This is a genomic window from Paeniglutamicibacter sp. GQ140 (assembly GCF_059759235.1).
Genome location: NZ_JCAXDW010000003.1, coordinates 228,316 through 285,986, shown reverse-complemented (window position 1 = coordinate 285,986; position 57,671 = coordinate 228,316). Strand labels below are relative to the sequence as shown.

General features: G+C 60.4%; 35 protein-coding genes and 1 pseudogene (1 of these 36 running past the window's edge). 13 read left to right on the top strand and 23 right to left on the bottom strand.

Annotated features, from left to right (window positions below):
* From AC6CHY_RS06080 to AC6CHY_RS06060, 5 genes are all read right to left on the bottom strand, one after another.
* On the bottom strand, window positions 1-854 hold the 5' portion of the coding sequence (locus AC6CHY_RS06080) for an alanine/glycine:cation symporter family protein (protein WP_217391072.1). The gene continues 655 nt to the left of window position 1, outside the view; only the first 854 of its 1,509 coding nucleotides appear in the window; the start codon lies at window positions 852-854; the stop codon falls past the left edge of the window.
* Window positions 855-1,243: 389 nt separating this feature from the next.
* The gene (locus tag AC6CHY_RS06075) at window positions 1,244-2,047 is read right to left on the bottom strand and encodes a hypothetical protein (protein WP_217391065.1); all 804 of its coding nucleotides are present in this window, start codon (window positions 2,045-2,047) and stop codon (window positions 1,244-1,246) included.
* A 2-nt stretch (window positions 2,048-2,049) separates the two neighbouring features.
* Window positions 2,050-3,276 (bottom strand): toxic anion resistance protein, encoded by a 1,227-nt coding sequence (locus tag AC6CHY_RS06070; RefSeq protein WP_498226056.1) that lies wholly within the window; start codon window positions 3,274-3,276, stop codon window positions 2,050-2,052.
* Between the two features lie 422 nt (window positions 3,277-3,698).
* Window positions 3,699-5,102, bottom strand: coding sequence for a M16 family metallopeptidase (locus AC6CHY_RS06065; RefSeq protein ID WP_336245176.1), 1,404 nt, complete (start codon window positions 5,100-5,102; stop codon window positions 3,699-3,701).
* Window positions 5,103-5,392: 290 nt separating this feature from the next.
* Window positions 5,393-7,618 carry a polyribonucleotide nucleotidyltransferase gene (locus AC6CHY_RS06060; RefSeq protein ID WP_498226054.1) on the bottom strand — a complete coding sequence of 742 codons (2,226 nt, stop codon included), beginning with the start codon at window positions 7,616-7,618 and terminating at the stop codon, window positions 5,393-5,395.
* A 711-nt stretch (window positions 7,619-8,329) separates the two neighbouring features.
* Between AC6CHY_RS06060 and AC6CHY_RS06055 the strand changes: the two genes are divergently transcribed.
* The gene (locus tag AC6CHY_RS06055) at window positions 8,330-12,517 is read left to right on the top strand and encodes an NACHT domain-containing protein (protein ID WP_498226052.1); all 4,188 of its coding nucleotides are present in this window, start codon (window positions 8,330-8,332) and stop codon (window positions 12,515-12,517) included.
* A gap of 89 nt (window positions 12,518-12,606) precedes the next feature.
* On the opposite strand, the gene AC6CHY_RS06050 is transcribed toward AC6CHY_RS06055, so the two are convergent.
* The 9 genes from AC6CHY_RS06050 to AC6CHY_RS06010 all read right to left on the bottom strand — a co-directional run bounded on the left by AC6CHY_RS06050 (window position 12,607) and on the right by AC6CHY_RS06010 (window position 29,062).
* Window positions 12,607-14,595 carry an ATP-binding protein gene (locus AC6CHY_RS06050; protein WP_498226050.1) on the bottom strand — a complete coding sequence of 663 codons (1,989 nt, stop codon included), beginning with the start codon at window positions 14,593-14,595 and terminating at the stop codon, window positions 12,607-12,609.
* The gene (locus AC6CHY_RS06045; RefSeq protein ID WP_498226049.1) at window positions 14,595-15,890 is read right to left on the bottom strand and encodes a hypothetical protein; all 1,296 of its coding nucleotides are present in this window, start codon (window positions 15,888-15,890) and stop codon (window positions 14,595-14,597) included. The genes AC6CHY_RS06050 and AC6CHY_RS06045 overlap by 1 nt, the downstream gene beginning before the upstream one ends.
* Window positions 15,887-18,052, bottom strand: a complete 2,166-nt coding sequence (brxL, locus tag AC6CHY_RS06040; protein ID WP_498226047.1) for a BREX system Lon protease-like protein BrxL — start codon at window positions 18,050-18,052, stop codon at window positions 15,887-15,889. Before brxL ends, AC6CHY_RS06045 begins: the two co-directional genes overlap by 4 nt.
* Before the next feature lie 9 nt (window positions 18,053-18,061).
* Window positions 18,062-20,557, bottom strand: a complete 2,496-nt coding sequence (gene pglZ / locus AC6CHY_RS06035; protein ID WP_498226045.1) for a BREX-1 system phosphatase PglZ type A — start codon at window positions 20,555-20,557, stop codon at window positions 18,062-18,064.
* Window positions 20,554-24,030 (bottom strand): BREX-1 system adenine-specific DNA-methyltransferase PglX, encoded by a 3,477-nt coding sequence (pglX, locus tag AC6CHY_RS06030; protein WP_498226043.1) that lies wholly within the window; start codon window positions 24,028-24,030, stop codon window positions 20,554-20,556. The genes pglZ and pglX overlap by 4 nt, the downstream gene beginning before the upstream one ends.
* A gap of 19 nt (window positions 24,031-24,049) precedes the next feature.
* Window positions 24,050-27,556 (bottom strand): BREX system P-loop protein BrxC, encoded by a 3,507-nt coding sequence (gene brxC, locus AC6CHY_RS06025; RefSeq protein WP_498226042.1) that lies wholly within the window; start codon window positions 27,554-27,556, stop codon window positions 24,050-24,052.
* Between the two features lie 2 nt (window positions 27,557-27,558).
* Complete coding sequence (locus AC6CHY_RS06020) at window positions 27,559-28,173, bottom strand: DUF1788 domain-containing protein (protein ID WP_498226041.1); 615 nt, start codon at window positions 28,171-28,173, stop codon at window positions 27,559-27,561.
* A complete protein-coding gene (locus AC6CHY_RS06015) occupies window positions 28,170-28,793 on the bottom strand; it encodes a DUF1819 family protein (protein ID WP_498226039.1) in 624 nt (207 codons plus the stop codon). The genes AC6CHY_RS06020 and AC6CHY_RS06015 overlap by 4 nt, the downstream gene beginning before the upstream one ends.
* Window positions 28,794-28,876: 83 nt before the next feature.
* Window positions 28,877-29,062 (bottom strand): helix-turn-helix domain-containing protein, encoded by a 186-nt coding sequence (locus AC6CHY_RS06010; protein ID WP_498226038.1) that lies wholly within the window; start codon window positions 29,060-29,062, stop codon window positions 28,877-28,879.
* A gap of 175 nt (window positions 29,063-29,237) precedes the next feature.
* On the opposite strand from AC6CHY_RS06010, the gene AC6CHY_RS06005 reads away from it, so the two are divergent.
* Complete coding sequence (locus AC6CHY_RS06005) at window positions 29,238-29,918, top strand: LamG domain-containing protein (protein WP_498226037.1); 681 nt, start codon at window positions 29,238-29,240, stop codon at window positions 29,916-29,918.
* A gap of 30 nt (window positions 29,919-29,948) precedes the next feature.
* Window positions 29,949-30,353, top strand: a complete 405-nt coding sequence (locus AC6CHY_RS06000) for a hypothetical protein (RefSeq protein WP_498226036.1) — start codon at window positions 29,949-29,951, stop codon at window positions 30,351-30,353.
* Between the two features lie 707 nt (window positions 30,354-31,060).
* Here AC6CHY_RS06000 and AC6CHY_RS05995 read toward each other — a convergent pair.
* A complete protein-coding gene (locus tag AC6CHY_RS05995) occupies window positions 31,061-32,440 on the bottom strand; it encodes a hypothetical protein (protein WP_498226035.1) in 1,380 nt (459 codons plus the stop codon).
* Window positions 32,441-32,739: 299 nt separating this feature from the next.
* Here AC6CHY_RS05995 and AC6CHY_RS05990 point away from each other — a divergent pair, with 299 nt between their 5' ends.
* Window positions 32,740-34,203: an amino acid permease gene (locus tag AC6CHY_RS05990; protein WP_498226033.1), complete on the top strand. Its 1,464-nt coding sequence runs from the start codon at window positions 32,740-32,742 to the stop codon at window positions 34,201-34,203.
* 182 nt (window positions 34,204-34,385) lie between these two features.
* Here AC6CHY_RS05990 and AC6CHY_RS05985 read toward each other — a convergent pair whose 3' ends face one another.
* Window positions 34,386-35,555, bottom strand: a complete 1,170-nt coding sequence (locus AC6CHY_RS05985; RefSeq protein WP_498226031.1) for a glutamate--cysteine ligase — start codon at window positions 35,553-35,555, stop codon at window positions 34,386-34,388.
* 353 nt (window positions 35,556-35,908) lie between these two features.
* Between AC6CHY_RS05985 and AC6CHY_RS05980 the strand changes: the two genes are divergently transcribed.
* The 4 genes and pseudogenes from AC6CHY_RS05980 to AC6CHY_RS05965 all read left to right on the top strand — a co-directional run bounded on the left by AC6CHY_RS05980 (window position 35,909) and on the right by AC6CHY_RS05965 (window position 41,629).
* A complete protein-coding gene (locus AC6CHY_RS05980; RefSeq protein ID WP_498226030.1) occupies window positions 35,909-38,173 on the top strand; it encodes a coiled-coil domain-containing protein in 2,265 nt (754 codons plus the stop codon).
* A gap of 272 nt (window positions 38,174-38,445) precedes the next feature.
* Window positions 38,446-38,646, top strand: a pseudogene (locus AC6CHY_RS05975) (amino acid permease); the annotation flags it as partial.
* Between the two features lie 528 nt (window positions 38,647-39,174).
* Complete coding sequence (locus AC6CHY_RS05970) at window positions 39,175-40,704, top strand: hypothetical protein (protein ID WP_498226028.1); 1,530 nt, start codon at window positions 39,175-39,177, stop codon at window positions 40,702-40,704.
* 202 nt (window positions 40,705-40,906) lie between these two features.
* Window positions 40,907-41,629 (top strand): EcsC family protein, encoded by a 723-nt coding sequence (locus AC6CHY_RS05965; RefSeq protein WP_498226027.1) that lies wholly within the window; start codon window positions 40,907-40,909, stop codon window positions 41,627-41,629.
* Window positions 41,630-41,875: 246 nt separating this feature from the next.
* Here AC6CHY_RS05965 and AC6CHY_RS05960 read toward each other — a convergent pair whose 3' ends face one another.
* Window positions 41,876-42,481, bottom strand: coding sequence for a hypothetical protein (locus AC6CHY_RS05960; protein ID WP_498226025.1), 606 nt, complete (start codon window positions 42,479-42,481; stop codon window positions 41,876-41,878).
* Between the two features lie 363 nt (window positions 42,482-42,844).
* On the opposite strand from AC6CHY_RS05960, the gene AC6CHY_RS05955 reads away from it, so the two are divergent.
* The 4 genes from AC6CHY_RS05955 to AC6CHY_RS05940 all read left to right on the top strand — a co-directional run bounded on the left by AC6CHY_RS05955 (window position 42,845) and on the right by AC6CHY_RS05940 (window position 47,463).
* Window positions 42,845-43,624, top strand: a complete 780-nt coding sequence (locus AC6CHY_RS05955) for a type 1 glutamine amidotransferase domain-containing protein (protein ID WP_498226023.1) — start codon at window positions 42,845-42,847, stop codon at window positions 43,622-43,624.
* A 148-nt stretch (window positions 43,625-43,772) separates the two neighbouring features.
* Window positions 43,773-44,486, top strand: coding sequence for a cyclodeaminase/cyclohydrolase family protein (locus tag AC6CHY_RS05950; protein WP_498226021.1), 714 nt, complete (start codon window positions 43,773-43,775; stop codon window positions 44,484-44,486).
* 110 nt (window positions 44,487-44,596) lie between these two features.
* Complete coding sequence (locus AC6CHY_RS05945; RefSeq protein WP_498226020.1) at window positions 44,597-45,331, top strand: hypothetical protein; 735 nt, start codon at window positions 44,597-44,599, stop codon at window positions 45,329-45,331.
* A 401-nt stretch (window positions 45,332-45,732) separates the two neighbouring features.
* Window positions 45,733-47,463 carry a PHP domain-containing protein gene (locus tag AC6CHY_RS05940; RefSeq protein WP_498226018.1) on the top strand — a complete coding sequence of 577 codons (1,731 nt, stop codon included), beginning with the start codon at window positions 45,733-45,735 and terminating at the stop codon, window positions 47,461-47,463.
* Between the two features lie 103 nt (window positions 47,464-47,566).
* Here AC6CHY_RS05940 and AC6CHY_RS05935 read toward each other — a convergent pair whose 3' ends face one another.
* From AC6CHY_RS05935 to AC6CHY_RS05920, 4 genes are read right to left on the bottom strand one after another with little or no spacing between them, the layout of a single operon-like run.
* Window positions 47,567-48,979: an NAD(P)/FAD-dependent oxidoreductase gene (locus AC6CHY_RS05935; RefSeq protein WP_498226016.1), complete on the bottom strand. Its 1,413-nt coding sequence runs from the start codon at window positions 48,977-48,979 to the stop codon at window positions 47,567-47,569.
* A complete protein-coding gene (locus AC6CHY_RS05930) occupies window positions 48,976-50,652 on the bottom strand; it encodes a hydantoinase B/oxoprolinase family protein (RefSeq protein WP_498226014.1) in 1,677 nt (558 codons plus the stop codon). Before AC6CHY_RS05930 ends, AC6CHY_RS05935 begins: the two co-directional genes overlap by 4 nt.
* 2 nt (window positions 50,653-50,654) lie before the next feature.
* Window positions 50,655-52,706, bottom strand: coding sequence for a hydantoinase/oxoprolinase family protein (locus AC6CHY_RS05925; protein ID WP_498226012.1), 2,052 nt, complete (start codon window positions 52,704-52,706; stop codon window positions 50,655-50,657).
* 55 nt (window positions 52,707-52,761) lie between these two features.
* On the bottom strand, window positions 52,762-54,108 hold the full coding sequence (locus tag AC6CHY_RS05920; RefSeq protein ID WP_498226010.1) for an APC family permease: 1,347 nt from the start codon (window positions 54,106-54,108) through the stop codon (window positions 52,762-52,764).
* Between the two features lie 122 nt (window positions 54,109-54,230).
* Here AC6CHY_RS05920 and AC6CHY_RS05915 point away from each other — a divergent pair, with 122 nt between their 5' ends.
* The gene (locus tag AC6CHY_RS05915) at window positions 54,231-56,009 is read left to right on the top strand and encodes an ABC transporter substrate-binding protein (RefSeq protein ID WP_498226009.1); all 1,779 of its coding nucleotides are present in this window, start codon (window positions 54,231-54,233) and stop codon (window positions 56,007-56,009) included.
* Here AC6CHY_RS05915 and AC6CHY_RS05910 read toward each other — a convergent pair.
* Window positions 56,006-56,746: an SDR family NAD(P)-dependent oxidoreductase gene (locus AC6CHY_RS05910; protein WP_498226007.1), complete on the bottom strand. Its 741-nt coding sequence runs from the start codon at window positions 56,744-56,746 to the stop codon at window positions 56,006-56,008. The two genes, AC6CHY_RS05915 and AC6CHY_RS05910, sit on opposite strands and share 4 nt — an antisense overlap.
* Window positions 56,747-56,882: 136 nt before the next feature.
* Window positions 56,883-57,662: an SDR family NAD(P)-dependent oxidoreductase gene (locus tag AC6CHY_RS05905; protein ID WP_498226005.1), complete on the bottom strand. Its 780-nt coding sequence runs from the start codon at window positions 57,660-57,662 to the stop codon at window positions 56,883-56,885.
* Window positions 57,663-57,671 lie beyond the last annotated feature (9 nt).

The following is a 57,671-nucleotide window of genomic DNA, read 5'->3' as shown; positions in this document are numbered from 1 at the left end:
CCCATGCCCGATTCGTTGGAGAAGATGCCGCGGGCCACGCCGAACTGCACGGCAATGATGATGGCCGAGCCGGCGAAGCCGCCGACCGCGGAGGTGCCGGTGAAGGCCTCGGTGAAGATTTGGCCGAGGGCCGCGGGGATCTGGCCCACGTTGGCGATCAGGATGTAGATGGCAGCGGCGACGTAGAAGACGATCATGATCGGCACGAAGCCGGCGGTGACCTTGCCGATGGACTTGATGCCGCCCACGAGAACGACCATGGCCATGATGGTCAGCACCAGGCCGGTGGTCCAGGTCGGGACGTTGAAGGAGTTCTCCAGGTTGGCCGAGATCGAGTTGCCCTGGGTCATGTTGCCGATGCCGAAGCAGGCAATGGTCGCGGCAATGGCGAAGAAGAGCGCAAGGAACTTGCCCAGGGGGCCGCGGATGCCGCGCTCCAGGTAGTACTGCGGTCCGCCGGACTTCTCCCCGGCGGCATCGGTGCCGCGGAAGCGGACACCCAGGTAGGCCTCCGAGTACTTCGAGGCCATGCCCAAGAGGCCGGTGACCCACATCCAGAACAGCGCGCCGGGGCCGCCGATGCCGATGGCGGTTGCCACGCCGACGATGTTGCCGGTGCCGACGGTGGCTGCAAGTGCGGTGGTCAATGCCTGGAACTGGGAGATGTCCCCCTCCGAGCCGGCATCCTTGCGCTTGAGCAGCCCCAGGCGCAGCGCCGCGCCCAGCTTGAGGAATTGGAGTCCGCCGAGGCGGAAGGTCAGGTACAGCCCGGTGCCCAGCAGCAGCGGGATCAGCAGGAAGGGTCCCCAGATGACGCTACTGATGTCACCGAGGAGAGTTGCGAGGTCGTCCATAAGTACGGGTCCCATATCTTCTCGTGCGAGTCGTGAAAGTGCGAGCGTGACTACTGTCACAAAGCACTTATCCTACGTCACGTTGCACGCATGGTGACCATATGCACGTTACATCCGGGTGAACCAAGACGAACGGTGGCAAATGAGCGATAAGCGGTCCAGATTGTCTCACGGTGCACGAAAAAGGACCGCCCTCGTCCCGAATCGGGAAAAGGGCGGTCCTTGAAGGCAAGGTGCCGCGTGGGCTACATTCCGAAGTCGGCCGGTGAATCGAACGGGCCCACCACGGTGATGGTGCGCGGGCGGGACGCCAGCAGCGCCGCAAGTAATCAAAGACACCTGGCACGGCGTTCTCGCAGCGAAACACCGGCGGTTTCGGTCCGTGTTTTTTACTTGATCCCGAAGTCGAAGCCACCTGGTTGGTGGTGCCCGAACCGCTCCCTGAGGAAGTTGCCCGTACTGGTCAAATCCGCCGAAGTTTGGTTGTGCCGGGTGGAGTGCAACGTCTCGGCCTGTCCCATAAGGAGGCTAAGTTGCTCAACCAATTCCTCATTGGGTGTTCGCCCGTTTGGTTGCCGGTTGTCCACCATGCTCGGCGGTACGGCCAGGAATCCCTGAAGAACATTTGGTAGGTACTCCCGCACCATGGCTTCGAGTTCATACTCAAAGCGCGCATCGCCAGAGGGCTGCCGGGTTTCCGCGTCGATGACCGAGTCAAGCATCTGGCACGTTTCCAGAATGGTTACGTACGTATCAGCGGGAAGACGGTGCTTGTTCTGCTTAGCCTGCGCGCTCACCCATGTCAGAGCGGGCGACAGTTCGTCCGAAGCTCCAGCAACCGGAGTCGCTGCCTGGGACGGCTGGTAGAACTGTATCGGCGGCGCTGGGGCTGGCGCTGGTATCTGGACCGCCTCGCCACTGCGCAGTTTCCGAACTCTCTTAGGGAGCCAGAGATCGCGAAGCATGTAGGACCGCACGGCTGACAAGACCATGGATCCGAGACCGATCATAGCGCCGCTGCCATTGGGGAGAGAAAAAGCAACAATGAAGAGGACAGCGTAGAGCCCACCTTCAAGCATGACCTTTTTGTTTTTGGCACCCATGCCAATGATGAGCAAGTAGAAAGCGGCGAAAAGCCAAAATACGAAGGCAAGAACCACTTTGAGAATGTTCCCTCGCGTGAAGCGCGACATCACTATGCCCCCCGTGTGTGCGTAGTGGCTGCGTCAGAGGCGTGACTACGCTCCAGCTGAGTTCGCGCGCGTCCTACTTGGCCTTCAAGGACCTGCACTGTCTGTTTCATCGACTGTGCAGCTCCGACCTTGAACCTATCGATCTCGTCCATGGCTTGGAAAACATTATCGAACGCTTCTTGCAGCTTGGTGGAGTCGATCGAGGCTTGGGCAGAAGTTTTATGAATGGCTGTGCCCTGGGAGCGAAGGAGTTCGGAGGTCGAGACGATCAAGTCCGAGGTAGTGGAATTGAGGGCATCGATTTGCGCCAGCACGATCTTTTGCTGAGCCAGGGCCTGCGCAACTATCACCGCTACTCGAAGCGCCGCAAGAGTTGTGTCCAGCGCCCGATCCACACCCTTGATCAGCTCGGAGTTGTTCTTCTTGACCACATCAAGAGCTAAGTACCCTTGGATGGATACCGCCATCTGGGTCAATAGGTCTTGGTGGCGCTGGCGGACGTAGAAGAGGGCGTCTGCTTCAAGTGTTGTGGCATCGTCCGCTTTGCCCGTATTGCGCAGCTCTACGATCCTCTGCTCCAAACCGTTTCCAAGGTGGCTCGCGAGCACGGCGTAGTTCGCCAACTGCCCCATCGCTGCCCAGAGAGCATCGCGTTCGGTCTGGATGGCGGCGTTGTCCTGACGGAGATCGTCCTGCCCACCCTTGAGTGCCTTGGTGATGGCGTCAAGTTGTTCTTGTGCTGACTCGTACCTCATGAAGTATCGCTGGATAGCGTTGCCTCCGGGAAGGAAACGCAGAATGCGCTTCGCGCCAGTCAAATCATGGCGCTTGGGGTCTAGCTCGGTGACGATCTGTCGCAGTTCCGCAAGGGTGTTGCCGGTACGCGATGCAGGGTCCGCGCCGGTGGCTGCGAGGGCGGCTGCCGGCCTCTTCAACATGCGGTTGGATGCGGAGCTTGCCTGCTGCATCGTTCCCTCGCCCAGCCGCGTCAACTGCGCTAACTTGGTCTGAAACTCCGGGCTCTGGAGCGGTGTGGCCAGCAGGTCATCAAGAAAAGTTTTGGCATTCTCGGCGTGCTTCTGCTGTGCATCGGCATCCACCAGGATCATGCCGCCGACCTTCTCCGGAGCGTGAACCACAACCTCAACTATTGGTTTCGGCGGCTCCAGCTCCAGTGGATTTCCTACCTGCGGGGACGAGGTCGCGCCGAGGTCGAGTGGGTTCAGCATGATGTGCTCCTTGGAAGGCTCTGGGATAACTTGCAGTCTACTAGGGATTACTTGTAGGTAACAGTAAATGGCCTGTTTTAGCCGCGGCAATCACATTTAAACCTATCTCATCAGCCGGACCACAATCTTTGACAAACCTGTTCCTTTTGCGGGCCCTTTGCGGGATTGAGACTCGAGCAAACGTTGGCGGCCTTGCCCTCAAACATCCGCGCTGTCATGGCATGTCTTGTTCGCGATGATCGGCGACAACAGCATCCATGATGCCCAAGGAGCCACTTCCTGAATCAGACCACGAAGCCATGGTCAGAATCTTTCATTCTAGGAATTCTGGAAAAACACCGAAAGTTCCTGGAAATTGAGAAAAGGACCGTTTTTTCTTCCAAAGAAGCAAAAACGGTCCTTTTGACCAGAGGCCGGAAGGCCTACATTCCGAAGTCCGAAGGCTTATCAAACGGGCCCACCACGGTGATGGTGCGCGGACGCGACGCCAGCAGCGCCGCAAGTTCGCGCACCTGTTCCGGGGTGACCGCCTTGACGCGCTCCAGCGACTCGTCGATGTCGTGGAAGACGCCGGTGACCAGCTCGGCGCGGCCCAGGCGCGACATGCGCGATCCCGGGTCCTCCAGTGCCAGCACCATGCCGCCGGAGAGCTGGCCCACGGCCTTGCGCAGCTCCTCGTCGGTGATGCCGTCGGCTGCCAGCTTGTCCAGCTCTTCGCCGAGCAGCTTGATGACGCGCTCGGTCTTGGCCGGGGCGCACCCGGCGTACATGCCGAAGTAGCCGGCGTCGGAGTACGCGGCGGAGAAGGAGTAGGTGGAGTACACCAGCCCGCGCTTCTCGCGGATCTCCTGGAACAGGCGCGAGGACATGCCGCCGCCGAGGATCGCGTTGAGCACGCTCATCACGTGGCGGCGCTCGTCCGTTGCGACGATGCCCGGGCAGCCCATGATGATGTTGACCTGCTCGACGGGGCGGCGGATCACGTCGATGCGCTGGGAGCCGGTGATCTCCACCGGTGTGGTGTCGCGGCGCGGCACCGGCGAGGCACCCTCCTCAAGTTCCCAGCCCGCGGTGCGCAGGGCCTTGAGGACCAGGTCGCAGACCTCATCGTGGTCCAGGGAGCCGGCGGCGGTGATGACCAGTTCCTCGGGGGTGTAGAAGCGCCGGTAGTGCTCCCAGACGGCGTCGCGGCCGATGCCGGTGATGGCCTCGGGCGTACCGCCGATGGGACGGCCCAGGGAGTGGTGGCCCATGACGGCCTCGACGAAGCGCTCGTGCGCCACGTCCCCCGGGTCATCCGCGTCCATAGCGATCTCCTCGAGGATCACGTCGCGTTCCTGCTCGAGTTCATTGGGATCGATCACGGCGGAGGTGACCATGTCGGCGATGACGTCGATGGCCATGGGCAGGTCGGAGTCCAGCACGCGGGCGAAGTAGCAGGTGCTTTCCTTTGCGGTGGCGGCGTTGGACTCGCCGCCGACCTCGTCAAAGGCCGAGGCGATTTCCAGGGCCGTGCGGCGCTTGGTGCCCTTGAACAGCAGGTGCTCCAGGAAATGGGTGGAGCCGTGCTGGCCTTCCTGCTCGTCGCGGGATCCGACGGCCACCCAGAAACCAATGGTGGCCGAACGCTGGCCGGGCATGGCCTCGGTCAGCACGCGCACGCCACCGGGCAACACCGAGCGGCGCACCAGGGCTCCACCGGCCTCGCCGTGGATGATGGTGGCGTCCCCCGCCTCGATCGGGGCCGTGGCGTCGGAGACGCCGCGCTCCCCCGCGGGAGCGGGAGACATTCCGAAGCCGGTGAGCGGCAGGGGAATCATGACCACAGAAAACATCCTTACTGTCCGCGCAGGCTGCGTGCGGAGCATTGGGTTATTCGCGCGCAGTGGCGCACGAAAGGCATTAACCCATTCTTCCACAGGGCATACCATTCATTGCCAGTTCATGAGCGGACTCTCACCATGCACGCCCCCACGGCACGGAACCACGGGACAGTCCCCGGGCCGCGGCCGCCACGGATGGCAGGCCCGCCGCTGATCCCGGGTTTCGGGCGGACATGGAAAAATCCCGGCCCACCAATAGGTGGACCGGGATTTTTCAGCCTAGAAACCTAGGATTACTCGGCTTCGACGAGGTCTTCCTCGGCTACAACCGGGGCAAGCGAAAGCTTTCCACGATCGTCGACCTTGGTGATCTCAACCTGCAGCTTCTGGCCCACGGAGACAACGTCCTCGACGTCGTCAACGCGCTTGCCACCGGCGAGCTTGCGCAGCTCGGAGATGTGCAGCAGGCCGTCCTTGCCCGGGGTCAGCGAAACGAACGCACCGAAGGTGGTCAGCTTCACGACGGTGCCGAGGTAGCGCTCGCCAATCTCAGGAACCTGAGGGTTGGCAATGGCGTTGATCGCGGAGCGTGCTGCATCTGCAGCTTCCCCGTTGGTGGCGCCGATGAGGACGGTTCCGTCGTCCTCGATGGAGATATCCGCTCCGGTATCCTCCTGGATCTGGTTGATCATCTTGCCCTTCGGGCCGATGACCTCGCCGATCTTGTCTACGGGGATCTTCACGGAGATGATCCGCGGAGCGTAGGTGGAGAGCTCGTCCGGGGTGTCGATGGCCTGGTTCAGGACATTGAGGATGTGCAGACGGGCTTCGCGGGCCTGGGTCAGCGCAGCTGCCAGGACCGATGCCGGGATGCCGTCGAGCTTGGTGTCAAGCTGGATGGCGGTGATGAACTCGGAGGTACCTGCAACCTTGAAGTCCATGTCGCCCATGGCGTCTTCGGCGCCCAGGATGTCGGTCAGGGCCGCGTAGCGGGTCTGGCCGTCAACTTCGTCGGACACCAGGCCCATGGCGATGCCGGCGACGGCTGCGCGCAGCGGCACACCGGCGTTCAGCAGCGACAGGGTCGATGCACAGACCGAGCCCATCGAGGTCGAGCCGTTGGAGCTCAATGCCTCGGAGACCTGGCGGATGGCGTACGGGAATTCCTCACGCGACGGCAGCACCGGCATGATGGCGCGCTCTGCTAGGGCACCGTGGCCGATTTCGCGGCGCTTGGGCGAACCCACGCGGCCGGTCTCACCGGTGGAGTACGGCGGGAAGTTGTAGTTGTGCATGTAGCGCTTGCGCGTTACCGGGCTCAACGAGTCGATCTGCTGTTCCATCTTGAGCATGTTCAAGGTGGTGACGCCCATGATCTGGGTTTCGCCACGCTCGAAGATCGCCGAACCGTGGACGCGGGGAAGAACCTCGACCTCGGCGGTGAGCTTGCGAATGTCGGACAGGCCGCGGCCGTCCATGCGGACCTGGTCGGTCAGGATGCGCTGGCGCACGACCTGCTTGGTGACAGCACCGAAGGCCTTGGAGATCTCGCCTGCGCGGGTCTCGAAGGCGGTGCCCTCGGCGGCGAGCTCGGCAACGACCTCGTCCTTGAAGGCGGAGGAAGCGTTGTCGCGCTCCTGCTTGCCGGCGATCTGGTAGATCTCGGTGAGCTTGGCGGTGGCCTTGGCCTCGACGGCTGCGTAGGCGTCGTCCTCGAAGTCGCGGAAGACCGGGAACTCGACGGTCGGCTTGGCGGCGCGTGCTGCCAAATCTGCCTGTGCCTCGCACAGTGCCTTGATGAACGGCTTTGCAGCCTCAAGGCCCTGGGCAACAACCTCTTCGGTCGGGGCGGTGGCGCCCTGTTCCTTGATGAGGTTCCAGGAGTTGTCGGTGGCCTCGGCCTCGACCATCATGATGGCAACGTCGTCGCCCGCGATACGGCCGGCAACAACCATGTTGAAGACGGCGTTTTCCAGCTGGCTGTGCTTCGGGAAGGCAACCCACTGGGCACCGTTTCCGTCGTCAACCAGGGCAACACGGACGCCGCCGATCGGGCCGGAGAACGGCAGGCCCGAGAGCTGGGTCGACATCGAGGAAGCGTTGATGGCAACCACGTCGTAGAGCTCGTCAGGGTTGATCGCCAGAACGGTGACCACGATCTGGACCTCGTTGCGCAGGCCCTTGACGAAGGCCGGGCGCAGCGGGCGGTCCATCAGGCGGCAAGCCAGGATGGCTTCGGTCGACGGGCGACCTTCGCGACGGAAGAAGCTGCCCGGGATGCGGCCGGCAGCGTACATGCGCTCCTCGACGTCCACGGTCAGCGGGAAGAAGTCGAAGCCTTCACGCGGGTGCTTGCCGGCCGTGGTGGCCGAGAGCAGTGCGGTTTCTTCGTCGATGTAGACCATGGCCGCACCTGCGGCCTGCTGGGCCAGACGGCCGGTTTCGAAGCGGATAACGCGCTTGCCGTATCGACCGTTGTCGATCACGGCCTCTGCGAATTGAATTTCGGGACCCTCCATGGGGCGTGTCCTTTCGATCAATATCCGCAGCACACTGCGAACAGGCCACACATCGGTGCAATCTGGTCTTCGATCGAGACTCGCGCTCTTCCTGAGGAAGAGCGAAAGCCACTACCGAGGACCGCGACTGTCTTCCGGTGGGTCAAGTGCGCGAAGTGCGCGGATATTTCGTCTTGTTTCTGTGCTGGTCATGCGAAATTGCAAGCCATACGTATACCAGCCTACCGGGTTAACGGATTCGGCGCAGTGACGGCGCGGACTGATGGTTTATCCGCACCTCTGGGCGCGCCAATACGCTCGAGTGACTGTGAGTTCGCGACCATTCGGAGGCGCGTTTTGAACTAGCGGGGAGATCAACGCCGAACGAGTTATCCCCCGTGTTAACAACAGTGGGGATTTCAGGTTTATCTACCGAGTCGGCTCTTACATTGCCCGACAGATGGACTTGTTCATTGAATGGAATGATCTTCGATACAAGGATTTTGAGCCGTCGAGAAGAATGCATGCGAGGCACTCGATGCTCCCGAAGATCCAGACCAACCGCGTTTCATCCGTAACTCATGCCGGCAAACGGGGGAGCTGTTTGCTAATAGTTTTATAGCGAAGGATCCCTCAGTCTTCTTCATTTACAAGATTCGAACCTATCTAGAAACTATCCTCAGATACACTAATCAAAGCTTGGAATTCGACTAGAAAAAAGGTATGTAGTTCGTGGCGACCACAGGAATACGTTTGCGGGACATTCGTGAATATGAAGGATCCCAAAACCGGGCTTGGGAAGAGCTGGCATATCAATTACGCAGAACGCCAAAAGCCGGCTGGCTAGAAACTCGAAAGACTCGTGCACCTGACGGAGGCGTCGAGTGGTATGACATCTACGAAGATGGCCATCAAGAGGGATTCCAAGCCAAGTTCAATAAGAACCTAGAAGATGCCCTCAGCGGGATGCTTGAATCCGTAAAGACGGTGGCGACCAAACGCCCCGAGATGACACGCCTTGTCTTCATTGTTCCCTATGACTTCACAGATGCGGCGTCAAGCCGGTCCAAATCGGATCAACAGCGGTGGGATGACGCGGTTGCGCGCTGGAGGAATAATGTTCAAGGCGCAAGTCGTTTGACCTTCGAAGTCATCAGAGCCGGAGATGTTCTCTCAACGCTGATGCAGGAGGAACACATAGGGCGTAGGTCCTACTGGTTCAATCACATAGAGATAAGTGATAAATGGCTCCGACAACGGTGGAACGAATCTGTTCAGGTGGTCGGCCGACGATATACACCGGATGCCCACACAGTCTCACAAGTTGAGAAATTCTTGGATGCAGTTTGTGCCACACCACGGTTCCTCGAGAAAATTAGCACTATCATCTCCCGCTTGCTCATTGCTTGTCGGAAAGATCATGGCATGTGGGGAGACGCTACGGCTGACGTCGAAATTAATCTCACCGCCATAGAGAACGTCAGGCAAGAAAGTCTCCGCGGATCTTCGAAGTTCAACACTTTGCCTACAGCCCAAGTTGATTTCCCGGCGCTATGCGAGGCCGCCAATGCCATAGCTAGTAGCGCCACAACTTGCCTCCGGACAACTGAACCAGCCAATCAACGCAACTTAGAAATGGCGTTCACCGTAGCGTCGAATCTGATCGATTTCGCTGGCAGTAGAGAAACACGAATATACGCGGACAGGGCAGTCGCGCTAGAGGGCCCTGCTGGGCAGGGTAAAACGCACGCATTAATGAAACTAAGTGAAACACTTCTGGACGCAGGAACTCCCGCGATCGTCGTTCCCGGTCAAAGGATTAAGAACGACAACTGGTGGTCAGCCATGTCTTCTATACTCGGGAACCCGGCTCCGTCAAGCGACGAATTCCTAGACGCAATCGACGCACTAGCTGAGGCTCGTGGAACACGCGCGGTGATCATTGTCGATGCCCTCAATGAAGCCCAAGACCCGCGTATGTGGCGAACAGAACTCGCGCCAATGCGAGCACAGATCGAGTCACGCCAGCATCTGGCATTGGTCGTTTCTTATCGCACTGATTATCATCAAATAATCTCGCCTCCACGAACAATGGAACGTGTCAGTCATCCCGGCTTCGCTGGACACATTTTCGAGGCTATCTCTGCATACTGTCGATTGTTCAATATTTCTGTACCTCCCACTATGACGCTTGATGCATCTTTTAATAGCCCACTCTTTCTTCGGATGTACTGCTCGGTCGTAGCGGCTGACGCCTCAGCTAACGCTGATCTACCAACTCGATCTACTTTATTTGAGAGATTCGCAAACGTTCAGAGCGAACGTGTACGCGAAGCTCTACGGCTCTCGCCCAGCACTCCAGTTGTGAAGAAAGCCGTTACGGTCGCGGCCGATCTGCTCCTTGTCAATGCGGGCCAAGCTGTGTCGCGATCACAGATGGAAGAGCAGATCGACCAGCTTCTACCAGGCCGCGACTGGCCAGAGACGCTGTTTCAACAAATGGTTAGTGAGGGTCTCCTGGAGGTCCGGCCCAGTTACCAAGGCAACGAGTCCGCGGCTTTCCCTTTCCAGGCATATTCTGAGCAGCTTTTGGCTTCAAGACGACTCGAAATTAACGCAAATCATTCTGAGCTTCTCGCACACGGTGAGAGCTTCGATGGTACGAATCAGCCAGAAAACGTGCCGACCAAGTTCAAGCGTACTCTCCAAACCGAGCCTTGGCTCTGGCGAGCAATGGGCGTCCTGTTACCTGAGAAATACGGTATCGAGCTAATCGATTTGCTGCCAGAGTGTGCCGCAGACTACCGCCTTCTCGAAGCAACACTCGAAAGTCTAGTCGACCGGGCATCATCCTCTTTCAGTCGGCGCACAATGAAATTCCTCGAGGACGGGCTCCTTGCCGACCGTGAAAACTGGGTTGATATCGTCCTCGCGCTTTCCGTCCAAGAAGACCATTTGGCCAATGCGGACTGGCTACACTCGAAACTGGTTTCGCTCCCGATGCCTGAACGCGATGCGTCTTGGTCCGTCGATGCTTTCCGGACTGACGACCGCTCACCAGCGTTCGCTCAGATATCGGAATGGGCAGTACGTGGAGCTTCCAATACGAATCCAGAACAGGTGCGGCTTGCGTGCATAGGACTAATGTGGCTGCTAACGTCCTCAAACAGGTTCCTGCGTGACCGAACTAGCAGGTTGCTCGTCTCGGTGCTTAGTGCGCATCTTGCCCAAGTCCCCGCCCTCATAGCGAAGGCTCGTGAGGTCGATGACCCATACGTTCAAGAGCGAGTACTCACCTGCATTTACGGTGCAATTATGGTCGAGGGAGACAACAACATCGATGCGGTGAGATGTATCGTCGGGCTACTTCTGGAATGGGCCGATACAGGACTACCTATACACGCTGTCGCGAGGGATTCCACACGTGGGATCGCGTATTGGGCGCATTCCCGCGATCTATTAGATGACGGTTCTCTGGCACGGTTTTCTCCTCCATACGGTGCCGCAGCTCCGGAAGAACCACCCACTGCAGTCCAGCTGCGCGAGCGTTATGGATATTTCAAGAATGAAGCTGGTGATTTCGTCGAGTGGCGCGCGTCATCGATCTTGTCGTCGTGTCTTGACTGGATGGGTGATTTCAACAGGTATGTCGTAAAGTCTGATGCAGGTTTCTTCAGTCGGTACCCTTTGTCAGGGCCACCACCAGCGAAGAAGTATCAAGATCCAGCTGGACAAGTTGACGCAGACTGGGCAGGTCGATGGATTGCACACCGGGCGATAGGTTTGGGCTGGACTACCGAGCGTTTTGGCGAATTTGAACAGAACCATGATTTAAGAAAAGGACGTGACTCACACAAGTCCGAACGTTTCGGCAAGAAATACCAATGGATTGCCCATCAAGAGCTGCTTGCCAGGCTCGCTGATAACTGCCATCCTGCATACGACTCTTGGGGGGCCGATGCCATGGTCTATGAAGGGCCCTGGTCTTGGTATGGAAGGGACTTTGACCCGAGCCTACCCCCCGATGAACTCTCAAGTACTCGTAGAGTGACCATTGTTGAGTCCCGAGGTGACTCGTCGTCAGCGCTAGCTTCGCCAAGCATGGTTCGTACAGGAGAGGCGAAGCAGTGGGTTGCTCGCGTTGATGATCTCCCGACCGCGCCACAATTATTTACGCCAGTTGATTCCAAGGGTCAAAAATGGATCGCGCTTCAGCGCTATTCCACCTGGGATAGGGCAAACGCTGCTCGGAGAGGCATAACGAAGCGCGAACTCGACGTATTCTTCCTGCAATTTTCGTGGCTGACCCCCTCGGGCAACGGTCAGAAGCTCCAGGAATTCATCAGCAAACGTGGGCTAAGTGGTCGTTGGATGCCCGATACCAGTCGAATTCACACACAGTACCTTGGTGAACAAGAATGGTCGCCCATCATGAAGTCGAGATCAAAAACAATAATTGATGACCGTGATATCCCAGATGAGCTTCTCGACATCCAGCTAACTGCTTGGCCTGCTGTTGAGCAATATATGTGGGAGGGCCACACACTCGACTGCTCAATCGATGAAAACGTTGATTTCTACGTTCCGACCTGTGAACTGCTTGGTAATGCCCGGTGGGTCGGTTTCTCAGCCCAATGGCAATCCGGCAATCGGGTCATCGCGAAAGCAATAAACTTTGATGACGGGGAGAATGGCCAGAGTGCTCTTTTGGTTGAGCCCGAGTGGCTGGAAGAGAGACTGCGAACCCTTGGCGCAGAGTTGGTTATTGGAACACTTAGCGAGAAGCACGCCCTACTAGACTCCAAAAGTAATTCACGCAAAATGGCATTCTCAGATATTTGGTACACGGCTCTTTATTCACCGGATAGTCCCCTAGCCATGGATGGGCCCCGGATTATGGTGAGAGAAACCGACGAATGACAAACTTACGGCGGTACGCGGTGACAAGGGATCAGCATTACCCTCAGTCACGGTGTCAGAGGTAAACGCCATCACAGTTTGAACGTTCTTTAGAACGGAGGCCAGTCGTCCATCCAGTTCGAAGGAGGTGCTTCGGACTCCTCCTCTTGTTCACCCAGCCCAGGAGATTCGATCCCCAACGGCTTTAACCAGTCCGAGGTTACCTTCATAGTTCGGCTGTTGGGAGTTGCTTCATCGGGAAGCGCAGCGATCTGCACCACGACCGGAACCTGCGTTGATACACCAGCCAATATGCATGCCCCTGTGGGCAAAATCGGCAACGATTCGAAAGAAACTCGGTCGAGGTAGGCAACAGCCTTCTCGACTGCCCGTATGTCAAGATCGTTTACCAAGCGATGAAGGAAGTAGTTGTGGAGCTGCGAAATAATAGTCGGCGAGATGTCGTGCGGTCGTTGGCTTGCCAGCGTTACAAATACACCGAACTTCCGCCCTTCCTTAATAATTTCTTCAAATGTTTCAAGCCGATAGTCGCGCCACGCTTCGCTCTCCCGCGACGACTCGAGTGAGAGAATATTGTGTGCCTCATCAATGATCAGATTTAGGTAGCGCTGGTTCCTTGGGTCGATCTCCTTCTTCTGCTCATAGAGATGCTTGCAGAGCAACATAGGTATCACCTTGCGCATCGACAAATTGACGTCTCTAAGTGAGACAACGATCAAGGGCTTATCAAAGGGCTCATCGTCTGAGACAGTAACAAGCTTCTTGATATCCGGAACGCGAGTCTCGAGCCTTTTGATCAATGGGGCCAAATGCTCACGATTGGAAAACCCGCTGATGATGTCGTTGTAATACTGCAGGACAATCTTGAATCTGATTAAATCGATGCCAGGTTCAATCGTCGCGAAGTCAATTGACAGTGCCGTAACTTTGTCCTTCGTGTAGGACTCCCATAATGCATGGTCCGTGTCAATATAATTGGTCCAGGCGCCCCAGTAGAACTTCCGCATAGTAGCGTTGTAGTGAAGATTTTGTTGAAAGTCACCGATCATGTCCGCAAGTTCTTGCGATGGGGACGAGCCGAGGCACGTTTGTATCTCTGTAAGGAGGTTGAGGACCGTCTGACGGTCCATAGACACATCGCTGCTCTTCGTCGCTCGCAGAACCATTTCACCAAGCACCACTAACAAGTCATGGGAATTTTCCAGACGTCGTTCCCAGTAGTCGCTTGAAAGCACCCGTGCCAAAAAGGGTGCCTGAGTTTTCTCCGTAGCGTCCAGGAGCACAGTCCAGAATCCGATGTCGTTGACTGCGCTTTGCGACAGCGGCAGTCTGGGACCCGAAGTCGCACGGGTGCTCAATGCATACTCCTGTTTGTTCGCGTCTCCAGTCACTGCCGAGGTGGAGCGTGAGTCGCCATCCAGTACGTCTCGATTGAGATACTCACCGTTGAAATCTATGAGAACAAACTGGGTTCTCTTCCGAAAGGTACCCACTGGTCCGTACTGTTCAAACAGCTCGTGGTAGAGCTTCGCCAGCGTGTAGGACTTTCCACTACCAGTGTTACCGAAGATTCCCACGTGGCTGGCAAAGATTGAGTTGACGCCAACCGCGACCGGCTGCGTCGGCTCCATCGCAAGAGCTCCGATCTCGAGCGCTACATCGTCGTCATCGACGAAGGTGTGGATAAGCTGAAATTCCCCCTGTGTAAGGATGAAACATGCGTTGTCAAGAAGTGGCATCTCACGAACGCCACGTTCGAAACGCCCGTTCTCGATGTATCCGACGAGGCTTACGTCGAGCTGGCGCGCCAGTTGATCAACTCCTCGTTGATACTTTGCGGAAGTTGATCGGTCCTCCTGAACAATCTCTCCGTCTATCTTGGCAATGAGTTCGACGAAGCCTTTGACAATCTTGAGGTAGCTGCCTACGGAGACATTGCGAACGATTCCGCCGCGGTAGAGGATGTGGGAGCTGTTCTTGAGTTTGTCGACAGCTACCCTTACACGACGACCGTCGACTGAAGTTACCCGTCCGACCTGGAAAACCGCGTCGTGTTCAAGAACTGCTTCGTCAAGCATCAGAGGCTCCCCAATTGACCGGTGCGGATGTCTAGCTCGATTCGTTGATCTGGTGCAGGAACCCTGTTAGCGATGAGCGCTGCAAAGTAGTCCTCGTCGACAACATCCAGAGTTGCGTAGCGTTCGTCCTCGCTTTCAGCCGGCTCGGCTGGCGCAACAAACAGGATATTTCCGTTCTTTACTTCCATCTCCGGCATGAGCTGCTCATAGCTTTGCCGGTCTTTGCGAGAAAAACAAAATACGATGACCTGCAGCGTTGGGTTCGTTCGGGCACCGCGCACCACAAGGTCCCGGAGGTGTTCGTCCCGGAAGGAGAACCCATGAACGAAAAGAACGCTATTTTCCTTTTCCATTTCGTTCGCGAAGCGTCTGATCAATTCATAGTAGGTCTCGTTAAGAACCGTCGTGGCAAATTTGCGCTTGTCAGGATTGACTATGCCCAGCTTCTCATAAGCCGAGGCGAACGCGGTGACCGCAATTAGATCTGAACCTTCTTGCACCTTAGCGTCGGCCTCGGCGAGTAGGTCGCTGATTGAGCGGATCGCTGGTCCATGCTCCGTGGGCTTCGGGTCAACGAGGACGTCCAGTAGAACGCCGTGAGCCGCCTTAAGCTGACGTTCGGCGTCCACGATAAGTGTGAGCCCGTGATCGAAAAAGATGTCAGCTTTTTCCCCGCTACGTTCTTCCTGGCGCCACGCTGCAGAGCCATGAAGTTTGACAAGGTTGAACACCGGTACCTCGGATCGATGTTCATAGCGGCTTCCCATCCGGAAGCGGATAGTGTTGAAGTCACCCAGGTCGAATCGTGGTCGAATTTTGCCGCTGAACCCATCACAGTAGTCAATGCCCAGCTGTTCCATCGCCACCTCGAACACCATGTCGACATTGGTCGTGAAAAGGTTAACCTGTTTAGGCAGTAGGGAGCTATAGCGCTTGAGCAATGTTCGGTTGATAGTTCGCAAGAACTTCGCATAGGAGAGCAAAACCGGCTCCGCCGACTTGTCTCTGCTAAGAATCTTCTGGTTCGGTACGAGGACATTATCGAAGAAATAGGCCTGGATCGACGCACGAACGAGCCGCTTTGAGGCCTCATCCCCTTCCGCATCGGCAAGTTCCGTGAGCGCTTTCTCGATGTTGCCAAGGGCTGCGAAGAAGCTGCTTGACGTACCTGCGCCGATCAAGAAGTTGAGATGCGAATCCTGCACGATCGTGCGAAGACGTTCTAGCGAAATTCCTGATGATCTGCCCTCGGCCACTGGCTGCTGTCGCACACCGTTTATGCGGACGTCGGTCATGCTTGTGTAGCCTCCTCATGGATGTAGGTAATGCCGAAGGCGACAACTTGGCGGAATTCCTGATGCCTGGCACCGATGTCGAACTGATTACCGGAGCCCTTTTGGAAGATATCGAGGCCCCGGCCGAGCAAGATTTTCCATCCATTGTCGGACCGGATCGAGCGGTCATGAATCGTCTCATCCCAAGCGATGTTGAAGTTGATGCCAACCGCCGCAGCGCTTTCTTGGATGTCCCTGAGCATCATCAAGTGCTGGCGCTGGAACTCCCCCAATACTTCTTTCGTCACTAGTGTTATCCCGATCTCGTCGGCGGCCTCTTTCTCGGTGGCGAGCAGTGCGAGAAGATCGACGAGGTTGCGCCCCTGGTGCGGAAGTCGAATGTAGGGGTCAATAATCGAGATCTCCGTGGCGCCACGAAGATACGGGAGCAGCAGTTCTTTGTATGAGACACCGCGCTGGTTTTCCTGGTACTCACGGTGTCCGTCGGGCAACGACTGGTGCGTCTTTGCGAGATCCACGGTTTCCGTCGTGGACGTACCAGAGGTAACAAGTCCCGGCGGAGCGTTAGTCGCTTTTCCTTCTGGGTTATCGGCTTTGCGAAGACGGTCCCGATAGTAGACCGGGTATTCGTCTTCCTCCAGCGTGGAAACCGGAGTCCATTTGCCGCTCAGGTCCGTATATCCGAACTTCACTCCGACCATTGTCGAATCGATCCGCAGAATCTGGTCCTTCACGCGCTTTCGCCCTTCGATGGCGAAACGGAGCAGCTCCTTGAGTTCTTCCGGTGAAGCCTCACCGTGTGGGTAGATGAGCTTCGCGAGTCCGGAGAATGTCTTGTGGATTCCGTCACGGTCACGTGTGGAAATATCCTGACCAAGCGTGAAATGAGTGTGGTAGCGGTCGGAATAATCGGCGTTCCTCATGGATTTAAGTACTTCAGCGATGTAATCGACGACGAACCCATAACCGGTCGAGAACATCTCGCTCCGGATGGTGTCGATTTCCCAACCAGGAATGTAGAAGTGAAGTCGGTCGAGGAAAGCGGAATCGTGGTAGCTGTCCGGAAGCTCATCGAACAGGTCAGAGTGCTTAAGCATGTGCGGCACCGTGCGCGAAGTATTACCGATGAACACCATTGATGCTTCAGCACCCAGGGTTTCCACGCCACGGGAGAACGTCTTGTTCGCCATGTAGTTCTTCATGATGTCCACGAGGGCCTTGTCGGTGCGCTTCTTCTTGCCCGCGAACTCATCGAATGCGACGACGTCCCAGTACCCGACGAGACCAAGCCGTCCGTTGGCGTTGTTGACGAACAGTTTAGGCACTGTGACTTCGCCACCGGAGATCAGCATGCCGTGGGGCGAGAACTCCGAGAATATATGTGACTTGCCGGTGCCCTTCGGTCCCAGCTCGACAAGGTTGTAGTTACGTTCGACGAACGGGATGAGCCGAACAAGCTGAAGAAGCTTCGATCGACGGCCGAACAGTTCGGGGTTGAAGCCGATCGACTGGATGAGCAGGTCGATCCACTCATCGGTGGTGAACTCACGGCGCGCGGTGAGGTAGCCATCGAAGTCAAAATTCGACATTTGGATCGGCTTAAGTGAACCAAGAATCCACGGCACCATACGCGTATCGTCGCTGTGGAAATACTCAATGTCACAGATGCACCACACGCCGCCAACGAGTAACTTTTGGTTCGCCTTCACAGTTGACGGCTCTACAAGGACACCCTTGATGCCGAGGTTGGCAAATTCGGCTTGGTAAACATCGTCCTTCTCGTTGAGGGTGACGGTGACCTTGTCGATGATCCGGTGGCGTCCCTTCTCTCGGATTGTTGACTTCACCAATTCGGATTCGTTGCGGTGTACGTAGTGGTCGGCGAGAATTTTTCGTACTGAATCGATCCCCGCTTGGATGGTGGCTTCGTCATCGGACGCTGCGTACTGTCCGAGCAGGTACTCCAGCACGTATGAGGGAACGATCGCGTTGCCCTTGACCGCCTTGACGAGGTCCTTGCGGACAACTGTGCCGGCAAAGTGCTGGTTGATCTTGCGATCCAGCGCGCTGGGCTCGGAGGCGCCACCGTCAGCTTCGGTCACGTAGAGGTTTGCCGTCTCCGTCTCCGGGGCAGGCTGGGTCAGGCCGAGGTCATCGCTCATCAGGGGTCCTTAAAAGTCGAAGTCGGAGGTGAAGGAGCGCTTGATCGTGTAAGGCGCACTCTTGTGCCGCTTCCAGTCACCCGTGCCAGGGATCGGCTGTTCAAGCCGGAATTCGACGCGCTGGTTGTTCGCTTGCTCAGCGTCCTGGCTCAGCAGAAGCCGGACACTCTGGAACCGGTCCCGTCCCTCTGCACTGGCGTGGTCAAAGAGCAACTCAACTTGATTCGAGATCAGCGTCTCCCCGAAATACAGCCCGGCCCGAAGGCGGCGAGCCGGTCGCTGATCGGTGACCGGCATCGACTGGTATAGCTTCACGACGACCTGGCCGGTGGTGATCTTGTCGGTCTCGGGGTGAATGTCCACGTTGACTAGCTCGACCGTATCAGAGCTCTTCTTGTTAATCGTGATTACCGGAACCACGATCTCCTGCAAAGAAGCCCCGCCGTGCACGAACTGGGAGCCGGCACCGGGCTGCGGGATGCGGAGGATCGAGTTCGGGACCTGGACCTCAAGATCGCTACTCAAACCGACCTGTTCGGGGAGGAATTTCCGGAAGGCAGGATCGTCCTTCAGCCCTCGTCCCAACACGTACCGGCGCTTTTCGGCAACGATCTTGTCGCCCTGCGGTTTCACCGTAAGGTTGAATTGCTTGGGTAGCTTCCCGTCTTGATAGAGAAAGCCGTGGTCCGCAGTTACCAAGATGTTGGTGGCCTTCGCGCTTGCGAGCGCTTTGACGAGACTGACAAGTTCGTCGATCGCCTCATCCGCTGCCTTGAACGTGCGGTGCTCGGACACCGCTTTGTCTCCGGTGGCGTCGATGGTGTCGTGGTAGACGTAGAGCACCTGGTTTGCCGAATACAGGTCACGGCGTTCGCTTGACTTCAGATTCAGGAAGTCTTTGGCCTGGATCGCGGTCCCGCCCACTGCGGCGAGGATCTTGGTTCGGTTGTTGGTCCCGTCCGAGCGCTGGCCGTCAACCAGCACGGGGTCACCCTCGGTGGAGTGTCCGAGCGCCTTGTGAGGCAGCAGGGAGGCCATGCCAAGTTGGGTGTAGCTCGGGAGAACACCGAGCATCGCTTCCATGCTGGCTTCGTACTTGTTCTCACCGCGGATCCTAGAATGTAGCTCGTGGGCGACCTCATACCGCATCGCATCTGAAATGACGACCACGGCCTTCTTGCGGCCGCCGCGGATGATCGGCGCGATGTAGTGGTCGAAGAAGGAGCTCTGCGAGGTGAGCACCGGGCTCTTCCATCGGTCGATCGCGTCGACATGCTGCTGCCACGCCGTGCCGAGACGATAAAGGAAGTCGTTGACGTAGGCGTTTTCGACTTGTTCGGTGAGGGTTTCCAGCGGCTGTTTGAACTCCGCGGTGTGCCCCGCGTGAGTGAACTGCCGGTATAGCTGATCGATGCGGTACAGCTCGTCGCGATACCGCGTGAGCCCTTCATCGAAAGTCGACAAGTCGAGCCGCACCGACTTGATCAGCGGGAGCAGCTCGGCAGCGGCGCCTAGCGCAACATAGAGCGTCGCATAGTCGTCGAACCACATGCTTGTACGGCGGGCCCGAATCGCGTCAGCGATGTCACGCCCAGACATGGTCTGCGCGGAAATCGCATCGATCAAGCGTCGAATGATTTCTTTCTCTCCAGCGTCGAAAATGTCGGCGGCGGAGAGTTCATCCAGCGAGACAGCAGACGCGTGATCGGCGTAGTCAAGGTCTACCTCAGCCTGAAGTGCAAGGGTCTTGAGCGCCTGGGTACTCTGCCGGTCGTTACGGAAGCTACGGAAGTCAATCTCGATGTTGCGTGCCGCGTTCGATGCTGTGGCGGCGAACCCATCGTGGGCCTGACGGAACATCCAATACACGAATCCAGCCATGCTCGGCGTCTCGGGCTGGTAGCCGTAGATCTTGGCCGCGCCGTCCCAGTGGAACTCGGCAAGGCCATGCTCAAGGAGCGCGTCGTAGCCAATGCTTTCACCGCCAGCATGCTCTATGAGCAGCGTCCGCATCAGCTCTGAGAGGCTGTGTTCCTTCTGTCCCAGCACGGCAGAGCACATCTTTGCCTGCACGGTCACCAGATCATCGCTGTCACGCAGCAGATCCTTGAACCTTGCGAGCAGCTTGCCATCCGCGAAGAACGACTCGTGAGCGGCGACGAGTTCATCGGCGCCAGCGATAGCGAGGCCAAGGTCGGCACGCAGCAGCGCACCGCGGTCGGCAGTGAACGTGCCGTAGGCCAGCTCAAGATCGAGTAACCAGTTCGCGGGCCCCAAAGGAGTACGCCCGCACCGGTAGATCAGGAACTTACCGCTTGGGTTTTCGCGCAGCACACGATGCTTGATCGCGAACTCATCGTTCTCAACCCGCAACACTGTGATGCCTGATGGGACATGCCTGTCAAGGTCGGACGCATAGCTGCCTTCCGCGTCGAGCCAAATCACCAGCCTGTGCCGAGCAAAACGCGACGCGAGGTGACCCTGAATTGAGGTTGCTTTGCTCATTCAGCCAACTCCAGGCCCTTGATCGCTTTCAGCGCCTTACCAAGCTTCGGGTAATTCGCCTTCACACCGTCGTCGAGATCGATCGAGACCTGCTGAGTCGCCAACGGGTAAAGCACATCGTGCTCGTAGTCGCGTAACTCGGCGAGGATTATACGCATCCGATCGGCTTCCTTCTGAGCTTTAGCGGAGGCATCCCCCGCGGCCTCGCGCTCAGCATGCTGGAGCGCGTTTTCCAGTTTGCCGCGGTACTCCCGCAGGTACTCGTTCAGCACAGTAGACACCGTCGATGGAGTGTAGCGGTGCATGTAAATTAGGGCGTTGAAGGAGCCCTTCGGGCTGGAGAACATCCAGTAAATCGGGCGCTTCCTGTAGCGTTGCACGTGGTCATCGTAGAACTTCGACTGGCCCGCCTTTGTGATGAAGTAGTCACGAAGCGCCTTCACACCGAGCGATTCCTCCACAAACCGTAGGTTCTCCTCAAAGTGCTCTTCACCGAAGGCGGCGCGGAGGAACTGACGGAACCGGGCGACGATGTCATCCTCAAACCACTCACCATCAACGAACGGGATGACATTGTCCCCGTCCGGTGCGAACGTCGGTGTCGACACCTTCGCGAGGTAGTCCTGAAGCGTCGCGCCTTGGTCTGCGAGAATCAGCCCAGGCTCCTCGAGACTGTACCGGCCGAAAAGGCAGCCCACCGCGTAGGAGACAAGATCGGCCACGAGTCGCTGAATTTGCCGGACTTCTGCTTCAAAGCCTGATACCTTCCCGCCAGCCCAGGGGTTCTGGATCAGCGAGACGTCAGTAATTGGCCCAGCCTTTGCGTACTCGGCGTCAAGATCGTACTGCGCTGCGATCTCGGAGTTGTTCTTTGCTTCCAACTCATGCACGCGCTTGGTCATTGTGATCTCATCTTCAACGACCTGCCTGGCCAGCTCGGTGAGCAGGACAGCCTCTGAGCCTCGCCGCGCCGTAAGGCCTTCCATCTCAAACCCAGAGCCTGTCTCGACGCTATCCCAGTCCTGCTGCGCCAAGTCGATCAGCTCGTCAATCTCCTCACGCCAACCCGAATCTGTCCGTTTGAGATACGGAAGCGACCCCATGTCGCCGAGCTTGAAATGAAGCCCCGGATTCAGCAGAGGAGCCATTTGACCCGCGAATGAACTGTTAGCGAACGCGAGCATCCCCTCAATGTCGTCTCCCTCTGGGAACAGACTGTTCGCTGAAGCGTCAAAGATCCACCCCTTCGGGTAGAACCGGAATGAAACGGGTCCCGTAACAATGTCAGACCAAGACACAGACGGCCGGAAGAATAGACCCGGATTCCGGACTGTAGAGGCAGGACGAAGGTCATAAAGCTCCTTGCCATCGTTCGCCCAATCGATCACGAAATCGCAGTTACCCGCCCACCGACGGAAGCCGCCACCCTTGTTGATTGGGTGCCAGCGCTTCGAACTCGGCAATTCACCGGGGCCGCGGTTCGATTCAATGCTTGACAGGTTGGTCTCCCACCAGAAGCGCAGGAAACGGTTATTGTCAGAGCTCGTCAACCCATTGCCAGACCGGCAGATCGTGGAAATGGACGGACGCACTCCAAATGCTTGACGCTCGGCTTCACCCATCCAATATGCAATCGGGGTGCGAGGGATGGTCGCCAACTCATTGAGTGAGACATCAAAGCGCAGTGAGACGTCATCGCCTGTCGAGACCCGGATTGCGTCGGATTCCTTGGATTTCGAATCCGTTAGTTTGACATAGGCCGCGCGCACCTTGCGATCGCTAGACGGGGACATAATTGCCGCGACCGTGCCAACAACCTCACCACTGATTTCCGGGAATGCACCTGGCCCGAGGTGTAACGCGCCATAGAGCGTCCAACGTTCGAAAATCGCGGCACGGAATTCTGCGTAAGTCGCAAGGAACATCCACGAGTGCATCGTCACGAGGGCCGCGCGCCCCCCGGAGCCCAACAGTGCCATCGACCGTTCCCAGAAAGCCACATCCAGACCCGCGCGGCCCAGAGGAAGCTCGGATTTGAGCCAGACGGTCAGGTTGCCGTCCATCCGAGATGCACCCATATACGGCGGGTTTGCCACCACCACGGAGTATTGCGACGCTAGAACACCCGCTTGACGCACAACGTGGCCGGCCCGCTCGATTGCATCAGCATTGAGCATGTCACCACTCGCATTGAGAGTCTCAAAGTGTCGCGAAAGTCGAGCCGTGACATCGGAATCGGGCTGTATCAGGGAACCGAATGTGTCAGCGTCAGTGAACTGATTCCAGAATGCGATCTCCTCGTCGGGATCGCCGCCTCGAGTCATGAGGAAGTTAAGTTCATCAGGTTCGAACCAAACCGGCTCGATCACGCAGATATTTGGCTCGACCTGCTTGTTGAAGAAATTCCGCTGCTTCGCGCGCGCCTTCATCGTCAATGCGAAAGCCGCCAACGAACCCGCGCGCGAGTCGATCTCAGTCCCATAGAGGTTGTTGGTGAGGATCAGCGCGGGGATTTCAGACGGCGCGTAACCCTCTTCCTCGTAGATCGCGTAAAGGAGGTCGAATGCGTAGGTGAGCATGTGGCCCGAGCCGCATGCGGGGTCAATGATCTTGATCTCTTCGGGCTTATTGATCTTGAGGTAATCCGTCTCATGGTCAACCAGAGCAATGTAGTAGTCCATCTGGTCGGCGATTCCGGACGATGGACGGTTAAGCATCCAGAGTCTGCCGAGGGAGTTCTCCACGAGATAGCGGACGATCCAGTGCGGGGTGAAGAGCTGGGTAGCAGCAGGGATCTCCGCAGCACCACGCTTCTTTTTGCTACCAAAAATCTCCTGCTTACGCTCTGAAATGTAGAACTGGTAGAGCCAGCCGATGACCTCCACGTCGTCGCAAACCTCTTCGGTGAGCACCTCGAGCGCGCGCGACAGGATCGCGCCGTCGGCGAGGAGGTTAGCGGGTACAAGGAGCTCCGCGTAGTCACCCTCTCGTTCGAACATGAACGGCATCGTCTTGTGCCAATACCGGCAGTATTCGGTGAGCAACTGCGCATAGGCCTCCCCCTCCGCGTCGGTGCTGCGGCGGGTACCGTCAAGAAGCCCGATGATGGCATCGGCGGCTCGAGTGCTCGTGACGACGTCAGTGTCGATGTTGCCGCGTTTGGCGTCGGCGAGGATCTCGGGCTGGCCATGCACATGGCCCCGCGAGGGCGAGACGATGCCAGCGTCGGTGTACCCGCGTGCGTCCATGAACCGCAGCGCGATGATGCGGTTGAACCAGGTGTAGGCGACCCTATCGATCACGTGTTTGAGGCCGTTACGGCTGATCTCATTTTCGAGACTCTTGACCGCGGCTGCCCGTTCGGTGCGGGCGACCGAGCCTGCGCTAAGCACGGAGGTGGCCTGGGCTTCGACCGCGGTGATCAGTTCGCGACGGGCCCAGGTGGCGAAGCGCTCTAGAGGATTGGTGTCCATACGTGAGTGTCCTACTTGCCTAGAGCGCAATGCGCTTGTTGTCGTTAATCATGGCCACCAGCGTGTCCCGGAGCTGGTCGAGGTAATGCTCGATGTCGGGTGTTGTTTCAAGAACGTTACCTGCGCCGGGGAGAATGAGATTCTGGATCGCGATGGTCTGCTTCACCGGTGCCGGCGCGGGCCGAGTGGGGCCGTCAGGGCCTAGGCCGCCCCCGGATTCGGGTGCGAGGGCAGCAGCAGCGAGCTCGTCAAGGATCTCGGGATAAGTCGTAGCAGCGAACTTCGCGGCGAGAGATCCGATGACGGGGATCTGGGCCTCGTGCAGCACCCAGTCGATTACCGCTTGGGCTTTACGGGTGACTGACTGCTGTGCGGCCGTGGTCGCTTCCAGATAGGCCGGGCTAGCTGGGACTTGCTCCCAGCGCGCATTAATGTCAGCGATCGCCGCAGTCCGATGCTCTTCGATGGCTGCACAGATGCGGCTTTCAAGGGCCGTGGTTGCAGAATTCAAGAGACTGATCTTGTTGCCCCGGAAGACCTGCGGGTCTTCGAGAAACAGCGACACTTCATCGGTGGCATCGATGGGCAGGTAGCCGAGGTTCGACTTATGCGTCTGCATGAGCGCTGAGGCAGTGTCGTAGATCTTGCACTGCACACCGTGGAGGAACGCCTTGACCGGGTCGATCACGTTGTCTTTCGCCTCGAGGAGATCGTCCGCGTCGGCGAACTCGGCGATGTACCACTCGGCCGGGTGATCACACAGCTGCGTGAGCATACTGATGGGCCCATCCAGCTGATCGATGAACGGATAACGTGCCCCCGCACTGAGCGTCTTCAGCTCAAGGAGCTTCTGCTCGAGAAGTTTCTTCCCGACGCGGGCAAGCTCAAGCGGGTCCTTCGGAATCGCGCCCTCATCCGTGAAGTCCACAACAAATCTGCGGAAGGCCGTGACGATCTTCTGATCGAACACGCGCTGAGGCGCGACGACCATGTGCGGATATTTCTGGGTGTTGCGCAACGCGTTGCCGATCTCGGTGCGCTTCAGGAGGTTCCCGTCCAAGGTGATCTCGATCTGGGATTCACCGGCGAGGTACGCTACGACCGAGGCAATCGACCATTGGTCCCAGCCGTACGGCTTGGTCGTATACTTATCGACCAGAAGCTTCATGGTGACCTGCTCGTGGCGTTTGCCACGCATTTCCAGATACCCCAGCAAATCCCCACCTGGTACATGGAGCAAGCTGAAGGACGTGTCGATCAACCCGCCCTCGACCGGATTGGCAAGAGCCTCAATCATCTGCTCGCCAAAGACGTGACCGCCGAGCTGCCCCAGGTTGGGGTAGGTCGCCGCGATGAGCCGCTGGAAGCCATCGCTGATTCGGGTCACCGGATCCACTGACGACACATCGAGGATGCCGGCGTTGTGAACGAGGGTTGCGCGACCGACCGCAGCACGGAGGCGTTCGACGATCTCCTTCTCGCGCTCGGCGTTCTGCGTGCCCTTGGCCTGCAAGATACTTCGTTCGATCGCGGTGAGGCTGCTCGTCTGGGCTCGTTTGACGTACTTTTCGGTCTTGAGCTGGAGTCTGAGATCGGACAGGATGCGTTCGCTGCCGGCCTGGAGCACCACTCGCAACTCATCGAGGCCCGCGCTGTGTGCCTTGATCTGATCCAGGCTGAAGTCGGTGTCGGGACTGGTGAAATGCAGCGAGAGTTCGTACTGCTTACCCACCGGCGTTCCGTCGAGCTTATACCCGAACGGGAAGTTCTGGTTGTTCTTCGCGTAGATGACCTTGTTGGTCTTCACCACCGATTCGGAGAGCATCTTGGAAAGCTTCGCAGAAACCTCAGAAGAGTCGATATCGACGTTCTTGATCTCCTGCTCGATCTTCTGCTCTTCGTTTGTGAGGTAGTCGTACACGTCACCATTGCGCTGGATATAGGTCTGGGCCTCCAGCACGGCAAGGGCCTCGATGACATCTTTCGACAGCGCGGTCAGGTCCGTGCCGAACCGGTCGTAGACGAGCACGGTCAGGTTGCGCGGTGTGGCCTTGAACCCGTCAACATATTTCACAAGGAACATCGCTTTGAGCAGCCGGATCGCGAGTTCGCTGAGTTTCCCGCTGTTTTCGGCGTTCAAGATGGCGCGTTGGTTTGCCGATTTCAGTGAGGCACGGATTCCTGCAAACATTTGGTCAAACGACGCGAGTTTCCCGAGGGACTCTCCTACGAGCTGCTGAGCGACCTCTTGCACAACACCCAGCATAGAGCGTTCACCGACGGAACTATTGCGGCCCTCAAAGAAGTTGTGATCCGAGATCCCCTCGATCGCGGACTGGAAGAGCGGGAACTGGTAACTCACGAACGGGTAGGCACCGACGAAGTGCTCCTCGTCTCGATAGTTCGGGTATCGTCCACCGTCGACGAAGTCGAAGAGCGTCTTGAAGTTCGCGTGCTCGGCCGCGTAGATCTTACCGACTTCAACGGCCCCTGCAAGGTTCTTAGTGAGTAGGCGCTTGCGGATGACCTCTTCTACGTCCTGGCTAGTCAGCTTGAGCCGGTTCGCGAAGCGCGCCTGGATCTTGGAGAAGTCGTTGGCCTGGGTCTTGGTGCGATCCCCACCGACCTTCTCCATGTCTTCTTGGGAGGTCACGAAGATCCACGCACGGCCCTTACACCTTGTCGCGAGCGACTCGGCGATGGTCTGCAGATTCAGCATGCGTTGGGTGTTGGTACCAATGAATTGTCCGACCTCGTCGACGAAGAAGTTAAGTCGGAACCCTTCGGACTGTTGGTCCAGCCAAACTGCAACGTCCTTGGCAAAGTCGTCAATCGACACCGAGTACGAGGTGTTGTACTGACGGATAATGCCCGGACTGGATCTACCATTGACCTCAGCGAAGGCTTTATCGATGTTGCTTGCCTCCATCGCACTTTGCTCCCGGCCTTGCGACCACTTGATCCCTGCAATGCGTTGAAACGCGTTTTTGAAGTCTTCATACTGGCCGCGATTATCAAGATCACGCTCAAACCGGGCGATGTGCCCGTGATTCCCGAAGTAGCCACGTGACTCATCGAAAACCTTAACGAAAACTTTCAGCAAACTTTCATTCGGATCTGAGCTACCGTGGACGGCCTTCTGGTCAATGTTGAACAGCAGGCTCTTGGCCTTGATCTTGTCAGCTTTGACGATCAGCGGGGGAAGGAACGCGTCGTCCGCCTTGGCACGGAAAGACTCCGACACCTTTCCACGAGAATAGTCGTGGCCGTCGATGTCGCCTAGGAGATGGGCAAGCATCTTAAGCAGGTGGGATTTTCCGGATCCGAAGAAACCGGAGATCCAGACGCCATTAGCGTTGGTGTAGTTCGTGTAGGCCTCAAGAACCTGTTCGAACCCCTTGGAGGCTTCGTTGGTGAGAACATACTCCTCGACCTCGACGCCGAGCTGGGAGGTGTCATCTGCCTTGATGACACCTTCAATGGGGCGCTGGATGTCTTTGGCGAATATTTTGTTGATCTGGGTCATCGTCATGATTCCTGTTCCAGAATGTCCTTGGCTCGGTAATAGCTGTCGCTCGTGGTGAGGTTAAGGGCGCGGAGTTGGTGGCCAGTTATCTGTGTGAACTCGTAAGTCCCCGGGAACCACGCAAGCATTGGCCTTCCGACCACGACGCTTTGCAAATTCTCCAGCACCGTGTGGGTCCGGATAAAGGGAAAGATCTCACCGATGCCGGTGAGGAAAACCATGTCGCTCGGATTCTCGACCAGGTACTCGCGGATCGCGGGTGCGAGGTGGTCGTGGGGGTCGAGCATTCCCTGAAGAATCTCGCGGAACTCGTACTTATCCTGGGTAGGTTCCAATTCGAGGAGCCGTTCCCACACACCTCGCTCGTTCAGGAGCCGGATTGCGAGGTCGTAGAGATTGATCTCGACTACGCTTAGCCCGTCATCGCTGCGAAGCTTGGTGGTTATGCGGCCCCGTGCCGCTTCCACATCTAACGCCCAGGCCGGAGGGTAGGGGTATATGAAGAAGGGAACTTCTTTGGAGAGCCCTTCCATTTTGAGGAACCTTTGGCTGCGCAGCACCTCATATACGTGCGTTTCCTCGTTTTGAAGGTTTCGTTCGGCCACAGTTTTCATCATTGGTTCACCTCGGTGGGCAAGTTGGTCGGTAGGAAACGCACGTCGCTCGGGGTACGAGCCTGGAAGAGGTCGAAGATTCGTCCGGATAGCACGGCCGGGACAATGTCGCCCTCTTTGTTAAGGAGCCCGGCCTCGTACAACATCCGAAAAATGTTCTGGCGGAGCTTGGCGCGGGTGGAGCCTGTGAGATCGTCGAGCTCGGGATGCCACAGGCTTTTACCGGTGAGGAACCGGTCAAAGTCCTCGATGCCGAGCGTCGGCGTCATCAGCAGGAAACGTTCACGGAGGACTTCTTCGGCGAATTCGCCGATGAGGTCGTAGCGACGGCAGGCAGCGATCCACATGAGGTGGCAGCGCTCGGTGAGACTCGACTCGACGAGGAGTTCCAGCTCAGTTTCACTAAGCACATCGAGACGCTGAATGACCTCGCGGGAGAGTCGCAGGCTCGACGACGAAGTGCGGGTTTGTAATAGGTTCTGCTCGATCACAGTTCGTCGGACTGCTTTCCAATCTCCACTCAGCAAGTACAGGGATGTGATCAGCTCTGCTTCACGGGCCAAAAGGCCACCGCTAGTGAAAGACAGCGCGTAGCGTGCTGACGTTTGGGCGGGCTCTTTCAAAGTGCCTCCTCTCTGCTCCAGGCAATAAATCGTGGTAAGCAGGGGCTGCCGGCATAGTTTGTATTCGACGTTGAAGGCGCGTTTTAGCTTCCATCGACAGACGCACCACCCCTACGCACCCAGTCGTCGACTTCACTGGTCTGGAACTTCCACAGGCGTCCGATCTTGTGGGCGGGCATGGCCTTCTCGGCAATCCAGCTATAAACGGTGTCTTTGGCGACGCCGAGATGGTCAGCGATATCCTCCGCAGACAGCCACGGCTCCGTCATGAATGCGCCCTTCTGAAATTCTTTACCCGTCAAGCAAACAATACCGGACAAACCCTGTCTCGCTCGGCTTAAACCGCTGAATAACCGTTCATCCCTTGTCTGCGCGACTGCATTAGTTACTTTGAGTGTTGGTTAGGTGGGCGCCCACATAGCCGATGTAGAGCTTCCCCGATCCGTGCACATCATCGAAATAGTGCATCCTTGCGCTGCCCATTCCCGCCCGAGTGAGCCGAAAGTGCGCCTTCATGGCCACGGTCCCATCGGGGGCAACATTTGTCGGCACTTTGAACACACGTTCACAAACGGATCAAAGAGCGCTTGTTCTTCCTTCCGGCTGCCGGACGACTCCCCGTCCTACACCGCGTCCGTCTGGTTCAAGCCCGAACAACTCGGCGCCCGCCAGCCCCTGCTGGAGTCCTCCGGTTCAGGAGCCATTTCGCTGGCACTTGCCGAGGCCGGAAACCTCGCGCACTCCGTTCAAACGGACGGCACGTCGGTGGTCGCCGAGTCCGGAGTCGCGCCCGCCGCAGGCCAGTGGCACCACGCTGCCCTCACCTACGATGCCGCAACCGGCGCATCCCACCTGTACCTTGACGGCAAAGAGATCACGGAGTTCGTCGACCCTCAGGAGGCCGGCACCGGCACCCTTGCCCGGACCGACGGCCTGCATTTGGGCTCCGACCGCGAAGCCGGCCGGTTCTTCCAGGGCGCGCTGGACGACGCCGCGCTGTGGAACCGCGTCCTCACCGGCGACGAGCTGGCCACCATCTGGAACGACGGCGACGGCACGGCGGTGCCTGCCAGCTTCCGCGAGGCCAAAGGCACGCCCGGCTGGTGGGAGCCCCACAAGAACTAAGGCATAACGAACAACGGAGGGCTCCGCCGCGTGAACGGCGCCCTTAAATGGGACCCGTTGCCTCCTGGTACTCTGGATGAAGTGCGTGAATACGTGATCCGTACCGTCGGCGGCACATCGTCGACCCGCGACATCGAAATAATGATTGACCGCCTCGCAAAGGTCGAATCTCTTCAGCCGGATAAGCAGTGGTTGGGATCGTCTGGCATGCAGCGATATGTCGGCTATGAATGCGGCCCTGATTTCGTTGCGTTTGAAAACCCCCACGTGGGTAGCGCCCTGTACGTCTTGAGAGGCGACTGGCAGGACCTCAGCCGCTTGTCGCGTTTGAAACTTATGTCAAGTCGAGAAGGTGAATTCAACCGAATCATTCACACATCAAAGTGGTTCGACCGTCTACGGATTCTTGTCTACGATTACCGCGACAGTAAGTGAATTCAGAGAGAACGCCGCTGACAGTCTGGCTGAATAGGGAGACGGGACTGCGGTTTGTTATCTGTCGGGTGGCCGGCCTAACGAGCTATCTCTCCGGCTGCCGCAAGCAATCGGTCATGAATACTCGCAGCCCACGTCATGATGAACACCTGGTGCCACCGTCAGCAGAAACCCAGGCCGACGCACAGCATTTCATTGGGCGATCTCCACCGCGGCATCTAGGCGCCAGTCATGACCGCAGTGGCGTGTCTGTCAGGAAGGTGAGTTACGTTAGCGGCCGAATTTCCCAGTGGTTCTCTTCGATTCCCACCGGTCCCGTTGATGGGCGCTGCTTTTGCTGTACCCGATGGATTCCATCGCGGTCTTGATCTGTTTCAGCGACAAGCCTGCCAGTGCGCATTCAGCCAACAAGCGTGGCATCATTTCATCGGATTGGCCGTTTTGTCTCAACCGTTGTTTCCGTAGAAAACGACGTCGTCCAACAATTTGCATTGCTCGAACGTAATACCTAGCCAGATGTTGATTTGCGAGCCCTGCGCCTCACCATAGCCTGACAAGGGTTCGTGGCAAGGGTCAGTGCCTGTTACCGAGGCAATTTGCGCCGCCCCTACAGCGTCAGGCTGGAGCAGTATCGCGGTCACAGAGCAAGTTAGTACGATCGCGTGGCCAACGAAAAGTTCCCTCCTTGCATCATAGGCTATGTATGTCTACCGCAGCCGTTTGTCGATCCAGTGAAATGTATGACTCAAGTTCTTAGTCACCGCTCGGTGACTAATATTTCGTTGAGCCAACTCTTTCAGGACTGCCATGTGTGGATGGTTGTTTCCACCATTGGATCCATGTATATTCTTGGCCTCCGTGGTGACAAATCGTAGATTAGGCAACTCGTTCCAGAAATCTACTCCCGAGTCGCTCTGGGATCCATGATGGGGTGCCGAGGCAATACCTACACGGTCTAGCCGCTGTGGAGTGAGTATGCTGACAAGATGCTGGACATCGAGGGTATGAAGCAGCCCCGCATCCCCGGTACCAAGCCAGGCGGGGGCTACGGGCACTGCCCACGGCTGGCCGAGCGGGTCTGCGTTCCAGCCGGCCCTGTGACGGCACCAATCAAATGGGGATACGGGACCCGAATATGCGCAAATCGAGGACATATTTGGATTCGTCCTAGCACCCTTTCTCCGTTGCGCCGAGGTCGTGTTTCGACCGTTCCTCCGGTGCGCATTTAAGGCAGCATTAAAGTCATCCATCAACTCTTTGTCACCCCGTATCGTAAGGATGTCTTGAACTGTGGCTGCTCTTACTCCGTGTCCAATCAAAGATTCCACGCGGGCGCGAACTTCGGCGGCAGCTACATTTGTCGATTCAAGGACGTATGGCCGTACTTCCCAGAGAGCTGTGGCTCCAGCGTGGCCGGTCGCGCTGCTTCTCCTTGTAAAACTTCCTTGAACATTGCCTGTTTGGACCACGATCCCGCCGCGTGGTGAATCGGCCACTGTGAGGCCAACGGGCTCGAAGGTTCTTTCAGGATCGTCCACGGGCTCGGGAGGCTCGTGACCAATCTGTTCAGTAGTAGGACCGAGCCGAGAGATCTGCGCATTCGGAAACAGTTCGACCAACACCCGTTCCGGATCCAGTAGCAGCTGCGGATACCCCAATCCAAGGGAGCTGGGTGCCGTTGCTGCGAAAATCACCGCAGTCAGCGAATCCAGTTGGGGAACCCAGACCCGTTTTACGCTGTGTCCTGCGCTTCTCAGATTGCTGGCCAAATACTCTAGGCCGTTGACATGATCCAGATCGAAGTGGGAAATCACCAACAAATCGATGTCCTCATGCCTAGTTAGACAGAGCAAATACTGTTTGATTGCTTCTTTTAACGTTTGAGTTGGCTGTTTACCGTTCGATGAACCGCAATCGTAGATCAGGTTCAGTGTCCCCGCTGGGATTCGGTTCTGTAGATTGGTGCGCTCATAGCTGATGAACTCAACGCGCTGTGTGAAGAATCCGCCGTGACCAACCCCCCATTGGTTTAGTTCATTTTCATAAGACCCAGTCCACATATTTCCCCCACCTGTCCAAGATTTCATGGAGTATTAGCGCCTCACGATTCCGCCGAACTGAAATCATACTAGCGGGCGCTTCTTCGCTAAAAGAGACCGACGGCTCCTACGCAGTCCCACTCAAGCCCGACGCCCGCGAAGAGTCTGACGAGGACAGCAACGTGACCCTGCGACTGACGATCAACGGCGTCGACTGACCTACCCCATTCGGACCACATGCTTTGCAGGTCTTCAAAATTGGATGACCGGATCACATACTGGGTTGACGAGACCGCTTGCGTCACGAGGCGGCCGAAATGCTGGACACGTCAACGCAGGAGTCCCTCATGAACGGCAAAGACAAATCGCAGTCAATCATGCGGCGGAAGCCGATCGATGAAATCGAGGAAGAGAACAAGCACAGCGGCCTGCACAAGTCCCTCGGACTGTGGCAACTGACAGCTATCGGTGTCGGCGGCATCATCGGCGTCGGTATCTTCTCCCTGGCCGGACTGGTGGCCCACGGCAGCGATACCGAGCCCGGCGTCGGCCCAGCGGTCCTATTCTCCTTCCTGATCGCGGGCCTGGCATCCGCGGCCGCCGCCCTGTCCTATGCCGAGTTCGCCGGCATGATCCCGCGCGCCGGATCCGCCTACACCTATGGCTACGTGGCCCTCGGGGAGATCATTGGCTGGTTCATCGGCTGGGACCTGTTGCTCGAATACATCGCCATCGTGGCGGTCGTGGCCATCGGCATCTCCGGCTACTTCGACGCCTTCCTCGCCGGGATCGGCATCGACCTGCCCGACTGGGCAGCCTCCACCGCCGACGAGGGCAGGGGCGGCATCGTCAACATCCCTGCCATCGTCGTCTGCGTCCTGGTGACGTGGATCCTCTCCCGCGGCACCCGCACCTTCGGGCGCTTCGAACTGGTGGCCGTCGCCATCAAGGTCATCCTGATCCTTTTCATCATCGGCCTGGGCATCTTCTACATCAACACTGGGAACTACAACCCGTTCATGCCCAGCGGATTCGGACCCGTCGTCGCCGGAGCCGCGACGGTGTTCTTCGCGGTCTTCGGCTACGACGCCATGAGCACCGCGGCCGAGGAGTCCACCGACGGCAAGAAGCACATGCCCAAGGCCATCATCCTCTCCCTCATCATCGCCATGCTCCTCTACGTCGCGGCTACGCTGGTGCTCACCGGAATGCAGAACTACCGGGACATCGACCCGACAGCCGGATTCGCCTCCGCGTTCAACGGCGTGGGGCTTCCGGTCATCGCCACGATCATTTCCGTGTTCGCGGTCCTGTCCATCCTCACCGTGATGCTGACCTTCCTGCTGGGAGTGACCCGCGTCTGGTTCTCCATGAGCCGCGACGGGCTCCTGCCGGGCTGGTTCGCCAAGACCGACCGCCACGGCACACCGCAGCGCGTCACCTGGATCGCCGGCATCGCCTCCGCGTTCCTGGCCGGCGTCTTCCCGATCAAGGCCGTCGCGGACCTGACCAACATCGGCATCCTGGCCGCCTTCGTGGTGGTCTGCCTCGCCGTCATCATCTTCCGCTACAAGAAGCCCGACGCCCACCGCACCTTTCGGCTCCCCTTTATGCCGGTGGTCCCTGCATTCGGAGTGCTGGCCTCAGGGTTCCTGATGCTGCAGCTGCACTGGGAGACGTGGCTGCGGTTCGGGGTCTGGCTGGTCGTCGGCCTGGCCATCTACTTCTTCTACGGCCGTAAGCACTCGCTCATGAACCCGGACAGCCCGCGCCACGACGAACGAGTGGTGCTGCCGCACGGGGAAACCTAGGCCTCAGTGGAGCATCCCTTCAATCGATCCCCCACCGCGCATCTGAAGACCAAAAATCTGACAGTTAAATACCGTCACTTTCCGTACCCGCCCGATCGACCCCACATGTTTTCGGGGCTGTGCAGGCGAGTCCCGGGCATCGGTTTTTCGGCACTCCCCCGTCAGAATGCCGCCCTTGACGGTTATGCCACTGCCTCGGCCAACGGATTCCATGTCCAACTCGGTGCACCGTTCCCCGAAGATTGGTGATCGGCAGGTTCCTGGTGGGTCTCGCCGATGGCCTCGGTGACGACGTCTGCCAGAAGCCCGTTTCGTTCGTAGGACTTCCGCTGCCTGTCGGCCCCTGTTCCGTTGCCGAGGACCCTGTCAAGTGCTTCCACGACGTAGGCCGCGTCCCCTGACTCGTCCAGCGCATCCCGGACATGGTCGTGGAGTGCCGAGATGACGTGTCGTGCGGTGTCCGGCCTGTGGCTTACGGGGTGGAGCAGTTCGCCGCGGACGCCCCACCGGCTGGCCATCCAGACCCCTTGCCGCAAGACGATGGCCGGAACCCTGTCAGGTTCCACCCCGGCATTCCACTCCCGGGCAGCTGTCTCCACCAAGGCCCGCACCAGGGCTGCGATCAGAACGGTATCCCTGGGATCAAGGCAAACATCGGACACCCGGATCTCGACGGTGGGGTGCCGGGCGGAGAGACGGGCGTCAAAATCCGGGTTGATGACCACCCCGGTGGCCGAGATGTCCGCCACCAGCGCGTGGTAGGCCCACGCCGACCCAAAGACCTCCATCGGCCCGGCCGAGGACCACCGATTCCAGGCCTGCGTGCGGTAACTGGCGTAGCCGCTGTCCTGGCCGTTCCAGAACGGGGAATTCGAACTCAACGCCATAAGCGAGGGCAGCCAAGACCTGATGCGATCCAGGACGGCCACGCCCTCCTCGTCCGAGCCGACTGACACGTGGACATGGAGTCCACAGGTCAGCTGCTCGCGAGCCGTGAGGGCATACTTCTCCACCAGTGCGTCATAGCGTTCGTTCCTGGTGGGATGGGGCGAGACCGCCAGCGGAGAGGTGGCCAGTGCGACGATCCTCGCACCCGTTTTTCGGGCGAGCGCGTCGGCGTAGGCGCGGCCGTCCAGGATCTCCGTGGCCAGACCCTCCAGGGTGCTGTGCGGGTGCGTGATGACCTCGATCTGTTCCTGGTGCAGCTCCGCGGACAGCATCTGCCGGGAGGAAGAGCCGGTCGCCCGCGAGCTTGCGCCGTGGAGGCCCATCACCTCCGCGGACAGGGGTAGCGGGACCCCGTTGACGGGATCCACGATCAGGAATTCTTCTTCAACACCAAAGGTACGCACCTGCTAATTGTGGACTACGCAAGCGACAGCGGATTCCACGCCTAGACGCCTGGACATCTAGCCGTCGCAGGTCCGGTGCCTGGACGACGACATCCTCCAGGTCCGACACAAGTAGTCCCACGCCAAAACTGAGTACACCCGGGGGAAAAACAGGTAGCAAAAACCAAGAATCGAGTATGACCGACCCTGCCGGATGGCCTTCCCCCGCACCTAGAGTCGACATTACCGATTCGGCCCAGGGGGGCCGCATTTTTCCAAGTCCTTGGGGGGACTCAATGCTCAATCCGTCGAATCACTCTGTCTTCACTCGCCGGCTGGCCGCCGCCATCGTCGTGCCCGGCATCCTGACCAGTATGCTGCTCTTCGCTCCATCGGCAACAGCAGCCACCGGTTCCACCGGCGCTGCCGCAGGCATCTGCACGGGGGTGGTGAACCAGTTGGCTCACCGCGGAACCGTGCAAGAGAACCTGCTCAAGGCGTCCGCCAAGAAGAACGCCGACATCATCGCCCGGCTCCAGGGCGAGCGGACGCAATTGCAGGCGAACGCCGACAGCCTGAAGGCCCAGATCGCCGACGCAGAATCAGCCATTGCGGCGCTGGACGCCGAGGGCCTGGACCTCGATGCCCGGCTCAAGACTGCCGGTGAGAACCTCACCGAGCTTGAGGCCGAGCAAGCCGCCGCCAACGATGCCGTTCTCGCCGCGCAAGGTGCGCTCGAGGAGCTGCAGGCGCAAAAGCTGAGCACCGAAAACCAGCTGGCACCGCTGCAGGAAGCGGAAGCGCTGGCCACGGAGGCAGCCGCGCAATTGCAGCGGAGCGCCGAGGACGTCGAGGCCCGGATCGTTGAGAAAAAGGCCCAGATCAGCGCCGCGGAGGTCGAACGAGCAGCACTCGAGGCCGCCGCAACCGCGGCAGCAGAAGCGCTTGCGGTGAAAAACACCGAGATCGCCCAGGCGGAGCGCGAGCTGACGGAACTGTCCGACACGGCAGAGGCTGCCGCAGCCGTCGTTGGCGGCGCACAGCAGGCCGTCAGCGACGCCGAGACCGAACTGCAGAACCTTGAGGGGGCGGGCACCGCCGCCCAGGCGGAAGTCGACGCCCAGCTGGCCAAGATCGGCGACGCCAAATCGACACTGGCCGACGTTCAAGGACGTGCAACCGACGCCGCTGCCGATGTCGCTGCCAAAAACGCCGCGATCTCCGCAGCCACAGCCGACCTGACCGCGCTGCAGACGGCAACGCTGGACGCCGCCGATGCACTCGCGGCCAAGAACGCCGCGATCGACACTGCGCAGGCGGAACTCGATACCTTGCGGTCCGCTGCCGACGGCGCTGCCGCGGCGGTCACGGCCAACAGCAATGAGCTCGCCACCGTGACGGCGGAAATCGCAGCACTCCAACAGCAAGTCACCACGAAGAACGCCGACATCACGGACAAGCAGGCCCAGCTTGCGACGGCGCAGCAGGAGCTCGCGACGCTGGCCGCCAGCAAGACAACGCTGGAAGCCGACATCACAGATCTCACCAAGCAGATCTCGGACCTCAAAGGCAACAGCGACGAGAGGGCTCGACTGCTGGCACTGCGGAAGGCCAAGCAAGACGAACTGGCAGTAGTAAACGCCCAGATCAGCACCAAAAACGCCACGATTGCCGGGTACCAGGGAGACCTGACGACGCTCCAAAACGCCGTCAGCACCCTCAATTCCCAACTCCTGACCAAGCAGCAGGAGAGCAGCGCCCTGCAGCAGCAGGCGGCGCCGCTCCAGGCCTCCCTGACCGCCGCCAATGACGCCGTCTCGACGAAGGCAGCCGAGATCGACGCCCTCAAGGACCAAATCCCCGCCCTCCAGGCGGCCGACACGGCAGCCAGGGGTGCCGTCACCACCAAGTCCGACGAGCTCGCGGAGTTGCAGGGCGGACTGCCCACGCTTGAGGCAGCCGCGGCCGACGCCGCGGCTGCCGTCACGGCGCAGCAGCAGGTCCTGACGGACCTCGAAGCAGCACTGCCGACGCTGACCGAGGGCCTTGCTGCCAGCCAGGAGGCCATCGCCGCGCAGAAGCTAGTCCTCGACGGGCTGAAGGACGATCTGGACGGCGCCACTGCTGCCCACACCGCCGCGCAATCCGCCGTCGACACGAAGGCCGCCGAGCTCCAGGACCTGCAGGACCAGTTGCCGGCCCTCGCGAAGGCTGTACCCGACGCCAACGCCGCGGTGGCTGCGAAGCAAGACGAGATCGCGGCCCTCAATGGCGACATGGACAAGCTGGTGGCTAACCTCACCGGGCTCAACGGCCAGATCGCCACGAAGGAAGCCGAAATTCTCGACCTCCAGACGAGGGTGGCTCCGCTACTGGCGCAGCTGAACGGGCTCAACGGTGAAATCAGCGCCACCGAAACCCAGTTGAAAGACCTTCAGGTTCAGCTGACCAAGCTCGACGTCCAGGTTACGAACGCCCAGGCGGAGCTCAGCACGCTTCAGGCGAAGAAGGGCGCAAACAAGGACGCCATTGCAGCGCAGAAGAAAACCGTCATCGGACTGCAGGATCAGCTCGGCACGGTCCAGAACCAGATCCGGGCCATCGACGGGCAGATAGCGCTCGGGGGCTGCGTCGCCTGATCGAGCGCCCGACAGATCCGTCCCGCGGGGCATCGCCGCCGCGGGAACGGTTCGGACGGGCAGGAAGGGATCGGCCGCCATGGCCGGTCCCTTCCCGCGTGCCCGGCACGGTCGACCATGACAGATTGGGGTGGCCCCGGTAGGACTGCTCTCACGGGGCCACACGTACCGGGGGCCGGTGATCGACACAGGGGTCGGCAAGGTGATATCCACCAGGGCCGGTTCCTGGGCCACCGGCGGGGTTTCCTCGGCGAAGCGCTTTGCCGAAGTAAATGGCCATCGTGGCGGTGGTGGCCATCGGCATCCCCGGTTACTTCCCGGCCTTCCTCGCCGGCATCGGCATCGACCTCCCCGGCTGGGCAGCCTCCCCTGTGGACGAAGGCCGCGGCGCCATCGTCAACATCCCCGCCATCGTCGTCTGCGTCCTGGTGACCTGGATCCTCTCCCGCGGCACCAGTACCTTCGGGCGCTTCGCCAGCTGCACTACGGACCACGAAAATTTGTTAAGAGTCAATCCGATTCTGGCACGTAGGACCCAGCTGGCTTGATGGGGATCCAAACTTCGAGGGGAGTCTCAGGGGCAACTTTCTTTGGGCCATTGTTGACTAAGAGAATACGGCCATCCGGGATATCGCTGACCTCGGTTTTCTCCAGATGTTCGATGGTCTGCGCACGATTTACGGACCGTTACATGAATGCGATGACGTTTCCCTTTAAGTTTTACTTTGCAGAACCGCGTTGGCATAGAACTCGGTGGCGAGTTCTTCGGGTAAGTCGAGGCTCAGCCGCTTTTGCAGTGTTACAACTGCCCTGGGTTTGGCGCAATTGGAACACCGCTTCCTTGGCCAGCTTGATGCCACTGCGATATTTGCGCGGTTCGTGCCAGCCACATGAAACTCGTCATCGAATGCGACGTTGAGTGCGTGGATGAATCCAAGTTGCCCGGTGCTTTCCAAGTCAACCTAAGATAGAGCAATCACTTGAATCTTCCTGGGGGAAACTTGAAGAAATTTACGCGGCTGGCCGCAATCGCCTGCGTTGCAACACTCACCATTGTAGGAGTGGCTCCGCCCGCCCCTGCACTTGCCCGGTCTTTCTGCTACTCGCCGCCTGAAATCCTTTGCGACAACGCTACAACGCTTGATGAACTGAAAATGACGCCTAACCCCCAGTCCGTCACCAGTATTTTCATTCAGGGCGGTGCGATCAATGACTTCAGCGTACTGAAACGCTTCCCCAACCTGACGAGCGTGGGGGCGAACTACGGAAACCACAATGCCAAGTCTCTGGTGGACTCCATTGCCAATCCCATGAAACTTCGGCATCTGACACTTTCCGGTGACATCAAGTCCTTGGACAAGGTCGCGACCATGACCGGCCTGAATGGTCTGATGCTTGCCCCATGGGGCGGGTTGGATTTGCGGCCGCTGACGGCACTGACCGATCTTCGATCACTTAACGTCAGCACGTTCAAGGAAAAATCGATCTCCCGGACGCTCAAGGCCAACAAGCCCTTCCCGGTGCAAACGTTCATCGGTCTCGACGGCAAACGCCTCCTGCCCGATAGCTTCATCGAATGGAACGGCCTGAAGTACCTGGGCAACGGATCCGTTGTTGGTGACACGCCCATGGACGCATTGCTGTACTGGAATGCACCCATCAACCCTGGCCCGCTAACCAAGCTTGAGTCCTCACTGCTGAGCGTCCAGGAAACAGTCCGCATCCAGGATACTGTCCAGCTCACGAACGAGAAGTCCTTCTTCCGTGGCCATGCGGCCGTTGGTCGCTATATCCGGTTCGAGTCGAGACAGAACTACCGGTCTTCATTCCAATGGTTCGCCGCCGGCAAACCCATCAAGGGCGCGACGAGGCAATCATATCGACCCGTCGTATCGGACACCGGAAAAAAGCTGACGCTACAGGTCATCTGGAAGTCTTACCAACCCAAATGGTACCTACCAGCCACCCAGACCTACACGGCCAGCAACAAGGTCACCGGCGCATTTACCGGCGGTTCCACGCCAAGGATCAGCGGAACCAAACGAGTCGGATCAACGCTTACCGCTGTTGCGCCAAGAACCAGCCCCGCGGCAACCAGGACATCCCACCAGTGGCTGAGGGACGGCAAAACCATCAAGGGTGCCACCAAGAAGAAATACATCCTGGCACCTGCGGACCTCGGCAAAAAGATTTCCGTCAAGGTCACCTACAAGCGATCCGGCTACCTGGACCTGCCCAAGTCCAGCTCGGCAACACCCAAGGTGGCCGTCGGAAAGTTCACCGTGACAAAGGCCCCCAAGATTTCTGGCAAGCAGCAAATCCGGAGCACGCTCAAGGCAAGCACGGGAACCTGGTCAGCCAGGCCGACAAAGTACTCCTACCGTTGGCATCGCAACGGCGTCCCCATTTCGAAGGCAACCAAACCCACGTACCAAGTGACCAGTCGCGACCGGGGCAAGGTCCTAAGCGTCAAGGTCACTGGATCCCGGCGCGGCTACACGACCAAGATGGTCTCCAGCACAGTTCGATAAGCAATTGTGATTGCACCAATATTTCACCGAAATATGAAACGGGAATCGGCTTCATTGTCTGCATCGATTTTCCCCTTTGTCTAGTGCAGTGTTCTCATTACAAGTGAGGTAATCGTCATTCTGGCCGCCTTCGTGGTGGTCTGCACGTCCTAGGCATTCCTGCCTTCAGTACAGTCCTGTAATAACTCAGAGAGGCATCACGATGGCCAACAAGACCACCTTTGAACCAGAGGAGACACCGAAGGCTGCCGAGGAAAAGGCGTCCGGGCACCTCCTGAAGCTGGTCGGCAAAGTGATTGACTCGGGTGTCGGTCCACTGACAGGGTCGATTAGCTGGGCAGAAGATCGGCTGGCCCGCGTACAAGGTGCCCGCTACGAGCCCAATGCCGAGCCGACACGGAAAGTCAGGCCGGACGAGCATGACGATATCGAGAAAGCGATCACGAGGCTTATCGTCGAGTCGGTCGAAGCGGCAAGTGTCAACGGTTTCGTGACCGGGCTCGGTGGGTTCATCGCGATGCCAGTAACTGTTCCCGCGAACATGGCAGGCTCACTCGTGATCAATGCACGACTGGCAGCCGCCATCGCGTACCTGCGCGGCTACGACCCCAAGGATCCGCACGTCCGAACGGTGGCCACGCTCATCGCGGTGGGCTCCAACGCACAACAGGTCGCGAAGGTTGTTGGCATCAAGATTGGCGAGAAGGTGGCGATGGAAGCGATCAAGAAAATACCGATCGTGCTGATTCGCGAGATTAACAAGAAGGTCGGCTTCATGCTCTTGGCTAAGTACGGCACGAAGCGTTCTCTCGTTACCTTGGCGAAGGGTCTACCGCTCGTCGGCGGAGTGGTAGGCGGCGCGGTGGACGCGACAATGACCAGCGTTATCGGCCGCACTGCGAGGGCAATGTTTCCCGTCGACTGATCGATTCGATTTCTGGAGGTCACAGCGGTCTAAGCGCCAGTCCATCCGCATTCGGAAGTATTGAACAATGTAGCCGGGGCGAACAAGGCGCTGGTCTGGCGGGAGTTGAGGTCCTCCAGAAAGGACGTGCCGACACTCACTCTTGAAAAAACCTCGACGCGCTCGGCCTTCGTGCCATCAGGTACGGGCTCGCGACTGTCGAGATTATCGTCGGAGGCCAAACATCCGGGACCAATAGGACTAACGTTAACGCCGTCCCTCACCCGGATGACTCTCCGCTGTCAGCCGGGGCAGTACATCGGTGACGTCGTCCGCTGCTGCATATGCAGGGACAGCGAAATTGCCAGCAGCGATCTGTAGCTTGACCTGCTCAAGATCCTCCTGGAGCTGGCCAACGGTGGCACGGTACTTTTCGAAGTCCGTTTTTCGGCGCCGATCCCGGATGAAACTGATAATGGCCGCGATAACCGCCAGTGGGAACGACGCCAGCAGAGCCCAGCCGGACGTGGCAAGGAATTCCAGCGCTACGGGAAGTGCCTGCTTAAATGCCAGGAACTCATTCACGCCGCCGACCACTGACTGCAATGCGGAATCCAGGGGGACCAAATACTCCCCCACGACAGGCGTTCCGGAAAGCTCCGGAGCGCTCAGCGGCGGTTCTCCCCCGGCAGACCAGCGCGAATCACTGACATTGGTCAAAACGTAGATCCCGGCACCGGCATTGAGTGCTGCGAAAAGCATGACGGAACCAACAGCGGTCCAATGTAAACTGCGCCAGCGCACGAGGCCCACTACAAACATGAAGCCTGCGGCGATCCCCCAGGAATACGTATGGAGTTGATCAAGGCTCATGCTGCCCAGTACTTCCATTGAGTTCCCCACCCCTCGCCGTTGGAATCAAGGCTTGCTCCAATTCAAAACGAGCCTATCCCAGCCATCCTCGGAATGCCGCGGAGGTTACTGGCGCAGAGCCCTGAAATCGTCATGTGAGAAGGCAATCATTGCAGGGCTTCGAGACCGTCCCGTCCGCTGCTGACGCGATCATGTGTATGCAGAAGATTGAACGATTCGTCAACGCTCCATCCAGTATCCGACAGCCGGATTTGAGTGGCTTCCAACGTTCATGACGGCGTCCATCGGGCGGAAGTCCATGCGGGACGCTGGCCAGTGGTCACGTACACGCCTAGGGTGGGCAATGGACGAAAGGAGCACTTCATGAAGAAAATCCTCATGGTACTTACCAGCGTTTCCGAGATCGGCGATACGGGAGAGAAGACCGGCTACAACGTGGCCGAGGCTGCGCACCCCTGGAAGGTCTTCAAGGATTCCGGGCACTTCGTCGACTTCGCGTCCATCCAGGGCGGCCAGCCCCCGCGCGACACGGTGGACCCGGAAGATCCCATTCAGGTTGCCTTCACGGAGGACGAGACCACCCGGGCCGGCCTCTACAACACGGCCCGCGTCGACGTGGTTGACCCCGGCCAATACGACGCGGTGTACCTCGTGGGAGGCCACGGCACCATGTGGGACTTCCCTGACAGCGATGGCCTGCAGAACCTGGTGTCCAGCATCTACAACACCGGCGGCGTGGTCGGCGCTGTCTGCCACGGACCGGCGGGCCTGTTAAACGTGGAACTGGCCAACGGGTTCCGCCTTGTCGAGGACCGGCGGGTCGCTGCCTTCACCAACGACGAGGAAGTTGCCGTCGGGAAGGACAAGGTCATCCCGTTCTTCCTGGCCGACCGGCTGGCTGAACAGGGCGCCACCCATGTACCCGCGGAAAACTTCACGGAGAACGTCGTAGTGGACGAACGTCTGGTGACCGGCCAGAACCCCGCCTCCGCGGCACGCGTGGCCAAGGAAATGGAGAAGCTTCTGGCGGAGGTCATCCACCAGGAGAAGGCCGAGGAGCATGACGAGGCCGAGGCTCTGCGTGCCGAGAAGGACGCGGAGAAGGCCGCCAAGAAGGCAGCCGAAGCCCACACCGAGCACTGACGCCACCAACGCATGAAAATGGATGGCCGCCCCAGGAACGGGGCGGCCATCCGGGCGTCGTTTCCTCCACGATCAAAATCGACTCCCCTTTCAGTCCCGGGACGGGGGGTGACAGCAGCGGCATGATCCTTAGGGCGGACTCACTGGCATGGATGCAACTGAAGCGATAACCACCCAAAGCTCCACCATTGAGGAATGGACGAGGGCATTGGAGGAGGCCACCGGCTCGCCGGGCGGGGGTGCCGGAGCCGGGGTCATGCTGGGAATCGCAGCGTCGTTGATTTCAATGGTTGCCGGCTACAGCACCGTCGATGAACCGGAGCTTGCGGAACTTGGCCGCATTCGATCAGAGGCCCAGGCACTGCGGAAGTCTGCACTCCAATTGGCCGACTCTGACGCGGCAGCATCCCGGGCCTTCGGAGCGGCTTTTCGCCAGGAGCCTGGTCCCGAGCGTGATGCGGCCATAGCCCGGGCTTCCGTTGACGCTGCCACGGCATCCGCCGTGCTCGGCCAACACGCACAGCAAGCCATCGAGCCTCTGGCGTGGCTCGCCGTCAACGGGAATCCCGCGCTCATCGCCGATGTCGTCGTTGCGTTCGGCGCGCTCAGGGCCACGGTGGCCGGCGCGCGCACCAATGTCAGTTACGACCTCGCTGCCCTGACCTCCGGTGGCAGCACCTTGGATCAGGTCCGTGAACAGCATCCGGTCCTCTGGAAAACCGTCGGCGACTTCAGCACGGCGCTGGACCGCATCGATGTCCTCACGTCGGAGATCGACCACCGTGCCGCTCCGACCGACGGCGTGGAACATCGAGCGAGCTCCGACGTCCAGGCGCGGGTGACGGACAAGACGGATTCGTGACGCCCCCGTGGCATCAGCAATTTCAAACCGTCCTGGCACCTGCGTACGATTTGGGTTTCAGGCATGTGGTTAGCTGCATGCCACTCGCACGTTCCATTGGGGGAATACATATGCTCAAGTCAGTACTGCGCCGAGGCACCGGCCTCGGCATCGCCGCAGCGTTTGCCGTCGGCCTGCTCGCGACGGCCACGCCGGCACAGGCCAGCGAACGTCCCATCGACATCACCGGCTACAAGGTCGCGAACATCACCGTTTCAGACTCGAACTGCCGGAACCTCACCGTCACGGCCTCCACCAAGGTCAAGTCGGACTTTGTCGATTCCTTCGGGTCGGTTGATGTCACCCGAAATGGTGGATTGGTCACGATGCTCTGGTTTGAAGGGCGCAAGATCACCGATCGTGCCATGATTTGCCCGTCGTTCCAGGGCCTTGGCACCTACAAGGTGGGGTCTGCCGACCTCAATGCGGAGTACAAGTACTACGACAGCTACTTCGAGGACTACATGTCCGACTACAGCTCGTATACCGACAACACCAGCAAGAAGTTCTACGTCCGCGGAAAGGCCAAGAGCACACTGACCGCCAAGCGTTCGGGCTCCAAGGTCACCCTGACGGCCAAGGCCACAGTCTACGCACCGGACAAGTACCGCTACACGCAGTACAACGCAAAGGGCGCCAAGCTACAGGTGAAGTCCGGCAAGACGTGGAAGACCCTCAAGACTGTCAACCTGTCCAAGGGCAAGGCCACTGTCACCATCAAGCAGTCGAGGAAGAAGACCTACCGCTTGCATGTCCCGACCGCCACGTGGGCATCGTCAACGACCACGAAGAGCGTCTCGAAGTAGTTTGTTCGTTCGCGGGTCCGGGAACCCCGGTTCCCGGACCCGCGGCGCATGGCCCCACGTTTCCGGTATGGTCGCCCACTTCAGTACAAACAAATTCACCGGTTCCCTTGAGGGGAACCGGTGAATTCTTCGTTAAGGGCACGGCCCAGTCTTCATGTCTTCGACAGCACTCGTTGGTCCGGCGCGCACGTCTGGCCCGAAACGATGCCCTGGCATTCCCCTGGGCGCTATCCGCCGTCTTGCAGCATCCTGGTTCGGCCACCTCGCCTTCACCTCGCGGCAAACTACAGTCTGCCTGGCCCGCGTAGTCTCCCCTAGCGGCAGATCCCGATATCGGTCCGCGCCTTCCACTCCACCCTGCGCTTCGCGGGACCCGCGATTTCTTCCTAAGGAGTTCACTCTTGTGTGACAACCATCCGCACCACGCCCAGCCTGCAACAGACGCCTTGCTCGTCGAAAGCGCGGACCGAGAACTCGCAGGCTTCGGCACCAGCCGGCGCGTCGTACTCGCCGCCGGCGCGGCTCTGCTCGGGGCAGCGGCCTGGGGCACGGCGCAAGCAAGTCCCGCCCATGCGAAGTCATTGGGCTACGGCGCCGGGGCCAAGCGCAACGACCCGAAGCTGACCTGGCTGGTCGGCGACCACCACGTCCATACCCAATACAGCCACGACGCCAAGTACAAGATCACGCAGCAACTCGACGCCGCCCGCCGCTACGGGGTGGACTGGCTGGCGTTCACCGAGCACAGCAACTTCGGGCATGCCAACAACGGCGGCGCCGTAAACGCCAACCGTGAAATCGCCGCGCAGCGCGCGTCGCGTGACGACATCCTGATCTTCCAGGGCATCGAGTGGTACATCCCCGCCGCCGAACACTGCTCGGTGCTGGTGGTGCCGGGCCCCAACGAGGTAGAGGTTCTCCGGACCTTCGAGTTGGTGTGGGACGGCAAGCTCAACGGCTGGGAAAAGCCCGGCAGCGCGGCGGAGACCGCCCTGTGGGAAGCCAAGGCACGGCAGGCCATCGCCTGGATGGGCGAGCAACGCCGCAGCGGCTATATCGAGGACGCGGTCATCCTGGCGAACCATCCCATGCGCCTGGGCATTGACTCGCCCCACGAGTTGCGCGGGTGGCGCGACGCCGACCCGGAGATCATGATCGGCATGGAAGGCGCCCCGGGTGCCCAGGGTTCGGGTGTCGGCACCAACGGCGGCCCTGGCGACCAGCGCGGCGAATACACCAACCGTCCCCGCCCCGATTCATGGCCGGGCTACCGGGAAGACCAGTACCTCACCTACGGCGGCTTCGACTGGGTCACGGCAACGGTGGGCGGCGTCTGGGACTCGATGCTGGCCGAGGGCAAGCCCTTCTTCATCACCAGCAACTCGGACAACCACCTCACGGTCCGCGACACCCAACGGATCGGCGACTACCCGCAGACCGAGCCCTACACCTCGCTGGACAGCGAGTTCGAGAAGTGGTCGGTTGAGGGCAAGCGCCCGGACCCGGTGGAAACCGGAGTCCCGCAGGGCGGTTCGGACTACTGGCCCGGCCAGTTCAGCCGCACCCACACCGGCGTCACCGGCCGCGGCTACGCGGAGGTCCTCGAGGCCATGCGCCAGGGCCGCATGTGGGTGGACCACGGGCACCTGTTCGCCGGCCTGGACGTGCGCGTCAAGCCGGTGGGCTTCGCCGGGCCCGGCGTGACGCTCGGAGCACGGACCGCGGTGAACCGCGGCACCGATCTCGAGGTCTCCATCACGGTGACGACCACCGACTATGCCAACGCCGCAGGCATCGTCCCGAACCTCGCTTTCCTCGATATCATCGGCGGGCCCGTGACGGGCCCGGTGGCCGACCCCGACGAGCTGCGGGCGCCGCAGACCCGGGTCCTGCACGCGTTCAACACCACCGGACGCCGCGGCACCTTCACCCTGCGCCACGTGTTCAAGGACGTCCAGGAATCCTTCTACGTGCGCTTCCGCGGCGGGGACGGCAAGCGGACCGGGGCTGGCTACCACGGCTCCGCAATCGACCTGCACGGTCCCCAGGCGCATGGGAACAATCCCGGAGACGCGGATCCCTGGGCCGACACCTGGTTCTACGCAAACCCCGTGCTCGTCGAGGTCCGCTAGGACAGTCTGCCGACCCGGGAATTGGACCGTCGCGCATGGTCCGGTCCCCGGGTCGGCGGTGCCCCGGCGGCGGGTGCCGCCGCGGGGTGCGAGGGCCTGAACGTCAGGAATCAAATCCCAGTCCCAGCGCGTCCATGGCCTTGAGCCAGAGTCCGCGCTTTCCTCCGTTCCGGTCTGAGCGGGCCAGCTCGTAGCGCGTGAGGTTGATCCCCGCCGCACACACCGGTTCGGGCGGGAACGGGACCGCCCGGCGCCTCACCATTTCAAGCCTGGTCCGCTCCGTGTCTCGGCCATCAAGCAGATCCAACATGGTGTCGGCGGCAAAACGGCTGGCCCCCACGCCAAGCCCCGTATGCCCGAGGACATAGGCGACGCGCTTCCCGAAGGCGGTCCCGTACTCCGCGCTGAACCGCGTCGAGGTGTCGATGACCCCGCCCCAGGCATGGCTGAATGACACATCGAGCTGCGGGAAGGTCTCGAAGAACTGCTCCGCGAGTTTCCGGAAGGTCTCGGGGCGGTTCTCCAACTCGGTGGATATGCGCCGGCCGTAGTGGTAGATCGCGTCGTAGCCGCCCCAGAGGATTCTCCCGTCCGCGGTCACCCGCGAGTAGTGGAACTGGTTAGCGGAGTCGGTCAATCCCTCACGCGAACGCCAGCCGATCGTTTCGAACTGCTCGTCTGTAAGCGGCCGCGTGGCCAAGGCGTAGTCGTAGACCGGCACCGTGGTCATCCTGTTGCGGAGCAACAAAGAGGGGAACGCGCTGGTGGCCAGCAGGACCTTGCCCGCCGCGATGCTCCCTGCCGGGGTGCGCACGCGCATCCCCGCCCCGTCGGTCTCCAGTTTCTGGGCCGGCGTGTGTTCGAAGAACACCACACCCTGCCGCGCCAGCGAGTCGCGCATTTCCATCGCCAACTTGTACGGTTCCACCAGACACGTGCCGACCGGGTCCAGGACCCCGCCGATGAACGTCGGCGAATCAATGCGGGCCCGGGTCTGCTCCGCATCGAGCAATTCCAGCGGCCGACCGTATTCCTTGGCCGTGGCAACCGACGCGGCAAGTTCCTCCAGTTGGTGCGGTGCCGTGGCAACCTGGAGCTTGCCCGCCTTGCGGAAGCCCCCGTCGATGCCGGCAGCCCGAAGGTCCTCGGCGAATCCCTGCAGGTTCTCCAAACCCAGGCGTTCGAGTCTCCCGGCCTCTCCCGGCCATCGGGCCAGGGCGTTGGCCAGGCCGTGGGTCACGCTGTAGGAAACGAACCCCCCGTTGCGGCCCGAGGCTTCCCTGCCAATTTCCCGAGCGTCCACGACGGTGATCGACCAATCCGGGTGGCGTGCCCGGGCGCGCAACGCGGCCCAGAGGCCGCCGAAACCGGCCCCGACGATGAGCAGGTCGCACTCGTGGGTGCCGACGAGGACGTTGGCGGGTTTGCGTTCGAATCCGTCGAACCACACCGCGGAGTTGACCGCGCCGGCCAACGAGTCTTCAACCGCGCTGCTGGTCATGTTCCGGCTGGTCATGGGAAAGCCAGCAATCCGTTGCGCTCATCCGACTCGCGTGCCGCCTCGCTGCGCTCCGAGGCCGGCCCGAAGCCGCCCCCTCCGGCGGTCTCAACGCGCACGATGGTTCCGGGCTGCAGCGTGGTTGAGGTCTTGGTTTTCACCATGGTTTCGGTGCCGTCCGGGGAGATAAGCGTGATTCTCGTCGGCTGGCCGGAGCTTCCCCCGGAGGCACCCGTCGGCGCAAAACCCGCCTTCGTTTGTTCCGCGTAGAAGGTGGCCCGCTGCGGGTGCTCAAGGATCTCGTATTCGCGGCGCAGCCCCAGTCCGCCGTTGAACCTGCCGGTTCCCTGGGATCCGGGGACAAACTCGTTGCGCAGGATCCTGATGCGGTAGTTCGTTTCCACGACCTCGGCCGGCATGACACCCACGTTCGACATGTAGGTGTCCACCCCGTCGAGTCCGTCGGCCTCGCCGGTGGCACCGGTGCCGCCGCCCACCACGTCGGCCATGACGGCGGGGCGTCCGGTGACCGGAGAGGTGCTGCCCACGTTCATGCAGAAGAAGCTGACGGTGCTGCTGCCCACGGCTGCCTCGGGCCACATGTCGGTCAGCGCACGTATCAACGTGTCCGCAAAGCGCTGGCAGGTGTTGTGGCGGATGGACACCGCTGCCGGGGCCATCGGGTTGAGCACCGAGCCCAACGGAGCGTTGATGTCCACGGCGCGCAACAATCCGTCGTTGGACCCCAGGTCGGGGGCGACCACGGCACGCACCGCATAGACGATGCCGGCGCGGGCGCTGGCCCAGGGCACGTTCATCGCGCCGCGGACCTGGGCGCTGGAGCCGGAGAGGTCGATATGCAGGGTGTCACCGACCTTGCTGACCTTCGCGTGGATACGGGTGGGCGGGCCGTCCAGGCCGTCGTCGTCGAGGAAGCCCTCGGCCTCGCCTTCGCCGTCGGGCAGGTCCAGCAGGGCGTTGCGGACCGCGAGCTCGACCACGTCGAGGTTCCGGCGCATCACGGAGCTGACCACGGCCAGGCTGTACTGCCCGGCGAGTTCGTTAAGTCGCTGGTATCCCAGCACACACGCGGCGCGCTGGGCGCGCAGGTCGCTGACGGTGCTTAGCGGGTCACGGATGTTGTCGGTGATGATGGAGATGACGTCGGGGTTCTCGACCCCGGCGATGGACAATCGCACCGGCGGCAGGATCAGGCCCTCGGCGAAGATGTCCTCCAGCTCCGGCCCCTCGCTACCCGGGTTCACGCCGCCGACGTCGATATGGTGGGCGGCGGTCCCGCTCCATCCCGAAAGGATCCCGTCAACGTAGATCGGGGTCACCACGTTGACATCCGGGAGGTGCATGGCGCCCAGGAACGGGTGGTTGCAGATAAAGGCGTCGCCGTCGCTGATGCGCCCGTCCCAGCGCTCGATGATGGCCTTGACCACCAGGGACATGGCGCCAAGTTGTGCGGGGATGTAGTCGGCCTGGGCGACCAGGTCGCCGTCGGCGGTGAACAGGGCGCAGGAGAAGTCGTCCATGTCGCGGATGATCGGGCTGTAGCTGGAGCGTTTGAGGACGACGCCCATTTCCTCGGCGATGGAGGTCAGCGCCGAGGAAAGCACCTCAAAGGTCACGGTGTCTACGTCCGGCTCGTGGGCGGTGGCGGTGTGCTCGGTCAATGTGGTCATGATTAGTTATCCTCCGTGATGATGATGTCTCCGTTGGCCGTGACGCGGCCGGACTGCCCCGCGAGCAAGACGGTGGTCGCGTCCATTTGCTGAATGATGGCCGGTCCGGCCAAGGTGTTGCCGGGCTGGAGCTTGGCCCGGTCGTAAATGGTTGTCGACCTCTCCCCCGTGCCGGGCAGGTGGACGCTGCGGCGGCCGACGATGGCGGCGTCGGCAGGGCCCGCGGTGCCGGCGGCCCGGGCTGGCTGCGCCACACGGTCGAAGCCGCCGGTCACGGCCAGGCGCACCGTGACGATTTCCACGGTTTCCTGTTCCGAGCTGTGCCCGTACAGTTCCCGGTGCAGCGGGTGGAAGCGCTCGGCGATCAGTTCCAGGTCCTGCACTGACGTGCCGTCCAGAGGCACGTTGAGCTCGTAGCCCTGTCCCAGGTAGCGGCAGTCGACGGTGACCGAGGCCTGCACGCTGCCGGGCGCTGCGCCGTCTTCGATGACCTGCCGGACCAGCTCGTCCCGGCGTTCGGCAAGCCACCGGGAGACGGGCGGCAGGGCTTCCGCGCCGAATGGGCGCAGCAGGGTCTGCGAGTCGTCGATGCGCAGGCCCGCGGCCAGCAGGCCGTCGGCGGAGTAGAGCCCCGGCTGGTGGGGAACCACGACGCTGGACAGGCCCAGGTGGCGCAGCAGCAGGCCGGCATGCAGCGGCCCGGCCCCGCCGAAGGGGAAGAGCGAGAATTCGCGCGGATCCAGGCCCCGTTCGACGCTGACCTTGCGCACGGCCCGGACCATGTGGGCCATGGCGATGGCCAGGATGGCCTCCGCAGCCTCGATGACACCCATGCCCAGCTGGTCGCCGATGTCCCGCACGGCCTTTTCGGCCGCAGCGTAATCGAGCCTCAGGTCCCCGGCCAGCGCGCCGGATCCCAGCGTTCCCAGCACAACGTGGGCGTCGGTCAGTGTTGCCGCGGTGCCGCCGCGGCCATAGCTTGCCGGCCCCGGGACCGCCTTGGCCGACTGCGGGCCCACGCGCAGTCGCTTGGTCCGGTCCACCCAGGCGATGCTGCCGCCGCCGGCGCCGATGGTGTGGATGTCCACCGTCGGTGCGATCAGCGTGTGGTCCTGGACTTCCTGCCTGCTCGTATAGGGGGCCTGCGAACCCCGCACCAGACACACGTCGACGCTGGTTCCGCCCATGTCGAGGCTGATGACGTTGGGCAGCCCGTGCTCGGCGGCGCCGCGCAACAGACCGGAGACTCCGCCAGCGGGCCCGGAAAGGATCAGGCGGTGGGCCTGGCCGGCAGCGCGCCCGGCCGGAACGCAGCCGCCGTTGGACTGCATGACCTGGAACGGCGCCAAGACCCCGCCGGAGGCCAGGGAACCGGCGGCCCTTTCGAGATAGTCCCCGACGACGGGTCGAAGGGCCGCATTGATCACCGTGGTGGCGGTGCGCGGGTATTCACGGAACTCTCGGGCCACCTGGCTCGAAATGGTCACGGGGGTGTGCGGGAAGCGCTGTGCGAGGGCCGCCAGCAGCATGTCCTCGTGGACGGGGTTCAGGTAGCTAAAGAGGAGGCTGACGGCGATGGCTTCCGGTGCCAGTGCCTCGATCTTTTCCAGCACGACGTCGATGTCGTCCTGCTGCAGGGCGGTCACCACCGAGCCATTGCTGGCAATTCGCTCATTGACTTCGAAACGCGCGTGCCGTTCGACCAGTTCGTTGGGGCGTTCCGGTTTCAAGCTGTAAACCTGCGGGCGGCTTCCCTGGCGGTAGGCCATGACATCCCGAAAACCGCGGGTGGTGATCAGTGCGACGCGCGCCAGGTTTCCGGTCAAGGTGGCATTGGTGGCCACGGTGGTGCCGTGGCAGACCAGTTTGACCTCGTCTAGGTCCATGCCCTGTGCCGCGAGTTCGGCAACGGCGTTGGTCAGCCCTCGGGACGGGTCATCCGGGGTTGAAGCCGTCTTGGTGACCAGCGTGCGGCCATCGTTGGCGTGGGCAATGGCGTCCGTAAATGTTCCGCCGGCGTCGATGCTGACGATCCATTGGGCGAGCGATGTCATGGTGTTCCTTTGGTTGTGCGTGGAGCGGGGTGTGGCTGCTTGGGAGGCATGGTCTTTAGTCGTCGGCGACAGGGAGTTCGGGCGGCGCTTTGCGGAATCCGCGGGTGAGCACCGCCAGGTACACCATGCCAATGGCCAGCCAGATGAATCCGACGACGAAGGCGCTCATGGAGAGACTGGTCCACAGCCAGAGGCAAAGGATGACACCGATGGCCGGAGCCGCAAGGTATCTGGCCGTGTCCAGCCCCGAGCGGCGCTTCTGGTCGAGGTAGTAGTGCTTGATGACGGCGATGTTCACGAGCGTAAAGGCGGAGAGCGCACCAAAGCTGATCAGTGAGGAGGCCAGAGTGAGGTCGATGACCAGCGCGAACAGGCCGATGGCGCCGACGACCAAGGTTGAGTAGACAGGGGTCTGGAACCTCGGATGCAATTGGCCGAAGACCTTTCGCGGCAGGACGCCGTCGCGGCCCATCGAGTAGAGGATGCGGGAGACGGTGGTCTGGGAGGCCAACACCGCCCCGAAGCATCCGGCGATGTAGGCGGCTGTGAAGAACGCCTCGAGGAATGCGCCTCCTGCGGCATGGGTGACGTCCAGCGCAGCGGAGTCAACGCTGGTGTAGGCGCTCCAATCCGGGAATGCGAGGTTGGCGATCACCGAGATGATGACAAACAGCACGCCGCCGAGCAGGGTGACCAGGATGATTGCCTTGGGAATGACTTTCTTGGGATCGATGGTTTCTTCGGCCAGTGAGGAAACCGCGTCGAATCCAAGGAACGAGAGGCAGAGGATGGCAGAGCCCGCGAAGATGGCGGTGGTTCCCGGGCCCTGGCCGATCATCATGTCCACTATGGACGGCATGGGGTTTTTCGTGGCGGCACGGATGCCCATCACGCCAAACACCAATAGGAAGACCGTCTGGAAGACGAGCAGGAGGCTGCTGGCCTTGGACACCATCTTGATGCCGGATACATTGAGGGCCGTCACGATGATCAACGACAGCATGATCCAGACCGGTTGCGAGACGGCGGGGAAGCTGGCCCGCATGTAGATGCCGATCACCAGGTACGTGATCATCGGCATGAGCAGGTAGTCCAGCAACAGGGCCCAACCGCCCAAGAACCCCACGTTTCCACCCAAGGTCTTCCGGGTGTATGTGTATGCGGACCCTGCCATCGGGAAGGCTTTGACCATGCGTGCGTAACTGGCTGCGGTGAACAGCATGGCAACAAGGGTTACCAGGTACGAGGTAACGATGTGTCCCTCGGTGAGTTCGTTGACAATACCGTAGGTCGTGAAGACCGTCAGGGGCAGCATGTAGGCCAGGCCGAACAGGACGGTGGCAGGCAGTCCAAGCACCCGCTTGAGGCGGGGGCTCTTCGTCGTTTGGGAGACAGTGCTCATTTCCACTCCTCGGTGCAACTTGTGATGTGACTCATATGGCTCATCCAGTGTGGCGGCAGCCGCGGTGTTCCGTCATGCGTATTTATGCGTATGACGTTCTTCAATCTGTTAGTGTTCCTGCTGTGACTGGAAACCGATTGCCGCGCGCTTCCCATGCCGAGTTCACCACCGACCACCGGGGCCGCACGACACTGCTTCGCGGGCTAGAACCTCCGGCCCTACTGGCGTTGTATGCGAGGGGATTCCTGCTCACCAACCGCTCGGAGATCCAGTTCGTTTACCGCGCCGAGGGACTCCTGCTCTCGATCCGCATGGAACGCCAACGCACGCGCGGCGAGCAACACGACCATGCCCTGGTCAGTGCAAACCCCCTGATGTTGCCCCAAGGAGTGACCCCGCGGGAAATCGATGTGCTGACGCTCGTTGCGCTCGGTCTGCCGAATGCGGAAATCGCCGGCCGGCTGGGCACCAGCCCGCGGACCGTTACGACGCAGATCGAGCGGCTGCTGCACAAGCTTGAACAGCGAGGCCGCGGCGGGCTGGCTGCGATCGCCGTGGACGCCAGCCTGTTGGCGCTCCCGGTTCCCGGCGGTGTCGAGGGGGTAGCGCCGATTGCGGCCGTGGGGTTGGAGCAATTCGCCGCCGCTCTGCGTTCAGGCCGGGGCGCTCTCATGGCCTCGGAGACCGCGCTGGCCAGCCGGCATCCCATTGTCATTGGCACCCTGGCCGCGCTTACGGGCATCGCGGCTGACGACGGGGAGGAGATGGTGCGCGGTGCAGCGCTGGCCATCGAGGAAATCAACGCCAACGGGGGCGTGGGCGGCCGCCGCCTGGAACACTTCGTCGCGGGCGCCGACCTGTTCGACCCGGCAACTGTCGAGGCTGCCATGGCCCAGTTGGTGGAGGCGCAGGTCGATGCGATTACCACGAACTACATCAGCGCGGAAAACCCCTTTCTGCTGGAGACTGCGGCCGACTACGGTCGGCCCTTCCTTCACCTTGACACCTTCCAGCGGCACGTGGACCTAGTAGAGGCGCGTCCGGAACGCTATTGGATGGTGTACCAAACCTGCCCGTCGGAAAAATACTACGCACTTGCCTTCCGACGATTCCTGGGGGAACTCGAGGCGTCGCGCCGCTACGAGCCAGCCAACCGGCGGATCGCCATCGTGGAAACGGACTCAGCCAGCGCCCGGATCGCCGGGGAGGGTTTCGACCAGGAACTCGCCGCCATCGGCTGGGGCGTCTCGGCAAGGTACGCGGCGCCGGTCCGGAGCACCGATTGGAAGAAGATCGCACGCGGGATTTGCGAGGTGGCCCCGGACGTCGTCCTGGTGGCCCACTACGTCCCGGATGAAATCGCGATCCTGCACCGGCTGCTGGTTGAGGGCGGATTCCGAGGGCTGGTTCACTACGTCTACGGGGCATCGATCCCGCGTTTCCGCGACGTGCTCGGGACTCTGTCCGACGGCGCGATCTGGAGTTCGGTGACCAGCCGCATGGATTCGGACTCCGCAACCCGCTTCCACCGCAACTATGTGATGCGCTACCGGGAGGAGCCCGGCCCGTCACAGGCGAGCTCGGCCTACGACCAGATCCAGCTGCTGGCCTGGAGCTGGGCACGCAACGGCAGCACGGTCCCGCGCGGGACCTGCAAGGTGCTGCGCGAGGACGTCTACCACGGGCTCAACGGGATCTACTACTTCGGCGGGGGCGGGCAATCGCCGTTGAGCTACCCGGACGGCACATCCGACCCGACCATCGGCCAGGTCCTGGTCACCTCGCAGATCCAGGGCGGCAAGTCGGTGGTTCTCAGCCCTCCGCTCTTCGGGTCGATGGCCAGGCTCCAGCTGCCCGGCCTTAGGTACCAGGGGCCGTGGGCCAGCCTAGCTGCGGACTAGACAATGCACTGGCCGCCGTCCACGGGAATGACAGCGCCGTTGACGAAGCTCGCCCCCGGACCGGCCAGGAAAAGGCACACTCGTGCGACCTCCTCGGCCGTGCCGAGCCGGCGCAGCGGGTGGGTTGCCAGCAAGTCCCCGTAAGCCCGTTCGTTGTCGACGATGGTGGTCATGGGCGTGTCAATGACGCCGGGGGCCACGACGTTGGTGCGGACCCCACGTGGCCCCCACTCCGCTGCCAGCTGCCGTCCCATCGACACGACGGCTCCCTTGCTGGCGGCATATGCAGCACCGGGTTCGGCCTCGTCGCCAAGGGCGAAGGCAATCGAACTCAACAACACCAAGCTTCCGGCACCGCGCTCAAGCATAGACCGGCCAAGGACCCCGGCCGTCAGGAAGGTCCCAGTCGTGTTGATGTGTTGAACCCGAGCAAACAGCTCGAGGTCCAGTTCCTCGGTGGCGCTGGTCTGATAGATGCCGGCGCAGTGGACCACCGCATCCGGGCCGTGCCCCCAAGTCTCCTCGATCAGGGCCAGTGCCGATCGCAGCGATTCGCTGGATGTCACGTCGCACTCGGCGAAGACTGTGTTTTCAGGTCGCAGCGGTGCGCCGTTCGCGGGTGGGGCGAGGTCCAACAACGCGACCCGGTAGTTGGCGGTCGCGGCCAGCCGGGCGGTGGCTGCGCCGATCCCCGACGCGGCCCCGGTAACGGCCAGCACCGGGAAATGCTCAGCCACGCCCGGCCCCGGATGAGTTCGGTGTTGCCGGCGTGTATCGCCGCCACGCTACGGCGTACCTCGGAGATGTTGTGTTGTGCATGGTGTTGCTTTCTTTCCCTGGAATTGAAGCTGAAGTCGAAGCCGGTCGCTTGGCCTAGCCGAACGCAGCAGCGCCGTTGACCGGGATGTCCTGACCGCTTACGTAGCCGGCGGATTCGCTGAGCAACCAAGCCACGGTGGCCGCCACGTCCGCTCCGGTCCCGTGCCGGCGCATCGGTATGGCGGAGCTGACGCGCTCCAGCTGATCCGCAACTTCCACGCCCCGGAGGGCCGCTTGGAGCGCGGCCTCCTCTTGGTGCATGCCGGTGAGCATGTAACCCGGGGAAACCGTGTTGACGGTAGTCCCGTACGGTCCTTCCTCCACGGCGAGGCCTCGGGTAAGGGCGGCGAGTGCTCCTTTGGACATTGCGTATGCCACGCCGTGTGATTGGGGGTGGTTCGCAAACAGAGACCCCACGTTGACGATGCGGCCGCGCCCACCTAGCCGCAAGCTGGGCAGCGCGGCACGGCAAAGCCGTGCAGGTGCGATCATGTTGACCGCAAGCACCTGCTCGAGGTCTACGTCGGAGGTGTGCTCTAAAAGCATTCCGGGGCCACCAACGCCGGCGTTGTTGACCAGCGCGTCCAAGCCGCCAAAGAGCTCGATGGCACCGTCAACCAATGTCCGGTCGGCGTCGGGCTCGGTGAGGTCAAGCTGCACGGTACGGATTCTGCCGCCGCGTTCGCCGCCGAGCTCTTCGATCCCGGCAGAATTGTCACAGGCCAAGACCAGATGCCCCTGGTCCGCGAGACCCAGGGCGATGTCCCGACCTAGGCCGCGTGCTGCACCGGTCACCAGGGTCCGCATCGGGGCATGGTGGAAGGGCCTTGTCATGCGTGGACC

Bases quoted from the DNA above. Each gene is read 5' to 3' on its own strand.
- AC6CHY_RS06075 (WP_217391065.1), bottom strand. From the start codon at position 2,047: ATGTCGCGCTTCACGCGAGGGAACATTCTCAAAGTGGTTCTTGCCTTC.
- AC6CHY_RS06070 (WP_498226056.1), bottom strand. From the start codon at position 3,276: ATGCTGAACCCACTCGACCTCGGCGCGACCTCGTCCCCGCAGGTAGGA.
- AC6CHY_RS06060 (WP_498226054.1), bottom strand. From the start codon at position 7,618: ATGGAGGGTCCCGAAATTCAATTCGCAGAGGCCGTGATCGACAACGGT.
- AC6CHY_RS06050 (WP_498226050.1), bottom strand. From the start codon at position 14,595: ATGCTTGACGAAGCAGTTCTTGAACACGACGCGGTTTTCCAGGTCGGA.
- AC6CHY_RS06045 (WP_498226049.1), bottom strand. From the start codon at position 15,890: ATGACCGACGTCCGCATAAACGGTGTGCGACAGCAGCCAGTGGCCGAG.
- brxL (WP_498226047.1), bottom strand. From the start codon at position 18,052: ATGAGCGATGACCTCGGCCTGACCCAGCCTGCCCCGGAGACGGAGACG.
- pglZ (WP_498226045.1), bottom strand. From the start codon at position 20,557: ATGAGCAAAGCAACCTCAATTCAGGGTCACCTCGCGTCGCGTTTTGCT.
- pglX (WP_498226043.1), bottom strand. From the start codon at position 24,030: ATGGACACCAATCCTCTAGAGCGCTTCGCCACCTGGGCCCGTCGCGAA.
- brxC (WP_498226042.1), bottom strand. From the start codon at position 27,556: ATGACCCAGATCAACAAAATATTCGCCAAAGACATCCAGCGCCCCATT.
- AC6CHY_RS06020 (WP_498226041.1), bottom strand. From the start codon at position 28,173: ATGATGAAAACTGTGGCCGAACGAAACCTTCAAAACGAGGAAACGCAC.
- AC6CHY_RS06010 (WP_498226038.1), bottom strand. From the start codon at position 29,062: ATGACGGAGCCGTGGCTGTCTGCGGAGGATATCGCTGACCATCTCGGC.
- AC6CHY_RS05995 (WP_498226035.1), bottom strand. From the start codon at position 32,440: ATGAAATCTTGGACAGGTGGGGGAAATATGTGGACTGGGTCTTATGAA.
- AC6CHY_RS05990 (WP_498226033.1), top strand. From the start codon at position 32,740: ATGAACGGCAAAGACAAATCGCAGTCAATCATGCGGCGGAAGCCGATC.
- AC6CHY_RS05980 (WP_498226030.1), top strand. From the start codon at position 35,909: ATGCTGCTCTTCGCTCCATCGGCAACAGCAGCCACCGGTTCCACCGGC.
- AC6CHY_RS05965 (WP_498226027.1), top strand. From the start codon at position 40,907: ATGGCCAACAAGACCACCTTTGAACCAGAGGAGACACCGAAGGCTGCC.
- AC6CHY_RS05960 (WP_498226025.1), bottom strand. From the start codon at position 42,481: ATGAGCCTTGATCAACTCCATACGTATTCCTGGGGGATCGCCGCAGGC.
- AC6CHY_RS05955 (WP_498226023.1), top strand. From the start codon at position 42,845: ATGAAGAAAATCCTCATGGTACTTACCAGCGTTTCCGAGATCGGCGAT.
- AC6CHY_RS05950 (WP_498226021.1), top strand. From the start codon at position 43,773: ATGGATGCAACTGAAGCGATAACCACCCAAAGCTCCACCATTGAGGAA.
- AC6CHY_RS05945 (WP_498226020.1), top strand. From the start codon at position 44,597: ATGCTCAAGTCAGTACTGCGCCGAGGCACCGGCCTCGGCATCGCCGCA.
- AC6CHY_RS05935 (WP_498226016.1), bottom strand. From the start codon at position 48,979: ATGACCAGCCGGAACATGACCAGCAGCGCGGTTGAAGACTCGTTGGCC.
- AC6CHY_RS05930 (WP_498226014.1), bottom strand. From the start codon at position 50,652: ATGACCACATTGACCGAGCACACCGCCACCGCCCACGAGCCGGACGTA.
- AC6CHY_RS05925 (WP_498226012.1), bottom strand. From the start codon at position 52,706: ATGACATCGCTCGCCCAATGGATCGTCAGCATCGACGCCGGCGGAACA.
- AC6CHY_RS05920 (WP_498226010.1), bottom strand. From the start codon at position 54,108: ATGAGCACTGTCTCCCAAACGACGAAGAGCCCCCGCCTCAAGCGGGTG.
- AC6CHY_RS05905 (WP_498226005.1), bottom strand. From the start codon at position 57,662: ATGACAAGGCCCTTCCACCATGCCCCGATGCGGACCCTGGTGACCGGT.